Source organism: Pseudomonas sp. PDM09 (genome assembly GCF_014852305.1).
In the GTDB taxonomy this organism is placed as follows: Bacteria; Pseudomonadota; Gammaproteobacteria; order Pseudomonadales; family Pseudomonadaceae; genus Aquipseudomonas.
This window is the reverse complement of the sequence record NZ_JACVBI010000014.1, coordinates 115,344-173,014: the sequence shown is the minus strand read 5'-3', so window position 1 is coordinate 173,014 and position 57,671 is coordinate 115,344. Positions and strand designations below refer to the sequence as shown.

Here is a 57,671-nt window from a genome sequence, read left to right as displayed (position 1 = left end):
CTGGGCCGACAGCAACAAGTTCGCTGACTTGAGCACCCTGTGCGTACAGTTCGCGGCGCAATCGCAAAGCGGGATCACCCGTGTTCTGGCTGGCCCGACCGGCGAGCGCAACAGCTACGCCATCCTGCCGCGCGAACACGTGCTGTGCCTGGCCGACGTCGAAGGCGATCTGCTGACTCAATTGGCTGCGGTATTGGCCGTGGGCGGCTCGGCGGTATGGCCGGACGCTGAACCGGGCAAGGCCCTGTTCGCACGCCTGCCGAAAGAAATTCAGGCGCGGATCAAGCGGGTTGCCGACTGGACCAAGGACGAAGTGGTGATTGATGCGGTTCTGCATCATGGCCATTCCGACCAGTTGCGTGCGGTGTGCCAGCAAGTGGCCAAGCGTGCCGGTGCGATTGTTGGGGTTCATGGTTTGTCGCAGGGCGAGACCAACATTGCGCTGGAGCGCCTGGTGATCGAGCGGGCGTTGAGCGTTAACACTGCTGCTGCGGGTGGTAATGCCAGTTTGATGACGATCGGTTAAATCGCAATAAGACCGGGCACCTGCAATGGGTGCCTGGTTTGCAAAATCCCTGTGGGAGCGGGCTTGCTCGCGAAGGCGGAGTGTCAGTCGACATCAACATTGACTGATCCACCGCATTCGCGAGCAAGCCCGCTCCCACATTTGATTAGCGGTGCCCGCACCACACCATCACGCTCATCAATCATCCTTTCAGCCCGCCCTCCCCACGCCTAGACTCGGTCCATTCCAAAAGAAGGTAGGCCGCCATGTCCGAGACGTTGCTCAGTTCCCGCAATTTGGCTTTCGAGCTGTATGAAGTCCTTGATGCCGAGGGCCTGACTCAGCGTGAGCGGTTCGCCGAGCACAACCGCGAGACCTTCGATGCGGCTATCGGCACCGCCCGCAGCATCGCCGAGAAGTTCTTCGCCCCGCACAACCGCAAGGGCGACGAGAACGAACCGCGCTATGAGGACGGTCAGGCCATTCTGATTCCGGAAGTGAAACCGGCGGTGGATGCGTTCCTCGAAGCCGGTTTCCTCAACGCCGCGCGCAGTTTCGACGCCGGCGGCATGCAACTTCCTACACTGCTTTCGCAAGCTTGCTTTGCGCACTTTCAGTCGGCCAACGCGGCGTCGACCTCTTACCCGTTCCTGACCATGGGCGCGGCGAACCTGATTGAAAGCTTCGGCACCGATGAGCAGAAGCAGCGCTTCCTGCAACCCATGATCGACGGTCGTTTCTTCGGCACCATGGCACTGACCGAACCCCATGCCGGCTCATCGCTGTCAGATATTCGTACCCGCGCCGAGCCTGCATCCGACGGCACCTATCGACTCAAGGGCAACAAGATCTTCATCTCCGGCGGCGATCACCCTCTGTCGGAAAACATCGTGCACATGGTGCTGGCCAAACTGCCGGACGCACCGGCCGGGGTGAAAGGTATTTCGCTGTTTATCGTGCCCAAGTTCCTGGTCAACGATGACGGTAGCCTGGGCAAACGCAACGACGTGTTGCTGGCCGGGTTGTTCCACAAGATGGGCTGGCGCGGCACCACGTCTACCGCGCTGAACTTCGGCGACAACGGCGAATGTGTCGGCTATCTGGTGGGCAAGCCGCACCACGGTTTGAGCTACATGTTCCAGATGATGAATGAGGCGCGGATCGGCGTCGGTATGGGCGCGGTAATGCTGGGTTACGCCGGGTATCTGTACTCCCTGGAGTACGCTCGCGAGCGTCCGCAAGGTCGCGTCCCCGACAGTAAAGATCCGACCACCGCCCCCGTGGCGATCATTCAGCATGCCGACGTCAAACGCATGCTGCTGACCCAGAAGGCTTATGTCGAAGGCGCGTTCGACCTTGGGTTATACGCGGCGCGACTGTTCGACGACACCACCACGCTTGAGAACGAAGCCGAGCGTAAACAGGCTCATGAGCTATTGGACTTGCTGACACCGATCGTCAAATCCTGGCCGTCGGAGTTTTGCCTGAAGGCCAACGAACTGGCGATCCAGATTCTCGGCGGCCACGGTTACACCCGTGAGTACCCGGTGGAGCAGTATTACCGCGACAACCGTCTGAACCCGATTCATGAAGGCACTCACGGCATTCAGTCGCTGGACTTGCTGGGTCGCAAACTGGCGCAGAACGGTGGTGCGGGGCTCAAGCAATTGATCCGTCTGATTGCCGATACCGCCGAGCGCGCTCAAACGTATGAATCGTTAACCGCGCTGCGTGAGCCGCTGGAGAAATTGGTGGCCCGCCTGCAAACGGTGACCATCGGCCTGTTGACCGATCTGGCCCAAGGCAAGGTCAACAGCAGCCTGGCGAACTCGGCGCTGTACCTGAAAGTGTTCGGGCACACGGTGATTGGCTGGCGCTGGCTGGAACAGGCGATTCGTGCCGAAGAAGGGTTGGCCAAGGGCAATACGGCGGATGTGAGCTTCTATAAAGGCAAGCTGCAGGCGGCGCGGTATTTTCTGACCTGGGAAGTACCGGGTTGCCACCATGAACTGGCGATTCTTGAGGCGCGGGATGATGTGTGTCTGGGCATGCAGGATGAGTGGTTCTGACACCCGCTCACTGATCGTTCCCACGCTCTGCGTGGGAATGCCTCAGGGGACGCTCCGCGTTCCAATGGGACGCGGAGCGTCCCGGGCTGCATTCCCACGCAGAGCGTGGGTACGATCGGTCAGGTGAGTTTGAAACTGCCCATCTGCCGCGCCAGATCATCCGCCAACCGCTGCAACATCTGACAATCCTCACGACAAGCCCTGACTTCCCCCGCCGTAGCCCGGGCCAAATCAGAGATCCCCTGGACGTTGCGATTGATCTCTTCCGTCACCGCCGACTGCTCTTCCGTCGCCGTGGCCACCTGATGGTTCATGTCGCTGATGCGCTCGACCTGCCCGGTTATCGCCGTCAACGACGCCCCGGTGCGCTGGCTCGACTCAACACCGGTGCCGGTCGCCGCTTGCCCGGCGTGCATGGAAGACACCGCATTCTCCGCGCCCTGCTTGAGGCTGCCGATCATCTGCTGAATCTCGTCGGTGGACGACTGAGTCCGCCGCGCCAATGTCCGCACTTCATCGGCCACCACCGCAAACCCGCGCCCCATGTCCCCGGCCCGCGCCGCTTCGATGGCCGCGTTCAAAGCCAAAAGGTTGGTTTGCTCGGAAATCCCGCGAATCACCGCCAACACCTGATCGATGGACGCCACTTGATGGGCCAACTCGCCCACCGCACCGGCAGCAATACCAATCTCGTCGGACATGCTTTCGATATGCCGAATCGACCCACCCACCACTACCCGCGCCTGAAGTGCTTCATCCCGCGCGGTTTGCGAAGCGACGGCTGCATTGCCAGCGTTCTGCGCGATCTCCTGTACGGTCAGGCCCATCTCGTGGACAGCGGTGGCGACCATGTCGGTCATTTCCTGCTGACGGCCCGAGCGTTCGGCCGTGTTATCCACCACCCGCGCCACTTGGCCGACCGCCGTGCGCAAGCGCTCACTGGTGGCCAGGACTTCGCCGATCATGTCGCGCTGACTCTCCAGGAACCGATTGAAGCCGCGAGCGAGGTCACCCAGTTCATCGGCGCGGCTGGAATCTAACCTGTGGGTCAAATCTCCACCACCGCTACCGATGGCTACCAGCGCCGCTGTTACCTGACGAATCGGTCGCACCAACCCACGAGCGAGCAACACCACCAGCAACAGGCAAACCAGTGCCACCGCCAGGCCGATACCACTGCTCATCCACATCGCGCGACGGGCTTCAGCGTAGATCTGCGACTGCGGCACTTCGGCCACCAGGGTCCAGCCCAGATCACGCAGCGGCAGGCTCAATGCCAGAAAATCTTCGCCATCGCGGACAAAGCTGCTAGTGGCGCCTCTTTGCCCCATGACCGCTTGCGCCGCCGTGGCGCCGATCTGCTCGACCAGCGTGCGTTTGCCGCTGAACTGCGTCTCGGGGTGAATCTGGATCAAACCGTCGGAGCGCACGAGATAGACCTTGCCGCGTTCACCGAAGTTGAAATTCTGGATCAGCTCCGACAACTCTTTCATGCTCAGGCCCAGCCCGGCGACGCCCACGACTTTGCCGGCCTGCTCGACCTTGAGGTCGATGAACAGCGCCAACTCACCGGTGGCGGTGTCATTGTCGATATTGAGGGTGCGCGGCTGATTGCTGTCGAGGAACGAATAGAACCAGGCGTCGTTGGGATTGGAACGGCTGAGCGTCCGGTCGAGGCCTTTTTCAGTGAAGTAATGGCTTGAAGCGGCCCCGATAATCAGCGCGGTAAAGGCTTTATGTTCGGCGCGGATGCCTTCCAGATAGTTCACGAAGGTGTCGGTCTGGGCGCTGTTCTCGCCCCCGGCCAACCAGTCGCGCACCATGCTGTTACTGGCGATGTCTTTCGCGGCGGTAAGAGGTTGAACGAGGATTCGTTCGATGTCGTTGCGCATCGCTTCGATGCTCGACGGCAGCGCTTGTTCGACCAGGTAGCGCTGGGCGAGGCGGTTGACCACGAGGGTATAAACGCCAACCACGATCAGAATACTGACCAGCAGGGCGGTGCCCATGCTCAGGATCAACTGCCATTGAATACTGCGTCGCCAGAACTGCATGGAGCACCCCCAAAGAATAAGAGGCTGAAACACTGCAACAGCCATGCCGATTGTATACAACTCAAACGACAATTTATTCTTTGGTTGTGCGCAAAGCTGATCAGGCCTGATTGATGGTCTTGGCGATCACTTCAACCGTGGCGCTGACTTGCTCTTGGTAACGGTCGAGTTCTTGCTGGTGACGCTTTTGCATTTCGATCTGCTGCGAGCACAGATTCATCGCCGCCAGCACCAGCAAGCGGTCACCGATCAGCGTCGGGTATTTCTTTTTGGTCTCGGCCAAGGCGGCCTTCAACATTAATGCGGCGTCCAGCAGGGTCTGCTCTTCCCCGGCCGGCGCCTTGATCGAATAGTCTTCCCCCAGAATCGAGACGACTTTTACCCCTGCGGCGCCGTAACTCATGCGCTGACAGGGCCGGCGCTGACGCGCTCAACCAAGGCCTGAATGCGTGCGGCGGTGGCGCCTTGCTTCTCTTCCTGCTCCATCAGGCTCAGTTGCAGGCTTTCGTTTTCATCCTTGACCTGGGCCAGTTCTGCACTCAGGGATTGATTGGTGCCGAGCAGGGTCTGATTCTGCTGCACCAGGTCGCTGACCAGTTGTTCCAATTGGCTTAGGGATGCTTCCAACATTTTGATTTTCCGGGCATTTTCAAAGGGCGCGTACGATAAAGAAAAGTCACCATTGACGCCAGGGTTATTCGGGCGCAAGGCCTTGATTTTGCTGGCGGGCGACCGTCCTCGCGAGTCTTAAAGACTGTGTTTGGCGGCTCTGGTTCCTGCACTTCGTCGCCGCGGGCCTTCTGCGACAAAAGCGCGCAGCGTCTCAAGACTTTAGTCGTATGACCGATAAGCCATGCATACAGCAGTCTCAGCCCCGCACGGATGCGCTTTTTTCGGTGAACACCATGTCTTTACGAAATATGAATATCGCACCGCGGGCGTTCCTCGGTTTTGCCTTGATTGGCAGCTTGATGCTGGTTCTGGGAGTGTTCGCGCTGAACCAGATGAGCAAGATTCGCGGCGCCGCCGAGGAAATCACCTCGAACAGCGTACCGAGCATCAAAAGCCTCGACGAGTTCACTCAGCTGACCTTGCGCCTGCGCGTCCTGTCTTACCGTTTGCTGGTGAACCGCGAGCCGGACGTCCAGCAGAAAACCATGGACCTGCTGGAAACCCGTAATCAGCAGATTCGATCGGCTCAAGCCGTCTACGAAAAACTGATCGCCAGCCCGCAGGAACGTGCGGCCTATGATCAGTATGTGCAGTTGCTGGGGCAGTATCGCCAGATCGAAGACCGGATGAAGAGCCTGTCGCGCAACAATCAGATCGACGAACTGCGCACGCTGCTCAATACCGATTTGCTGACGAACTCTGAAGCCGTCAACTCCGTGCTCAACCGTTTGCTGGAGATCAATACTCAGCAGACCCTCGACACCAATCAGCAAGCCGTCGACCAATACGCCTCGGCCTTCAACCTGACGGTGACCCTGCTGGTCATCGCCACCGGCCTGACTCTGCTATTCGCCTGGCTGCTGACCAACAGCATCACCAAGCCAATCGCCAATGCCCTGAGCGCCGCCGAAGAAATCGCCGAAGGCAACCTGACGCGCCCGATCACGGTCGACGGTGAAGACGAAGCCGGTCGCCTGCTGGCCGCCATGGCGAAAATGCAGGAAAAACTGCGTGACACCCTGCAACGGATTTCCGGTTCGGCCACGCAACTGGCGTCCGCCGCGGAAGAGCTCAACAGCGTCACCGATGAAAGCGCCCGTGGCCTGACTCAGCAGAACAACGAAATCGAACAGGCCGCCACCGCCGTCAATGAAATGACCAGCGCCGTGGAAGAAGTCGCCCGCAACGCCGTGAGCACCTCCGAAGCCTCGAAAAACGCCACCACTTCGGCTGGCGACGGTCGTGACCTGGTACAGGAAACCGTGAGTGCCATCGAGCGCATGAGCGCCGATGTACAGAGCACCGCCACCCTGATCGGTGATCTGGCCAACGAGTCGCGGGATATCGGCAAGGTGCTTGACGTGATTCGCGGCTTGGCCGACCAGACCAACCTGTTGGCGTTGAACGCTGCCATCGAAGCAGCCCGTGCCGGTGAAGCCGGTCGTGGTTTCGCAGTCGTTGCCGACGAAGTGCGTGCCCTTGCCCATCGCACCCAGCAGTCGACCAGCGAAATCGAACGCATGATCGGCAGTATCCAGAGCGGCACCGAACACGCCGTGGATTCGATGCGCAACAGCACCGAACGCGCTGAATCGACCTTGAACATCGCCCGTGGTGCAGGTATGTCGCTGGACACTATTAATAGCGCCATCGTCGAAATCAACGAACGCAACCTGGTGATCGCCAGCGCGGCCGAAGAGCAGGCGCAGGTGGCCCGTGAAGTGGACCGCAATCTGGTGAACATTCGTGACCTGTCGGTGCAATCGGCCACGGGCGCCAACCAGACGAGCGCGGCCAGCAACGAGCTGTCGCGCCTGGCGCTGGACCTGAACAACATGGTTGGGCGGTTTAGCCTGTAACCTCACCCCATGATCGTTCCCACGCTCTGCGTGGGAATGCAGCCCGGGACGCTCTGCGTCCCAAAAAGCGGACGCGGAGCGTCCGTTGAGGCGTTCCCACGCAGAGTGTGGGAACGATCACCGTCCCTGCACCGCCCTGCTGCAAAAGCTTTTTGACAGCATCACATTTCAACAGGTTAGAATCGCTGGCACGCAGACTGCATGGTCAGTTTGTGCCCGCCTTTAGCTTTCTGGAGTACTGCCTTTGAATGCGACGACCATCAACAGCCTGTTCTTGATCGGCGCGTTGCTGGTAGGTGCGAGCATTCTGGTGAGCTCACTTTCATCGCGCCTCGGTATCCCGATTCTGGTGATCATCCTCGCGGTGGGCATGTCGGCCGGTGTCGACGGTGCCGGCATTATTTTCGATAACTACCCCACCGCTTATCTGGTCGGCAACCTCGCCCTCGCAGTGATCCTGCTCGACGGCGGCTTGCGTACCCGGGTGGCGAGTTTTCGCGTGGCGTTATGGCCGGCGCTGTCGCTGGCCACGGTCGGGGTATTGATTACCACCGGACTGACCGGAATGGCGGCGGCGTGGTTGTTCGACCTCAATATGATTCAGGGCCTGCTGATCGGCGCCATCGTCGGCTCCACCGACGCCGCGGCCGTGTTCTCGCTGCTTGGCGGCAAGGGCCTGAACGAACGGGTGAGCGCGAGCCTGGAAATCGAATCCGGCAGCAACGATCCGATGGCGGTGTTCCTCACCGTGACCCTGATCGACATGCTCGCCAGCGGCGAGACGGGCCTGCACTGGAGTCTGCTGGGGCATTTGGTGCGTGAGTTCGGCATCGGCGGCGTGATCGGCCTCAGTGGTGGTTGGCTCATGCTGCAACTGGTCAACCGTATCAATCTGGCCACCGGCCTTTATCCGATTCTGGTGATTGCTGGCGGATTGGTCGTGTTTGCCCTGACCAACGCCCTGCACGGCAGCGGCTTTTTGGCGGTGTACCTGTGTGGCCTGGTGATCGGCAACCGCCCGGTCCGCAGTCGCCACGGCATTTTGCACATGCTCGACGGCATGGCCTGGCTGGCGCAGATCGGCATGTTCCTGGTGCTGGGGCTGTTGGTTACGCCCCATGACCTGCTGCCGATTGCCTTGCCTGCACTGGGCCTGGCGCTGTGGATGATTCTGTTTGCCCGCCCGCTGTCAGTGCTGGTCGGCCTGTTGCCCTTCAAGGCGTTCCATGGCCGCGAGAAGGCATTCATTTCCTGGGTCGGCCTGCGCGGTGCCGTACCGATCATTCTGGCGGTGTTCCCATTGATGGCGGGGCTACCCAATGCTCAGCTCTACTTCAATCTGGCGTTCTTTATCGTCTTGGTGTCGCTGCTGGTGCAAGGCACAAGCCTGCCTTGGGTTGCCAAGCTTTTGAAAGTGACCGTCCCGCCAGAGCCTTTGCCGATCTCCCGATCGGCGCTGGAAGTGCATGTCACCAGCGAGTGGGAGCTGTTCGTGTATCGCCTCGGTGCCGAAAAATGGTGCATTGGATCCCCTCTTCGCGAGCTGAAAATGCCCGAAGGCACCCGTATCGCGGCCCTGTTTCGCGGCCAACAACTGCTCCATCCGTCGGGTAGTACGGTGCTCGAAGTCGATGATTTGCTCTGCGTCATCGGCCATGAGCACAACCTTCCGGCCCTCGGAAAACTCTTCAGTCAGGCTCCGCAACGGGGTCTGGATTTGCGCTTCTTCGGCGACTTCGTACTCGAAGGAGATGCCCAGCTGGGCGCGGTTGCTGCCTTGTACGGGTTGAAAGTCGAAGGCATCGATCCGAACATGTCCCTGGGCCACTTCATTGCCCAGAAAGTAGGCGGTGCGCCGGTAGTCGGCGACCAGGTGGAATGGAACAACACCCTCTGGACCGTCGCTGTCATGGAAGGGAACAAGATTGGTAAGGTAGGCGTCAGATTCCCCGAAGGAAGTCGCCCCGGCCCCGGCCTGTTCCTCTAAACTCCACACTTCGTCTCGTTTTCGATCGGTCTTTATGTCAACTCTGCGCACCTTTTTTATCATGGCCCTGCTGGGCTTGAGTCTTTCCATCAGCACGCTGCAAGCCGCCGAACCGCCGTCCAGCGAAGCCGTGCAGGCGAGCCTGGACAAGATCGCCGAGCGCAAACTGCCGGAAGCCGATCAAAAGGCCCTGCAAGCGGTCTTGCAGAGCACGCTCACCCAGCTCAACAACCAGCGCGATTACGATCAGAAGCTGATTGATCTCAAGCAGCAGCTGGCCAATGCGCCAAAGCAGAACATCGAGAACCAGCGCGAACTGACCCGCCTCAAGGCCACCAAAGTGGTGCCGGTGGCGCAACGCTATACCAAAGAAACCATTCAGCAGCTTGAGCAATTGCTGACCGAGCGCTCCACCCAGCAAAGCGATCTGCAGAAAGCCCTGGCCGAAGCGAACAGCCTGATCATCACCGCCCAGACTCGCCCCGAGCGCGCCCAGGCCGAAATATCTGCCAGCCAGACACGCATCCAGCAGATCAACAACATCCTCAAGCTCGGCAAGGACAGCGGCAAGACCTTGACCGCCGAGCAACGCGATCAGCTCAACGCCGAACTCGCGGCGCTGAACGCCTTGATCCCGCTGCGTCGCCAGGAACTGGCCGGCAACAGCCTGTTGCAGGATTTGGGCAACAGCCAGCATGACCTGCTCACGGAAAAATCCAATCGCCTGGATCAGGAGATCCAGGAACTGCAAACCCTGATCAACCAGAAGCGCCTGGCCCAGTCTCAAGAGACCGTCACTCAGCAGTCCATCGAAGCGCAGAAGGCCGGCGGCAGCAGCCTGCTGGCCACCGAAAGCGCGGCCAACCTGAAGCTCTCCGACTACCTGCTCAAAAGCACCGACCGTCTCAACGAAGTCACCCAACAGAACCTGCAGACCAAGCAGCAACTGGACAGCGTGACCCAGAGCGACTCGGCGCTGGACGAACAGATCAATGTGCTCAAGGGCAGCCTGCTACTCTCCAAGATTCTGTACAAACAAAAACAGGCCCTGCCGCGCCTCAAACTCGACCGCGACCTTGCCGACCAGATCGCCGACATTCGCCTGTATCAGTTCGAAGTCAGCCAGCAGCGGGAATTGCTCAGCAACCCGACAACCTATGTCGACAACTTGCTGGCGACTCAACAGCCAGAGCAAGTCACCCCGCAACTGCGCAAGAGCCTGCTGGAACTGGCCACCACCCGCGCGGACCTGCTGGAGCGCTTGAATCGCGAATTGAGCGCCGTGCTCAACGAATCCATCACGTTGCAACTCAATCAGAAACAGCTGCTCAGCACCGCGCAAAGCCTGAGGGCGACGCTGGATGAGCAAATGTTCTGGATTCCCAGCAACAAGCCGCTGGATCTTGAGTGGATATACGCCGTGCCGGAGCGCCTGGAGCGTCAGGTCACTACCCTGCCATGGGCCTCGAGCGTGAGCGAGCTGACCGATGGCCTGACCCAGAGGCCGCTGCTGTTCCTGCCGCTGGCCTTTCTGATCGGAGCGCTGCTGTGGCGCCGAAAAAACCTGTATGCCCGCCTGAACAAAGTTCACCTGGATATCGGCCATTTCAAGCGCGACAGCCAGTGGCACACACCGCAAGCGATTCTGATCAACATCCTGCTGGCGATGCCGGTATCCCTGGGTCTGGCCTTGTGCGGCCTGGCGTTGCAGATCGACGCCCGCGGACAGAACGCCAATATGGGCGCGGCGCTGCTGCAAATGGCCCAGGCCTGGCTGGTGTTCTACACCGCCTACCGCATCCTCGCGCCGGGCGGCGTGGCCGAATTGCATTTCCGCTGGGAAAAACCGCAGGTCGAATTCCTTCAAGGCTGGATACGCCGACTCGGCCTGGTAGTGATGGCCCTGGTGGCGGTGGTGGCGGTCGCCGAGTTGCAACCGGCGATACTGGCCGATGACGTGCTCGGCATGCCGGTGGTGCTGACTTGCTACGCCTTGATGGCCTGGCTACTCAGCCGCCTGCTGGTCAGCAGCCCGACTCACCAGAACGCTTCACTATTCCGCAAGGCCGTGGGTGTTCTGTTCACAGCCCTGCCAATCGCGTTGTTCGTCGCCGTGTGCTTTGGCTACTACTACACCGCGCTGAAACTCAGCGACCGGTTGATCAACACGCTGTACTTGCTGATGTTCTGGCTGGTGATCGAAGCGACCTTCGTCCGTGGTCTCAGCGTTGCGGCACGGCGCCTGGCCTATCAACGCGCCCTGGCCAAACGTCAGGCCGCTAAAGAGGCCGGCGACGGCGAAGCGGTGATCGAAGAGCCGACCCTGGACATCGAGAAGGTCAACGAGCAGTCCCTGCGCCTGATTCGCCTGGCCCTGCTCGGCGGTTTCATCGCGGCGCTGTATTGGGTCTGGTCGGACCTGATCTCGGTGTTCTCGTACCTGGACAACATCACCCTCTACGAATACACCAGCGGCACCGGCGCCAACATGAGCATGGTGCCGATCAGCATCGGCGACATGCTCGGCGCGCTGATCATCATCGGCATCACCTTTGCGCTGGCGCGCAACCTGCCGGGCTTGCTGGAAGTGTTTGTGCTGTCGAAGCTGAACCTGGCCCAAGGCAGTTCCTACGCCACGACCACCCTACTGTCCTATGTGATTGCTGGCGTCGGTTTCGTCTCGACCCTGTCCACGCTCGGCGTGAGTTGGGACAAGTTGCAATGGCTGGTGGCCGCACTGTCGGTCGGCCTCGGTTTCGGGATGCAGGAGATCTTCGCCAACTTCATCTCCGGCATCATGATCCTGTTCGAACGCCCGGTGCGGATCGGCGACACCATCACCATCGGCAACCTGTCGGGCACAGTGAGCAAGATCCGCATCCGCGCCACGACCATCACCGACTTCGACCGCAAGGACATCATCGTCCCGAACAAGACGTTCATTACCGGACAACTGATCAACTGGTCCCTGACCGACACCATCACCCGGGTCACCCTCAAGCTCGGTGTCGACTACGGCTCGGACCTGGACCTGGTGAAAGAGCTGCTGCTCAAGGCTGCCCGGGATAACCCGCGCGTACTGAAGGATCCGGAACCCCACGTGTACTTCCTGAACTTCGGCGAAAGCACCCTCGATCACGAGTTGCGTATGCATGTGCGCGACCTCGGCGATCGCAACCCGGTGCTCGATGAGGTCAACCGCTTTATCAATCGCGAGTTCAAGAAGCAGCACATCAACATCTCGTTCCGGCAGATGGAGGTCTACCTCAAGAACCTTCATGGCCAGGAATACAAGATGGTGCCGATCGAGCCGGAAACCAAAACCATCGTGCCGGTGGTCGACAGCAAACCGCGGCGCGAACCGCCACCTGTCGAACTCGACTAACCGCGCTATCCCTAGCAGAATGCTCGGACATTCTGCTGGAGATGGCCGTTGAAAGCCCTCGACGAACTGACCTTCGACAATCGCTTCGCCCGTCTGGGCGATGCGTTCTCAACCCATGTGCTGCCCGAGCCCATCGCCGCTCCGCGACTGGTGGTCGCCAGCCCCTCCGCCATGGCGTTGCTGGACCTGGACCCGGCCGTGGCCGAGACGCCGGTATTCGCCGAACTGTTCGGCGGCCACAAGCTGTGGGCCGAAGCCGAGCCGCGGGCGATGGTCTATTCCGGCCATCAGTTCGGCTCTTACAACCCACAGTTGGGCGACGGTCGTGGCCTGTTACTGGGCGAGGTCTATAACAACGCCGGCGAGCATTGGGACCTGCACCTCAAGGGCGCCGGTCAGACGCCCTATTCGCGCATGGGCGATGGACGGGCGGTGCTGCGTTCGTCGATCCGCGAATTTCTCGCCTCCGAAGCCCTGCATGCCCTGAACATTCCCACCACTCGCGCGCTGTGCGTGATCGGCTCCGACACGCCGGTCTGGCGCGAGAAACAGGAACGCGCAGCCATGGTCCTGCGCTTGGCGCCGAGCCATGTGCGCTTCGGGCATTTCGAATTTTTCTACTACACCAAGCGTCCCGAGCAACAGAAAGAACTTGGCGACCATGTGCTGGCCATGCATTTCCCGCATTGCCTGGAACAGCCGGAACCGTATCTGGCGATGTTCCGCCAAATCGTCGAGCGCAATGCCGAACTGATCGCCAAATGGCAGGCCTATGGGTTCTGCCACGGCGTGATGAACACGGACAACATGTCGATCCTGGGCATCACCTTCGACTTCGGCCCGTTCGCCTTCCTCGACGACTTCGACGCCCACTTCATCTGCAACCACTCCGATGACCAGGGCCGTTACTCCTTCAGCAACCAGGTGCCGATCGGCCAGTGGAACCTCAGCGCCCTCGCCCAGGCCCTGACGCCGTTCATCAGCGTCGAAGCCCTGCGTGAAACCCTCGGCCTGTACCTGCCGCTGTTCCAGGCCCACTACCTGGACCTGATGCGCCGCCGCCTCGGTCTAACCACTGCCGAAGACGACGACCAGAAACTGCTGGAACACCTGCTGCAACTGATGCAGAACAGCGGCGTCGATTACAGCCTGTTCTTCCGCCGCCTCGGCGACGAATCACCGGCGCAGGCCCTCGCCCGTTTACGCGATGACTTCGTCGACCTCAAGGGTTTCGATGCGTGGGGCGAGCTTTACATCGCCAGGGTTGCCCGTGAAGGCGTGGTTGACCAGGAACAACGCCGCACGCGCATGCATGCGGTCAATCCGCTGTACATCCTGCGTAACTATCTGGCGCAAAAAGCCATCGATGCGGCGGAAAGTGGCGACTATGCAGAAGTTCGTCGTTTGCACGCAGTATTGAGTAATCCGTTCGAGGAGCAGCCTGGAATGGAGAGCTATGCCGAGCGGCCGCCGGAGTGGGGCAAGCATCTGGAGATCAGTTGTTCGTCGTGAGTGCAGACAGGCCCTTTTCGCAACCGAAGAAAATAATGGTCTGAAACCTGTCTCCTTGATAAAGACCACCTTCAACTCCAGATCAGTTCCATAGACTGCCCGACTGAGAGCCAATCATGACCGAGCCACTCCTCATCCCCTGCCCCCACTGCAACGGCCTGAACCGCATCCCCGCCGAGCGCCTCAACGATCATCCAAAATGCGGTCGCTGCAAGGCCGAGGTCTTGCTGAACAAACCGTTCGAATTGAAACAAGGCGATTACGCCAGTCAGATCAAGGGCGACCTGCCATTGCTGGTGGATGTGTGGGCGGACTGGTGCGGGCCATGCAAGTCGTTTGCGCCGGTGTTCGCGCAGGCGGCGGGGCAGCTGGCGGGCAAGTGTCGGCTGGCCAAGCTGGACAGCGAGGCGAATCAGCAGTTGTCGGCGCAGTTGGGGATTCGCTCGATCCCGAGCCTGATTCTGTTCAAGAACGGCCGGGAAGTGGCTCGCCAGAGCGGGGCATTCCCGTTACCGCAGTTGATGAGCTGGTTGCGTAGTCAGGGGATTTGAATACAACACGATGCCAAATGTGGGAGCGGGCTTGCTCGCGAAAGCGGTCTATCAATCAGCGATGACGTTGACTGTATGACCCCTTCGTGAGCAAGCCCGCTCCCACATGGGTTCTGCGCCAACAACAGCGATTCAGGCATTTTCCAGAAGGTTGTGCAGATCGACAAATTGCAGAGTCAGTTTGTGCCGTGGGTCGAGATGGATCAGCGGCGTGTTGGCCTGATGGGATTCGCGCATCCGCACTGAACTGGCCAGGTACACCGGCAACACCGGTAGCCCTTCGGCGATCAATTCATCGAGGATTTGCTGAGGCAAACTGGCGCGGGCCTGGAACTGGTTGACGACAATGCCTTCAACCTCCAGCCCTTCGTTGTGGTCCTCCTTCAATTCTTCGATTTCCGCCAGCAGACCATACAGCGCTTGACGCGAGAAACTGTCGCAATCGAAGGGAATCAGCACACGATCAGCGGCGATCAACGCCGACACAGCATAAAAATTCAGCGCTGGCGGTGTATCGAGGTAGATTCGGTCGTAATCGCCGTCCAGTTCCTCGAGCAATTTTCGCAGTTTGTTGATCTTGTGCTTGGCCTCAAGCTTGGGCTGCAAGTCAGCCAGCTCGGCGGTGGCGGTAACGACGTGAAGGTTGTCGAATGGAGTTTCGTAAATATCGACCTGGTTTTTCTTCGAGAACGGCCCGGAAGACAAAGTCTGCTTGAAGAAGTCAGCGATCCCCATCGGGATATCGTCACCGGTGAGTCCCGTCAGGTATTGAGTGGAGTTGGCCTGGGCATCGAGATCCACCAACAGCGTGCGATAGCCTTCGCTGGCGCTGACCGCCGCCAGATTGCAGGCAATACTTGACTTGCCCACGCCACCTTTCTGATTGAACACCACGCGCCGCATGTCAAAACCTCCGTGTATCAAAGAATGACCGAGTGTAGTAGTCCACGGCGCTGCTTAGCTACCTCGCTGGCATCGGGACTACACAGTCATTGGTAATTTCCATCGGAAAACGCCGCCAACTCGCCCATCGACAGCCGATAAGCTGACAGACATGTCCGGCGCAACGTGGATAATGGCCAAACGACAGCTTTCTGGCGAACCAGACGGTACATTTCGTTGCACAAAATGTAACCAGCATTTGCTACACGCCCGCCGCACCGGGATAATGCGCGCCACTCGGCGTTAAGCGCCACGTAAGGTCTGCCGCGATTTTTGCGACTCACCGCGTCAAAAGGAAGCCCGCAGGGGCGGGATGAATGTCTGTGATCAACTTCAACATCGCCCAATGGCGCGCGTGGGCCCCCGGGCTTGAAAGCGTGGATGACTGGCAGGCCTGGAGCCGGCAACCGATCGTGCTCGAGCGCAGCGATGCCGCCCCCGATGTGTCGTTTCTGCCGGCCATGCAGCGTCGGCGACTCAGCCGTCTGGCGCGGATGGCGTTCAGCGTCGGCTGGCCTTTGGCCGATGGTCGCCAGGACCTACCGTTGGTCTTTATTTCCCGCCATGGCGAAACCCCGCGCACCTTCGACATTCTCAGCGATCTGGCGACTGATCAACCGTTGTCGCCCACTCAGTTCAGCTTGTCGGTGCACAACGCGGTGATCGGCCTGTGGTCGATCATGCGTGGCGAAACCAGCGAAATGACCGCCCTCGCTGCGGCTGGCGATGGCCTTGAACACGGCATGCTAGAGGCGGCGGCGCTGCTTGAGGAAGGCGCGCCCGCGGTACTGCTGATAGTGACAGAAGAGCAACCGCCCGCAGCCTACTCGGCCTGGATCGACGATGTGCCATTCCCCTACGCGGTGGGCCTGTTGATTACGCCCGGCAATGAGTGGCAGCTGTCGCTGAACAGCACCTCGCAAGCGTTGTCCAAAACCCACTGGCCCCATGCCCTGAACCTGTTGCGTACCCTGCTCGGCCAGCAAACGACCTGCCAACATGCCTGGAAAAATCGTGTATGGACCTGGCAACGCAACCTGTGACCGATAAAAACCGCGACGCCTATTACTGGCGCCTGCTGGCCACTGCCGCAAGCTTCACCCTGTTCGGGTTGGGCGGGCTATGCCTGCGACTGGTGGTATTCCCGCTGCTGAGTTACCTGCCGGGAGACGCTCAGGCCCATCGTCAGCGTGCCCGACAGACAGTGAGCCGCTGTTTCTGGTTTTTCATTCGGTTCATGGCTCGCACTGGCGTGCTGACTTATGACATCCAGGGCGCGGAAAAACTCGGACGGCCAGGGCAAATGATCGTTGCCAATCACCCCTCGTTGATCGATGTGGTGTTTTTGATCGGCCTGGTGGGCCACTCCAACTGTGTGGTCAAGAAAAGCCTCTGGGAAAACCCGTTCACCCGCGCCCCGCTACGCCGCACCGATTACATCAGCAACGATGGCAGCATGGATATGCTCGACGCCGCTGCCGACGCGTTGAAAAGCGGTCAGACCCTGATCATCTTTCCCGAGGGCACCCGCACCCAACCCGGTAAACCGCCGGCCTTTCATCGGGGGGGCGCGGCAATCGCCCTGCGCGGTGCGAGAATCCTCACCCCGGTGATCATCAAGGTCAGCCCGACCACATTGACCAAGGCCGAACCCTGGTATCGGATTCCCAAACGCCGCGTGCACTTCAGTTTTCGCGTTGGGGCCGATATAGACCCACAGGCCTTCGCTACGCAGGGGCCTGCACCTCAGGCCTCGCGCAAGCTCAATGACTATTTGCACCATTACTTTATTAAGGAGCTCGCCGAAGATGAGCGATCTGCACCGTGAGATAAAAGAACTGATCATCGAAGCCCTGGGCCTCGAAGACATCAGCGTCGACGACATCGGCGACAACCAGACGCTGTTCGGCGAAGGCCTGGGCCTGGACTCGGTAGACGCCCTGGAACTTGGCTTGGCCATCCAGAAAAAGTACGGCATCAAAATCGATGCCGACGCCAAGGACACCCGTAATCACTTCACCAACGTGGCGAGCCTTGCGGCGTTCGTCACTGCAAAACAGGCAGCTTGAGACCGGACCATGCAAACTCGTGACGATATTTTCAATACCCTGCGCGATGCTCTGGTCGAACTCTTCGAGCTGGAACCCGAGCGCATCAGTCTGGGGTCCAACCTGTATCAGGATCTGGAAATCGACAGCATCGATGCAGTCGACCTGATCGATCACATCAAACGCCAGACCGGCAAGAAAATCGCTGCCGAAGAATTCAAATCGGTGCGTACCGTCAGCGACGTGGTCGAGGCGGTCTACCGCCTGGTTCAACCCGCCGCATGAGCCGACTGATCGGCCTCGGCCTGCTGCTGGCAGGCCTGTTGTACCCCTTTGCGGTGTATTTCGGCATGGAGCATTTTGCCCCGTGGCAGTTCGGTCTGCTGCTGGGTAGCCTGTGGCTGGCGCGGGCGCTGACTGGCGAGCGGCGGCCTGGCAGCCTGTGGATGGCCGTGGTCGCCATCGCGTTCTGCCTGTTGCTGGCGCTGTTCGACAGCCCGGTGCTGCTGCGCTGGTACCCGGTGCTGATCAGCGCGTTCATGCTGGCGCTGTTCGGCCTGAGCCTGAAATATGGCCCGCCGATGATTGAACGTCTGGCCCGTCTGCGAGAGCCGGAGCTGCCGGCCAGGGCCATTCGCTACACCCGCCAGGTGACGATTGCCTGGAGCGTGTTTTTTCTCTGCAACGGCTTGTGCGCCGCTGCCCTGACCCTTTGGGCGCCGCTGAGTTGGTGGATGTTGTACACCGGCCTGATCTCCTATGGATTGATCGGCCTGATGTTTGCCATTGAATGGCTGATACGACAACGGGTAAGAGGCCGCCCATGAATTGGATAACACTTGAGCAACTGTTGCTCAAGGCTCAGCCGGACCGTGCCGTGACGGTGGAACCGGCGTTGAATCACGCGCAATTGTGCGAACAGGCCCTGAGCCTGGCTGCCGGCCTGCAAGCGCACGGCGTACAGCGCATCGCCGTGCACCTTGAGGACGCTGCCGACCTGGCCATTGCCCTGCTCGGCGCCTGGCGTGCCGGGGTCAGCGTACTGCTGCCCGCCGACCTGCAAGCGCAGACGCGCCAGCGCTGGTCGACCGAGGTCGATCTGTGGCTGACCGATCAGGCTACCGACGCGCACCTGAGCGATTATCGGCATCCACCGCTGCCGGCCAGCCCACTGGATCTGGATCGCTGTCAGCTGAGCCTGTGCACCTCCGGTTCCAGTGGTGAACCCAAGCGTATCGACAAAACCCTGCGCCAATTGGCCAATGAAGTCGAAGCGCTGGAGCACCTGTGGGGCGCAGATCTGGGCGCGGCCTGCATCATCGGCAGCGTTGCCACGCAGCACATCTACGGGTTGCTGTTTCGGGTGCTGTGGCCGTTGTGCGCCGGGCGCTCGTTCGTCCGCAAGCAATTGGCCTTCCCGGAAGACTTGCAGCGCGCCAGCCGCGAACACCCGGCCTTCGCCTGGGTCGCCAGCCCGGCGCTGCTCAAGCGCATGGGCGACAACCTCGACTGGCCAGCGCTGAGCGCGGTGCGCCGAGTGTTTTCCTCCGGTGGCGCGTTGCCCGCCGAAGCGGCGCAAAGCCTGCATGAGCGCCTGCAACAATGGCCGACGGAGATCTTCGGCAGTTCGGAAACCGGCGGCATCGCCTGGCGTCAGGGCCAGTATCTCTGGCAGCCCTTCGCCGATGTTGCGCTGAGCCAGGACAGCGATAGCGCCCTGATTATCGCCTCACCGTACTTGCCGGCCGGCCATATTGAACACACCGCCGATGCCGCGCGCATCGCCGCCGACGGCCGTTTCGAGCTGTTGGGTCGGCTGGACCGAATCGTCAAACTGGAAGAAAAACGTATTTCGCTACCGATGCTTGAACAAGCACTGATGGCTCACGACTGGGTCGCCGAAGCGCGCCTCGGTGTGGTTCAGGAAAACCGCGCTTCATTAGGGGCGCTGCTGGTACTCAGCGAGCGAGGCCTGCGTGCCTTGCGCAATCAGGGTCGACGCAGCCTTACTCAAGCCTTGCGTCAGCATCTGAGTCAACATTGTGAAACGCTGGCCCTGCCACGCCGCTGGCGCTTGTTGCGGCAGCTACCGCTGAACGCGCAAGGCAAACTGCCCCAGGCCGAGGTGGAAGCCTTGCTGCTGGCACCCCGTCCAACAGCGCCGGAAGTGTTGGAGCAGCTCGAAGTCCATGGCGAGTGGAGCCTGCAACTGGCAGTCCCGCCAGACCTGGCGTATTTCAGCGGCCACTTTCCCCGAGCGCCGGTATTGCCCGGTGTGGTGCAGGTGGATTGGGCATTGAGCCTGGGCCAGCAATTGATGGATCTGCCGGCAAAATTTTCCGGTATGGAAGTGCTGAAATTCCAGCAACTGGTACGCCCCGGTGATGAAATCCAGTTGCACCTGCGCTTCGACTCAGCGCGCAGCAAATTGTATTTCGCCTATCGCAATGAAACCGCCACCTGCTCCAGTGGGCGGATTTTGCTGGAGGCTGCCTGTGGATAAGTTGAGTTCCTCTGTAGCAGCTGCCGAAGGCTGCGTTCGAGTGCGAAGCGCTCGCATCTGGGCTACCACATTTATTCTGAAAAACCTCGAATACCGGTTTACGACCGCTTCGCGCTCGAACGCAGCCTTCGGCAGCTGCTACACGAGCGAGGGAATGAGCCAACATGCATAACCCCTGCGCAATCATCCCGGTCTACAACCACGAAACCGCAATCACCGCCGTGGTCGATGCGCTGCTTGCCAGCGGACTGCCCTGCATTCTGGTGGACGATGCCAGCAGTCCTGCCTGCGCCAAGGTGCTTGACCAACTGGCCCGGCGGGACCGGGTTCACCTGATCAGGCTCACCGTCAATCAAGGCAAGGGCGGCGCGGTGATGACCGGCTTGCGCGAAGCGTCGCGCCTGGGCTTCAGCCACGCCTTGCAGGTGGACGCCGACGGCCAGCACGACCTGCAAGACGTTAAAGTCTTCATCGAACATTCACGCGCCCACCCCGACGCCGTGATTTGCGGTTATCCGCAATACGACGCCAGCGTGCCGAAGGGCCGTTTATACGCCCGCTACCTGACCCATGTGATGGTCTGGATCAACACCCTGTCATTGCAGATTCGCGACTCCATGTGCGGCTTCCGTGTCTACCCATTGCCACCGACCCTGGCACTGATCGACTCGGCCAGGATCGGCAAGCGCATGGACTTCGACTCCGACATCCTGGTGCGCCTGGCCTGGCGCAATCAGCCGATGCAGTGGCTGAAAACCAGGGTTCATTACCCTCTGGATGGCGTCTCGCATTTCCGTCTGTTCCACGACAACGTACTGATTTCGAGCATGCACACCCGGCTGTTCTTCGGCATGTTGCTGCGCGCACCGGTAATCCTCTGGCGGCGGTGGCGAGCATGAGCGACAACGCAGACAAACAGCACTGGGCCGACCGCCAGGAGCGCGGCAGCTTCTGGTTGATGAAGTTCACTGCGCTTTGCGCAAAAGTCTTGGGTCGCCGACTGCTGAGCCCGCTGCTGTACGGCATCGTGCTGTACTTTTTCCTGTTCGGACGCAGCGCCCGCCAAAGCGCCTGGCAATACCAGCAGCGGCTTGCCGACTGGAGCGGTCGTAGCGAATTGCGCCCGACCCATTGGCGGGTGTTTGGCCAGTTCATGGCCTTCGCCGATTCCATGCTCGACAAACTCGATGTGTGGAACGGCAAGCTGAGCATCAACCAAATCGAAATCATCGACCCGGCGCTGCTGCGCAATAAACTGCGCGGCACACGCGGGCAAATGCTGGTAGGCGCGCACTTGGGCAATCTCGAAGTCTGCCGGGCGCTGGCCGAAATCGGTGAGAAAGTCACCATGAACGTGCTGGTGCACACCAAGCACGCCGAACAATTCAACCGTCTGCTGGGTGAAGCCGGAGCGACCAATCTGCGGCTGATCCAGGTCAGCGAGCTGGACCCGGTGATCATGCTGCAATTGCATGAACGCCTGGAGCGCGGCGAATGGCTGGCGATTGCCGGCGACCGCGTGCCGTTGCATGGCGGACGCAGCGTGAGCGTGGATTTCCTCGGTCATCAAGCCGCGTTCCCTCAGGGCCCATGGTTGCTGGCCGGTCTGCTGAAATGCCCGATCAACCTGATGCTGTGCCTGAAGAAACCCACTGGCGACTATCGACTGACCCTCGAACCGTTCGCCGACGCCATCGTGTGGAAACGCAGCGACCGCGAACAGGTCATTCATCAGTGGGCCTCCCGCTACGCCGAACGCCTGGGTCACTATTGCCTCGAAGCCCCCCAACAATGGTTCAACTTTTACCCTTTCTGGAAGACCGATGACGACGCCAACGCTTGAGCCGGTAACCTTCGGCGAACTCCCTTTGCGCATCGAAGACGTGCTGGCCCTGGCCAACCGTCAGGTGCCGACGCAGTTGCAGGGCGACCCCGAATTTCGCCAGCGCATCGCCAAGGGCCCGCAATTCCTTGACTCCCTGTTGGACAAGGAAGGCGTGATCTATGGCGTGACCACCGGTTATGGCGACTCCTGTGTGGTGGCGGTGCCGCTGCACCACGTCGAAGCCCTGCCCCGTCATCTGTATACCTTCCACGGTTGCGGCCTGGGCAAACTGCTCGACGCCCAAGCCACCCGCGCGGTGCTGGCGGCGCGTTTGCAATCGCTTTGCCAAGGCGTTTCCGGAGTACGCGTGGAACTGCTGGAGCGCCTGCAAGCCTTCCTCGAATACGACATTCTGCCGCTGATTCCGGAAGAAGGTTCGGTGGGCGCCAGCGGTGACCTGACGCCGTTGTCCTACGTTGCCGCGACCTTGTCCGGCGAGCGCGAAGTGATGTTCCGTGGTGAGCGTCGACAAGCCGCCGATGTGCACAGCGAATTGGGCTGGGAACCGCTGGTATTGCGCCCCAAAGAAGCGCTGGCGCTGATGAACGGTACCGCGGTGATGACTGGCCTCGCCTGCCTGGCTTACGCCCGCGCCGATTACCTGTTGCAACTCGCCACGCGCATTACCGCGCTGAACGTGGTCGCGTTGCAGGGCAACCCGGAGCACTTCGACGAGCGTCTGTTCGCCGCCAAACCCCATCCCGGGCAGATGCAAGTCGCTGCGTGGTTGCGCAAGGATCTGGCGATCGATGCGCCGACCGCGCCACTGCATCGCCTGCAAGACCGCTATTCCCTGCGTTGTGCGCCGCACGTGCTCGGGGTGCTGGCCGACAGCCTGAACTGGCTGCGCTCGTTCATCGAGATCGAACTCAACAGCGCCAACGACAACCCGATCATCGACGCCGAAGCCGAACGCGTGCTGCACGGCGGGCACTTCTACGGCGGCCATATCGCGTTCGCCATGGACAGTCTGAAAACCCTGGTGGCGAACGTCGCCGACTTGCTCGACCGCCAGCTCGCGCTGCTGGTGGACGAGCGTTACAACCATGGTTTGCCAAGCAACCTGTCCGGCGCCAGCGCCGACCGCGCGATGCTTAACCATGGCTTCAAGGCTGTGCAGATCGGTACCAGCGCCTGGACCGCCGAAGCCCTGAAAAACACCATGCCGGCCAGCGTCTTCTCGCGCTCCACCGAGTGCCACAACCAGGACAAGGTCAGCATGGGCACCATCTCTGCCCGCGACGCCATCCGCGTGCTGGAGCTGACCGAACAGGTCGCCGCCGCCACGCTGCTGGCCGCCAACCAAGGCGTCTGGCTACGCGGCCAGGCTGAAGATGCGCGGCCACTGCCACCGGCCCTGGCCGCGATGCACGAAGAGTTGGCCAAGGACTTCCCGCCGGTCATCGAAGACCGTGCGTTGGAAGGCGAATTGCGCCTGTGCCTGCAGCGCATCGCCGAACAACACTGGAGGCTGCATGCGTAGCAAGGGAGTGCTGCACACCGACACGGAAATCCTCGTACCGTTCTTTGATGTCGACACCATGAACGTGGTCTGGCACGGCCATTACGTCAAATACCTGGAGGTCGCCCGCTGTGCGCTGCTGGACAGGATCGGCCACAACTACGACGCCATGGTGGCATCGGGTTACGCGTGGCCGGTGATCGACTTGCAGCTGCGCTATGTGCGCGGCGCGGTGTTCGGCCAGAAGCTGAATGTGCGCGCCAGCCTGGTGGAGTGGGAAAACCGCCTGAAGATCAATTACCTGATCAGCGATCTGGCCACCGGCGAACGCCTGACCCGCGCCTGTTCCGTGCAGGTCGCCGTCGACATGAGCAGCCGCGAAATGCAGCTGGCGTCACCGAAAGTGTTCACCGATGCGGTTGAAAGGATGCTGCCATGAACTTGCGATCCCTTTGTAGCAGCTGGCGAAGCCTGCGTTCGGCTGCGCAGCAGTCGCCCTGCGATTTCCCTGAAGCACCGCATGCGCAGGTTTTACGACGGCTTCGCCGCCGGACGCAGCCTCGCAGGCTCGGCAGCTGCTACATGTTTGTGGTGGCGCTGGGTTTTTCTTCGCTGGCGCAGGCCTTCGATCTGCAACAGCTCAGCGATCAACTGGCCAAACCCGATGTGATCCACGGCAGCTTTGTCCAGGAAAAACACCTGCGCGCCCTGCCCCAGCCGCTGACCAGCAAGGGCAACTTCGTTCTGGCAAAAAACCATGGCCTGCTCTGGCTGCTGAAAACCCCGCTGCAACAGGACTACCGCATCAGCGACAAAGGCATTGCCCGGCGTGATGCCAGCGGCTGGCAAATGCTGCCGAACAAGAGTGCCGGCGCCGAACAGAACCGCTTGTTCCTCGCGGTGCTGCAAGGCGACAGCAGCGGCCTGCAACGGGATTTCGAGCTTTCGCTGAGCGGCGACGCACAGCGCTGGAAGCTGACCCTGACCCCGCGCTCGATGCTGCTCAAGCAGGTGTTCAATCAGATCAACATTGACGGCGGCGAACTGGTGCACAGCATCGAGCTGCTCGAAACCCAGGGTGACCGAACCCTGTTGCGCATGCAGGACAGCACCAGCGCACAACCATTGAGCGATGCGGAGCAACATGACTTTGCCGAGTGAACGGATGCTCCCTCGGCTGTTTCTGATCCTGCTGCTGGCGGTGCTCGCGCTCGCCGGCTGGCAATGGCGTGACGGTGCACCGCTGTCGGCCAATCTGATGGAACTGGTGCCAGGCACCGCGCCGGAAGCGCTGGAACTGCACGCCGAACAGCGCATGCAAGAACCGCTGAACCGGGAAATGCTGGTACTGGTCGGCCATAAAGACCGCCAGCAAGCCATCGCCATGGCGCAAAAACTTGGCGAGCAATGGCAGGCCAGCGGCGTCTTCGAAAAGGTCCAGTGGACCCTGCAAGCCGACTTGCCCGCATTGCGCAGCCAATTGCTGCAAGGCCGACTGGCGATGCTGTCCGCGCCAGATCGGCAGCAACTCATCGAGCACCCTGACGCCTTTATCCAGCAACGGGTACAAGCCCTGTTCGACCCGTTCACCGGCTTCAGCCTGGTGCCGAGCCAGGACGACTGGCTCGGCCTGACCGGGCGCATCCAGAACAGCCAGCCGCAACACGGCTCGGTGCAACTGGACATCGGCAGCGGTACGCTGGTTGCCGATGCCGATGGCAAGAGTTGGGTGATGCTGCGGGCGCGAACCGCCGGCAACGCGTTCGATATGAACCTGCCGCTGCAAGTGGCTGACCTGCTCCAACACAGTCGCGAAGAAGCCGCCCGATCGGATGTGCAACTGCTCGCCGCCAGTGGCTTGCTGTATGCCGCCAGCGGTCAACGGCAAGCCGCGCGCGAAATGACCTGGGTCGGCGGCGGCGCCACTGTCGGGATTCTGTTGCTGCTGTTGCTGGCCTTCCGGCGCTGGCGGGTGTTGTTGGCGTTCGTCCCGGTGCTGGTGGGCATGTTGTTCGGTGCTGTGGCCTGCGTGGCGCTGTTCGGCCACATGCATGTGATGACGCTGGTGCTGGGCTCAAGTCTGATCGGCGTGGCGGTGGATTACCCACTGCATTACCTCTCGAAAAGCTGGAGCCTGAAACCCTGGCACAGCTGGCCGGCGTTACGCCTGACCCTGCCGGGGCTGACCCTGAGCCTGATCACCAGTTGCATCGGCTACCTGGCCCTGGCCTGGACACCGTTCCCGGCCCTGACCCAAATTGCCGTGTTCTCCGCCGCCGGCCTGCTTGGCGCCTACCTGTCGGCAGTGTGCCTGCTGCCGGCGCTGCTCAAGGGCGTGGATCTGCGGCCGGCGCAATGGCCGATGCGCGTCGCCGAGAAGTTGCTGGAGCTGCGAGAATCGCTGCTGAAATACTTGCGCACGCCGGTCCTGCTGGCATTGCTGATCGCCTTCTGTGTCGGCGGCCTGTTGCAGTTGCAGAGCAAAAATGACATTCGCCAATGGGTCGGCACACCGCAGCAACTGACTGACGAAGCCCAGACCATCGCACGCATCACCGGCTATCAACCTACCAGCCAGTTTTTCCTGGTGCGCGCGGCCAATCAGCAGGCGTTGCTCGAACGCCTGACGGCACTGAGCGAGCGTCTGGATCAACTGGTCAATCTGGAAAAACTTCAGGGCTATCTATCGCTCAATCAACTGGTCAGCCAGCCAAGCGAACAGCGCAAAGTGCGTGAAGCACTGAACAAGCTGCCGCAGTTCTGGCAACCGTTGCTCGACCTCGGCGTGCCGGCCGCCGCGTTGCAGGCTGAGTTGGCAACGTTGCAGGCGCTGCCCACCGAAGACATCGACACAGCGCTGGCCGGCCCATTGGCCGAGCCCTACCGCACCCTGTGGCTGGGGCCGACCGATGACGGCGTGGCGGCGATGGTCAGCCTGCAAGGCTTGAACAATCCCACGCTGTTGCGGGTCCAGGCGCTGGACTTGCCGGGTGTGGAACTGGTGGATCGCCTCGGCGAACTGAACCAGGTTTTCGCCGCCACTCAAATCAGCGCCGCTGAATTGAAACTCGCCTCCTGCGTGTTGATCGTGCTGGTGCTGATCCTGCCATTCGGTTTCGGTGGCGCGCTGCGAATCGTCTCCCTGCCGCTGCTGGCGGCCCTGTGCAGCCTGGCAAGCCTCGGTTGGCTCGGTCAGCCACTGACATTGTTCAGCCTGTTTGGCCTGTTGCTGGTGACGGCGATCAGCGTCGATTACGCGATCCTCATGCGCGAACAGATCGGCGGCGCCGCGGCGAGTCTGCTGGGCACCTTGCTGGCAGCGGTGACCACTTGGCTGTCGTTCGGCCTGCTGGCGGTGTCCAGCACGCCAGCGGTGAGCAACTTCGGCCTGTCGGTGAGCCTCGGCCTGGCATTCAGCTTCATCCTGGCACCGTGGGCCGGACGCCAAGCCCATGTCGCCCCAGCTACGGAGCCGGCAGCATGATGGTCGCGGTGTTTTGGATGATGGCCCTGGTGTTGTTCGCCGTGGCCACCCGTATCGGTCGTCATTTCGGTCTGATTCCGATCGTCAGCCAGTTGCTGCTGGCGACCTTCGGCCTGCCGTTGCTGATGTACTTCTGGATCGAACCGGGCTGGCAACTGAGCGGTGCCGACCTGATCTCGCCGGGCTGGCTGAAGAACCTCTACAGCCTGAGCTTTGCCTTGCTGCTGGGGCACATTCTCAGCGACGTGATCGACCTGCGCCTGGAACGCCAGAGCCTGAAAATCGCCCTGCCGAGTTTCTGTATTCCGTTCGCCTGCGGGCTGGCGACAGCGTTCTGGCTGTTGCCACCGCAGCCGTGGATCAGCTCGCTGGCGGTCGGTCTGCTGTTCGCCATCACCGCAATTCCGGTGTTGTATCTGTACCTGCGACACATCAACTACCCGCCCGCCGCCACCCGGCGTCTGGTGCAAACCGCGATCCTGATCGACCTGACCTGCTGGACCCTGTTCGCGTTCGCCCAGGGCAGCCTGCACCTGAGCAGCCTCTTGCTGCCGCTGGCCGGCGCCTGTCTGCCGTTGTTGCTGCGCCTGCTCGGACTGCGCCAACCGTTGCTGCACAGCGGCTGCTTCTTCGCGCTGCTGGTGGTCGCCGAACACTTCAAACTCAATGCGCTGATTTTCGGTATCGGCTATCTGCTGTGCATGGCCGCGCTCAAGGTGCCATTGGTGCTGCCATTGTCGGCGGCGTGGATGAGCCGTTTGCAGACCTGGATCGCCATCCCGCTGATCCTCACGTTCGGCATCGTGCAGATCAACGTGCACAGCGCCATCGACAGTCTCGGCGGGATGCAACTGACCGCGCTCCTGCTGTTGCCAATCGCCAGCAAACTGTTGGGCAACTGGCTGGGCCTCGGCTGGGCTGGCGCCTCGTTTGAAGGTGCCAGCCGCTGGCGGGAAAGCCTTTTACTGAATATTCGCGGCTTGAGCGAGATCGTCTTTCTCAACCTGCTGCTGCAACAACAGCTCATCAGCCCGGCGCTGTATTTCGCGCTGATGTTGATGGGCCTGATCGCAACCCTGCTGCCGGCATTGGCCGGCATGCACCGAATCCCTTTGAACATCGCCGCCCCGGCAAGGAGCACCCGTGCCAACAGTTGAAATGGAACGTCGTCAGGTACTGGTCATCGGCGCCGGCCCCTCGGGCGCCATCGCCGCCGCGCTGCTCAAGCGTAAAGGCCATGATGTGCTGATGATCGAGCGCCAGCATTTCCCACGGTTTTCCATCGGCGAAAGCCTGCTGTCCCATTGCCTGGATTTCGTCGAAGAAGCCGGCATGCTCGAGGCGGTAAATGCGGCTGGTTTCCAGCGCAAAAACGGCGCAGCGTTCGCTTGGGGCGATCAGTACAGCACCTTCGATTTCGGCGACACGTTCACCAATGGCAAGCCGACGACGTTCCAGGTCCAGCGCGCCGACTTCGACAAGCTGCTGGCCGATCAGGCTGAGCTGCAAGGTGTCGATGTCCGTTACGGCGAAGCCATCGTCAGCGCCGATTTCAGCCTGGCGAAACCGCAGCTCGACGTACTTCGCGAAGACGGCAGCCAATACCGCGTCGAAGCCGACTTCGTGCTCGATGCCAGCGGCTACGGTCGCGTGCTGCCACGCTTGCTCGACCTTGAAGCACCGTCGAACTTCCCGGTGCGCCAGGCCGTGTTCACCCACGTCGAAGATTGCATCGATAGCCCGGCTTTCGACCGGGAGAAAATCCTCATCACCACCCATCCGACCCAGCGTGATATCTGGTTCTGGACCATCCCGTTCAGCAACGGCCGTTGCTCGGTGGGCGTAGTGGCGGCCGCCGAACATTTCGCAGGCCGCACCGAGAATCTGGACGACTGCCTGCGCGGCTTCATTGCTGAAACGCCGAGCCTGGCCGGTGTGCTGAACAATGCCGTCTGGGACACGCCCGCGCGGACCATCGGCGGTTATTCGGCCAACGTCAAAACCCTGCACGGCCCTGGTTTCGCCCTGTTGGGCAACGCGGCGGAATTTCTCGACCCGGTGTTTTCCTCCGGTGTGACCATCGCCATGCGGTCGGCGAGCATGGCCGCCGGGGTGCTGCACCGCCAACTGCAAGGTGAAAGCGTCGACTGGCAGACCGAATTCGCCGAACCGCTCAAGCGCGGCGTCGACACCTTCCGTTGCTACGTCGAGGGCTGGTACGCCGGGACCTTTCAGGATGTGATTTTCTATCAGGGCGGCGCAGCGGAAATCCGCCGCATGATCAGCTCGATCCTCGCGGGTTACGCCTGGGATGAACGCAACCCGTTCGTCAGCGAACCCAAACGTCGGCTGCGGATGATCTCGGACCTGTGCGCACAGGACCCGACATGAGTTACTTGAGCGACAACTACGTCGAAGAAACCCGTTTCGGTTTCTGGTTTCTGCGCAGTCACACCTGGCAGCACCATGTATTGCGAGTGGCGATCCATGATTTGCGCGACCTGTTCAGCGCGCCATTGCCCGCCAACCCGGTATTGCTGGATGCCGGTTGCGGCCAGGGCAAGTCGTTCCAGTACCTGCGCCAGACCTTCGCGCCTCAACGCCTGATCGGGCTGGATGCCGATCCTCACAGCCTGAACCTGAGCGGTGAAGAAGCGACTCGTCAGGGTATGGATGTAGAACTGATCGGCAGTGACTGCGCGAGCATCAACGTGCCGGACGCCAGCGTCGATCTGCTGTTCTGTCACCAGACCTTCCATCACCTTGTCGAGCAGGACCGGGCCCTGGCCGAGTTCTATCGGGTGCTAAAACCGGGCGGCTATTTGTTGTTCGCCGAGTCCACCGAGGCTTACATTGATACATGGGTGATTCGCTGGCTGTTCCGCCACCCGATGCACGTGCAGAAGAGCGCCGCCGGTTACCTGGACATGATTCGTCGGCAGGGTTTTGAATTCGGCCCGCAGAACGTGTCTTACCCTTACTTATGGTGGAGTCGAGCCAAGGATTTCGGCCTGCTCGAACGCTTCGGCTTGCGCCAGCCAAAACCCTTTGGCCAACGGGAAGAAACCCTGGTCAATGTAGTCGCGCGCAAGCCTCTTGAAGGGTGTGCCTGATGATCCGTTTTCTGCTGCTCTGCTGTGTCCTGTTGCTGAGCGCTTGCGCCAGCCGGGCACCGCTGCCCGAGCGAACCCCGAATCTGGCGTTGCCGCTGCAACTGCACATCGAACGGCAGATGGCCGAACAGCGTCAGGACTGGCTGCTGGTGATCCAGCGTGAAGGCCCAGGCATTCGCTGGTCGATGATGGACCCTTTGGGGATTCCCGTGGCACGGCAGAAACTGATCGATGGCCAATGGGAGGCCGACGGTCTGCTGCCGCCCAATCCGGAAGCCCGGGAGCTGTTCGCTGCCTTGTTGTTTGCGTTGACCCCTGCGGGCGAGTTGCATCGCAACTATCCCGCCGCCCGGCAGGATGGCGGGCAACGATCCTTGTCACCACGCTGGAACATCCGCTATTCACAACCACTGAGCTTTGAATTGAACGTATCCCAAGGCCCGCACTATCGCGTCACTCCGTTAGGCGAGCACACGCCATGACGGCTTATCTGAATGCCCTCGGGGTAATCTGCGCCCTGGGTCGCAACAAGCAGGAAGTCGCCCGCAACCTGTTTGCCGGCGATTGCTCGGGCATGCGCAGCGAGGCCGGCTGGGTGGCGGAACGCTCGCTGCCGGTCGCGGCGGTGCGCGGCGAGCTGGTGCCGATTCCGCCTGAGCTGGCCCATCAAAGCAGTCGCAACAATCAATTGCTGCTGGAGGCTGCGCTGCAAATTCGCGAAGACATCGAGCAGGCGATCCAGACCTACGGCCGCGACCGTATCGGCGTCATCCTGGGCACCAGCACCTCGGGCATTCACGAGGCCAGCAGCGGTCTGGCCCATTACATCCGCGAGCATCAGTTCCCCGCCGACTATGACTATCAGCAACAGGAACTCGGCGCACCGGCGACGTTTCTCGCCGACTGGCTGCAACTGAGCGGCCCGGCCTATGTGATTTCCACCGCCTGCACCTCCAGCGCCCGCGCGCTGATGAGCGCCCAACGACTGCTCGACCTGGGCATGTGCGACGCCGTGTTGTGCGGCGGTGTCGACAGTTTGTGCAAGCTGACCCTCAACGGTTTCTCGGCCCTGGAAGCGGTGTCCGAGCAGCGCTGCAATCCATTTTCAGCCAACCGCAACGGCATCAATATCGGCGAAGCGGCGGTGCTGTTTCTGATGAGCAAAAACGCCGGCAACCACCAACCGATTGCCCTGCTCGGCAGTGGCGCCAGCTCCGATGCACACCATATTTCCGCGCCGGAGCCGACCGGCCGTGGCGCCCTGCAAGCGATGCGCAAAGCCTTGAGCCGCGCAGGCCTGCAACCGCAGCAGATCGGCTATCTGAACCTGCACGGCACCGCCACCCAACACAACGACGCCATGGAAAGCCTGGCCGTGACGACACTATTCCCGCAAGGCGTGCCCTGCTCGTCGACCAAACCGATGACCGGCCATACCCTCGGCGCTGCCGGTGCCCTGGAAGCGGCGTTCTGCTGGTTGAGCCTGAGCGTAGACAACCGCAAGCACGCCCTGCCGCCCCACGTCTGGGACGGCCAGCCCGACCCCGAATTGCCGGCCCTGCACTGGGTGACCCCGACTGACCACCTGACGTCCATTGCACCTCGCTACCTGATGAGCAATTCCTTTGCCTTCGGTGGCAATAACGTCAGCCTGATTATCGGAGACGCCCCATGATTGCCTGGCCGCTCGCCGAACTGCTGCCGCATGCCGGCGACATGATCCTCATCGAGCAGATCCTGTCGTTCGATGACGAACAGATTCACACCCGACTCACCGTCAAACCCGGCGGCCTGTTCAATCGCCCCGACGGCAGCCTGCCGGCCTGGGTCGGCATCGAGCTGATGGCCCAGAGCGTCGCCGCGTACGCCGGCTGCCATGCGCGCCAGAAAGGTAATGCCGTGGAGCTGGGTTTCCTGCTCGGCACCCGTAAATTCGAATGCAACGTAGAACACTTCCCCGCTGGCACCGAGTTGACCATCCATGGAATACGCTCGCTGGAAGACGACAATGGCATGGGTGTGTTCGAATGCCACCTCACTGCCCCCGGCATCCACGCCACTGCCCGGCTGAACGTGTTTCGCCCGCCTCAGGCCGCGCACTATCTTCATGAACCCCAAGGAGTCGAGTGATGACTGAATCCGTACTGGTCACCGGCTCCAGCCGTGGTATTGGCCGCGCTATCGCGTTGCGTCTGGCCCGGGCCGGGCACGACATCGTGCTGCACTGCCGCAGCGGCCTTGCGGACGCCGAAGCCGTCAAGGCCGAAGTCGAGGCTCTGGGCCGCAACGCGCGCATCCTGCAATTTGACGTGTCCGACCGTGCCCGTTGCAAAGCTATTCTCGAAGCCGATGTCGAAACCCACGGCGCCTATTATGGCGTGGTACTCAACGCCGGCCTGACCCGCGACGGTGCTTTCCCGGCCCTGAGCGAGGAGGATTGGGATCTGGTGATGCGCACCAACCTCGACGGTTTCTACAACGTGCTGCACCCAGTAATGATGCCGATGATCCGTCGTCGCGCCGCCGGGCGGATTGTCTGCATCACCTCGGTGTCCGGGTTGATCGGCAATCGCGGGCAGGTCAATTACAGTGCGTCCAAGGCCGGTCTGATCGGCGCAGCCAAGGCGCTGGCGATCGAACTGGGCAAACGCAAAATCACCGTCAACTGTGTCGCACCCGGCCTGATCGACACGGCGATGCTCGATGAAAACGTGCCGGTGGAAGAACTGATGAAAATGATCCCCGCACAACGCATGGGCACCCCGGAAGAGGTGGCTGGTGCAGTTAATTTCCTGATGTCGGCGGAAGCGTCGTACATCACCCGGCAGGTTCTGGCCGTCAATGGAGGCCTGTGCTGATGAAGCGCGTCGTCGTCACCGGCATGGCCGGCATCACCTCACTGGGCAGCGACTGGGACACCATCGCCGGCAACTTCGCCGCCAACCGCAGCGGCATCCGCCGCATGGACGAGTGGGATCGTTTTACCGAACTCAGCACGCGCCTGGCCGGGCCGATCGATGACTTCAAAGTGCCGGGCCACTGGACCCGCAAACAACTGCGCAGCATGGGCCGCGTCTCGCGGCTCGCTGTTGGTGCTGCCGAGCAAGCGTTGGCGGACGCCGGGCTGCTGGGTGACGAGTCGATCAAGGATGGGCGCATGGGCGTTTCCTGCGGCTCGTCCACCGGTAGCACCGACGAGATCAAGGCGTTCGGCAACATGCTGCTCAACTCGGTGGCCGAAGGCTTGAACGCCAACTCCTACGTACGGATGATGCCGCACACCACAGCGGCCAATGTCAGCATCTTCTTCGGCCTCACCGGCCGACTGATCCCGACCTCCAGCGCCTGCACCAGCGGCAGCCAGGGCATCGGTTATGCCTACGAATCAATCAAGTTCGGCCGCCTGCCGCTGATGCTCGCCGGCGGCGCCGAAGAGCTGTGCCCGACCGAAGCCATGGTGTTCGATGCGCTCTACGCCACCAGCCTGAAAAACGACGCCCCGCAAACCAGCCCTCGCCCCTACGACACCGACCGCGATGGCCTGGTGATCGGTGAAGGCGGCGGCATGCTGGTGCTCGAAGAGCTCGAACACGCCCTGGCACGCGGTGCCCGCATCCACGCTGAGATCGTCGGTTTCGGCAGCAACGCCGACGGTCAGCACGCCACCCGTCCGGAGCAGCTCACCATGCGTCGAGCCATGGAGCTGGCGCTGGAAGACGCCGGGCTGCAGCCTTCCGACATCGGCTACGTGAACGGTCACGGCACCGCTACAGAACAGGGCGACATTGCCGAAACACTGGCCACCAGCGCGTTGTTCGGCGAACACATGCCGATCAGTTCACAGAAGAGTTTCCTCGGTCACACCTTGGGAGCCTGCGGCGCGCTGGAATCCTGGTTCAGCATCGAAATGATGAACCGCGATGTGTATGTGCACACCTTCAACCTCGATGAGGTCGATCCGCAGTGCGGCAAGCTCGACTACCTGCGCGGTGAATTCCGGCAGATGAGCAATGAGTACGTGATGAACAACAATTTCGCTTTTGGTGGGGTCAACACCTCGTTGATTTTCCGCCGCTGGTCGTAATCGAATAACTCAGGGTCAAGGAGACCTTCATGCACTTCAAGAAACTCGCTGCCGCCACCACCCTGCTGATCTGCGCATTGCCGAGCATCAGCCAGGCCCGTGACACCGCGGTGTATCTGCCTTTTGACAAAGCCGTCGCCGAAGCAACCCGCGCCGGCAAAATCGATGGCAGCGTGAAGTTCTACCTGGCAGGCAATACACCGACTGGCAACGTCACCGTGCTCAGCGCTGGCGCTGTAACCAACAAGAAAACCAACGCCTTCAACAAGTCTGACGAAGTGGCCTGCGAATGGGTCGCGCAATCGGCAATCATCAGCCTGCACCAGGCAGCGAAAAACGCCGGCGCCAACGCCGTGACCAACATCGTCAGCTTCTACAAGAAAAATGAGCGCAAGGATGCCAAGACTTATGAGTGCCACGCTGGGGCGCTCATGGCGGGCGTTGCGCTGAAAGGGGATTTGGCGAAGGTTCAGTAACACCAGAAACGACAAAGGGCGCCTTTCGGCGCCCTTTCACAAACAGGTCGGCTTGTCATTGCCCTTTACCTGTCTGGCTCTGCGATGGCTGGTTGCCCAGGATCCTCAGAGTCTCACAAGCCCCTTTCGGGAACGTCAGGAGTATTGCTTTAAATTGAACGGACGACAACGGCTGGCAATTCGCCGGTCGCGCCATCTTTAGTGCCATCACAGACCCAGAGCGCTACGTACTGCGGCTTTGATTGCAAAAAATTCATCTGTTGCAAGTTGTGAAATGAGATAAACACGCTTTCCCTGACGATCCCGACTTTTGATCCGGTCCAGTCTGGAGAGACTTACCGTCGCAACCATGTCGCATTTTGCCCAGCAGGCCGGACTGGCTCCGTGCAGATGATTCGCAAGCTTCAGATGATGGTCAAGTACACAGTCCGGGGCGGTGGTGCTCAGGGGTACGACTGTCACCAACAAACTATTGGTCCTGTGTTTGCGTATGACGACAACAGGTCTGACCTTGATCATCTCCGGGACTTCATAACCCCTGAAGTCGCAAATCAGTACGCTGCCTTCCTTGGGTTGATATCGAAGTGGCATCCATGGCACTCATCGAAAAAAAACGATTCTGCGCAAGAACCGGGCAAATACCAAGGCAGATCCGTAACCTGAAATGTCCCTCTTTCGGGCGCTCGCAGTTATGGTGTTAACGGTTCAACCTTACGCGTCAACAACTCCACAAACGCCTTGGCCATCGGCGACTTCTGATCCTTACGCTGCACCAGCCACACCGCCGACACCGCTTCCGGGTCAAGCAAAGGCCGATACACAACACCATCAATACGCATCCGCTGATACGACGCCGGCAACACCGACACTCCCAAACCTGCCGCCACCAACCCGATAATCGTCATCGCCTCGCCAGCCTCTTGCGCGAAGTGCGGGCTGAAACCGGCATCCCGCGCCAGGCTGAGCAGCTGTGCATACAAACCACTGCCATAGCTGCGCGGGAAAAATACGAATGGTTCGAGGGCTAGCGCCGAGAGGAATAAACCTTCTTCGCTGCCATTCACCAGCGGATGCTTGGAGCTGAGGACCGCCACCAGTGGCTCGCGCATCAATTCCACTACGCTGAGCGAGTCCGGCAGCCCAAGCGGCCGCATGATCCCGACTTCGATTGATTCGTCCACCAGTGCATCGGCCACTTGGGTGCTGCTCATCTCCCGCAGGTTCAAGTGCACTGCCGGGAAGCGCTGGCGAAACGAGAAAATCGCCTGGGGAATGGTCGAGTTGAACGGTGCCGACGAGGTGAAGCCGATCTTCAGTTCACCCAACTCACCGAGTTGTGCCCGCCGTGCAACATCGGCCGCTTTGTCGACCTGAGCCAGCACCAACCGCGCCTCTTCCAGAAACAATCGCCCCGCCTCACTGAGTTCGACCCGACGATTGGTCCGTTCAAATAGACGTGTTCCCACCTCCTGCTCCAGCGCCTGAATCTGCTGGCTCAGCGGTGGTTGCGAGATGCCCAGCACCTGGGCGGCGCGGCCGAAATGCAGTTCTTCGGCGACTGCAATGAAGTAGCGCAGGTGGCGCAATTCCATGAAAACTCCATTAGGTCGTTAAACCTATCAAACAGGTCGAACAATATATTGGATTGAATCATTAGCCAGCTATATGATTTTTTCATTGCCTGACCGGCTGCGCCCCTCCGAGGTCCGAAGTGAAAACTGCTGTCGCCCCACTCGCCCATGAAATTCCGCCCACTGCGCTGGATGATGTCGTCGCCGAGCGAAGCGAGATCTATATCGAAAAAGGCACGCCGATGTTCATGCGCACGGTGCTGGCGCTGTTCTCGGGCGGTTTCGCGACCTTTGCCCTGCTGTATTGCGTGCAGCCGATGATGCCGCTGCTGTCACACGAATTTTCCATCAACGCAGCCCAGAGCAGCCTGATCCTGTCGGTCGCCACCGGCATGCTCGCCATCGGCTTGCTGATCACCGGCCCCATCTCTGATCGCATCGGGCGTAAATCGGTGATGGTCGCTGCGCTGTTCGCCGCCGCTTTCTGCACCATGGCCAGCGCAATGATCCCGAGCTGGCAAGGCGTGCTGGTGATGCGGGCGCTGGTGGGGTTGTCGTTGAGCGGTCTGGCGGCGGTGGCGATGACTTACCTGAGCGAAGAAATCCATCCGCAGCACCTTGGCCTGGCCATGGGCTTGTACATCGGTGGCAACGCTATTGGCGGCATGTGTGGGCGATTGATCGTCGGGGTATTGATCGACTTCGTCAGCTGGCATACGGCGATGCTGGTCATCGGTGGCCTGGCGCTGATTGCCGCAGCGGTGTTCTGGAAGATCCTTCCCGAGTCGCGCAACTTCCGCGCCCGCTCGTTGCATCCGCGCAGCCTGCTCGACGGCTTCACCATGCACTTTCGCGATGCCGGCCTACCACTGCTGTTCCTTGAGGCGTTCGTGCTGATGGGTGCGTTCGTCACGCTGTTCAACTACATCGGCTATCGCTTGCTGGCCGAGCCGTACCATATGGACCAGGCGTTCGTCGGGCTGCTCTCGGTGGTGTACCTGTCGGGCATCTACAGCTCGGCAAAAATCGGCGCCCTGGCCGACCAGCTCGGCCGGCGCAAAGTGCTCTGGGCAACCATCGTGCTGATGATCGCTGGCCTCGCCCTGACCATGCTCACGCCGTTGCCGGTGGTGATCATTGGCATGCTGATCTTCACCTTTGGCTTCTTCGGTGCGCATTCAGTGGCCAGTAGCTGGATTGGTCGCCGAGCGATCAAGGCCAGAGGACAGGCGTCGTCGTTGTACCTGTTCAGCTATTACGCCGGGTCGAGTATCGCGGGTACAGCGGGCGGCGTGGCCTGGCACTTGGGTGGCTGGAACGGGACCGGGTTGTTTATTGGCGGGTTGTTGGTGATTGCGCTGTTGGTGGCATTGAAGCTGGCGAAGTTGCCGCCGTTGGGCGATGTGAAGGCTTGACACAAAACCTTGTGGGAGCGGGCTTGCTCGCGAAAGCGGTGGATCAGTCAACATCGATGTTGAATGTTCAACCGCTTTCGCGAGCAAGCCCGCTCCCACATTGACTGAGTACTACCTGATGTCTCATACAAAAACGCCCGGCAAAGCCGGGCGTTTTTTATTGGGCCACGATCACTCGTGATACTGCGCCGACAGCTCATGCACCGCACGCAGGAACGCACCGGCATGTTCCGGATCGACTTCCGGGGTGATGCCATGACCGAGGTTGAACACGTGGCCGCTGCCCTTGCCGTAGCTGGCGAGAATGCGACCAACTTCGGCGCGGATGGCTTCTGGCTTGGCGTAGAGCACGGTCGGGTCCATGTTGCCTTGCAGGGCGACTTTGTTGCCGACGCGCTGGCGGGCTTCACCAATGTCGCAGGTCCAGTCCAGGCCCAGCGCATCCGCGCCAGCGTCAGCGATGCTTTCCAGCCACAGGCCACCGTTCTTGGTGAACAGGATGACCGGCACTTTGCGGCCTTCGTGCTCGCGGATCAGGCCGCTGACGATTTTACGCATGTAGGCCAGGGAGAATTCCTGGTAGGCCGCTGCGGAGAGGTTACCGCCCCAGGTGTCGAAGATCTGCACCGCTTGCGCGCCGGCCATGATCTGGCCGTTGAGGTACGAAGTGACCGACTGTGCGAGCTTGTCCAGCAGCAAATGCATGGCTTGCGGGTTGTCGTAGAGCATGGCTTTGGTCTTGCGGAAGTCTTTCGACGAGCCGCCTTCGACCATGTAGGTCGCCAACGTCCATGGGCTGCCCGAGAAGCCGATCAGCGGCACGCGGCCGTTCAGTTCGCGACGGATGGTGCTGACCGCATCCATGACGTAGCCGAGATCTTTATGCGGATCAGGAATCGGCAGGGCTTCGATATCGGCCAGGGTGCTGATGACTTTCTTGAAGCGCGGACCTTCACCGGTTTCGAAGTACAGGCCTTGGCCCATGGCGTCCGGGATGGTGAGGATGTCGGAGAACAGGATCGCCGCGTCCAGTTGCGGATAGCGGTCGAGCGGCTGCATCGTGACTTCGCAAGCGAACGCCGGGTTCATGCACAGGCTCATGAAGTCACCGGCCTTGGCACGGCTGGCGCGGTATTCAGGCAGGTAGCGACCGGCCTGACGCATCATCCACACAGGGGTGACGTCTACGGGTTGCTTGAGCAGGGCGCGAAGGAAACGGTCGTTCTTCAGGGCAGTCATGTCGGCATCCGGAAAAAAAGTGCGGGCATTTTCTCAGAGCCGGGCGCAAAAGGCACGGCAAGAGCCGTTCCTTTTGTCTATCGGGTCAATTTGTCGCGGTGGAACACTGTCTTCGCAACACCACAAAACGACTGTGGGAGCGGGCTTGCTCGCGAATGCGGTGTAACAGTCGACATCAATATTGACTGTTACACCGCCTTCGCGAGCAAGCCCGCTCCCACATTTGATCGCATTCCAGTTTTGGAAAGTGATCAGACCCCCAGGTAATCCAGGATCCCTTCAGCCGCATTGCGGCCTTCGAAGATCGCCGTCACCACCAGGTCGGAACCGCGGACCATGTCGCCACCGGCGAAGATTTTCGGGTTGCTGGTCTGGTGTTTGTACTGGCCTTGTTCCGGCGCCACGACGCGGCCCTGGCTGTCGGTCTGGATGCTGAACTGTTCGAACCACGATGCCGGGCTTGGGCGGAAACCGAAGGCGATGACCACGGCGTCGGCCGGGATGATCTCTTCGGAGCCCGGGATCGGCTCAGGGCTGCGACGGCCACGGGCGTCCGGTTCGCCGAGACGGGTCTCGACCACCTTCACGCCTTCGACACGGTCTTCACCGACGATCGCGATCGGCTGGCGGTTGTAGAGGAATTTCACGCCTTCTTCCTTGGCGTTCTTCACCTCTTTGCGCGAGCCCGGCATGTTCGCTTCGTCACGACGATAGGCACAGGTCACCGCTTTGGCGCCCTGGCGGATCGAAGTGCGGTTGCAGTCCATCGCCGTGTCGCCGCCACCCAGTACCACGACCTTCTTGCCTTTCATGTCGACGAAATCTTCCGGCGACTTTTCAAAGCCCAGGTTGCGGTTGACGTTGGCGATCAGGAAATCCAGCGCGTCATGCACACCCGGCAGATCCTCACCGGCAAAGCCGCCCTTCATGTAGGTGTAGGTGCCCATGCCCATGAACACGGCATCGTATTCTTCGAGCAGTTGCTCGATGGTCACGTCCTTGCCGATTTCGGTGTTCAGACGGAACTCGATGCCCATGCCGGTGAAGACTTCGCGGCGATTGCTCAGCACGGTCTTTTCCAGCTTGAACTCGGGGATGCCGAAGGTCAGCAGACCGCCGATTTCCGGGTTCTTGTCGAACACCACCGGGGTTACGCCGCCACGTACCAGCACGTCGGCACAGCCCAGGCCCGCAGGGCCCGCGCCGATCACCGCAACACGCTTGCCGGTCGGTTTGACCTTGGACATGTCCGGGCGCCAGCCCATGGCGAACGCGGTATCGGTGATGTACTTCTCGACCGAGCCGATGGTCACCGCACCAAAACCGTCGTTGAGGGTGCAGGCACCCTCACACAGACGATCCTGAGGACACACCCGGCCGCACACTTCCGGCAGGGTGTTGGTCTGGTGCGACAGCTCGGCGGCCTGCAGGATGTTGCCCTCGGCCACCAGTTTCAGCCAGTTGGGAATGAAGTTGTGCACCGGGCACTTCCATTCGCAATACGGGTTACCGCAACCCAGGCAGCGGTGGGCTTGATCGGCCGACTGCTGGGGCTTGAACGGTTCGTAGATTTCCACGAACTCTTTCTTGCGTTGACGCAACAGTTTCTTCTTCGGATCTTTGCGCCCGACATCGATGAACTGGAAGTCGTTATTCAGACGTTCAGCCATTGTTAAAACCTCATCAAACTCTTCAGGCGCATATCACTGCGGGTTGGCACGGGTGCTGGAAAGCAACGATTTCAGGTTGGCAGCCTTGGGCTTGACCAGCCAGAAACGACGCAGATAGTCATCGAGGTTTTCAGCGAGGTTACGACCCCACTCGCTGTCGGTTTCCTCGACGTATTCGTTCAGCACGCGTTGCAGGTGGCTGCGATAGGCTTCCATCGCCTCACCGCTGATCCGCTGGATTTCCACCAGTTCGTGGTTGACCCGGTCAACGAAGGTGTTGTCCTGGTCGAGCACGTAGGCGAAACCGCCGGTCATGCCTGAGCCGAAGTTGTAGCCAGTCTTGCCCAATACGCAGACAAAACCACCGGTCATGTACTCGCAGCAGTGATCGCCAGTGCCTTCCACGACAGTGTGAGCACCGGAGTTACGCACCGCGAAACGCTCGCCCGCGGTACCGGCGGCGAACAGCTTGCCCCCGGTGGCGCCATACAGGCAGGTGTTGCCGATAATGGCGCTGTCCTGAGTCTTGTAGATGCTGCCCTTCGGCGGAACGATGACCAGCTTGCCGCCGGTCATGCCCTTGCCGACGTAGTCGTTGGCATCGCCTTCCAGGTACATGTTCAGGCCGCCGGCGTTCCACACACCGAAGCTCTGACCCGCCGTGCCTTTGAAGCGGAAGGTGATCGGCGCGTTGGCCATGCCCTGGTTGCCGTGCTTGCGAGCAATTTCACCGGAGATCCGCGCGCCGATGGAACGGTCGCAGTTGCAGATATCCAGGGCGAAATCGGCACCGCTCATGTCGTTGATGGCCGAAGTGGCCAGGTCGACCATTTTCTCGGCCAGCAGACCTTTGTCGAACGGCGGGTTGCGGTCGACCTGGCAGAACTGAGGCTTGTCTGCCGGGATGTGATCGCTGCCCAGCAACGGGGTCAGGTCCAGGTGGTTCTGCTTGGCGGTCTGGCCTTCGAGGATTTCCAGCAGATCGGTACGGCCGATCAGCTCTTCGAGGGAGCGCACGCCCAGCTTGGCCAGCCACTCACGGGTTTCTTCGGCGACGTAGGTGAAGAAATTCACCACCATGTCGACGGTACCGATGTAGTGATCCTTGCGTAGCTTCTCGTTTTGAGTCGCAACGCCGGTGGCGCAGTTGTTCAGGTGGCAGATACGCAGGTATTTGCAGCCCAGGGCGATCATTGGCGCGGTGCCGAAGCCGAAGCTTTCAGCGCCGAGGATCGCCGCCTTGATCACGTCGAGGCCGGTTTTCAGGCCGCCGTCGGTCTGCACCCGGACTTTGCCGCGCAGGTCGTTGCCGCGCAGGGTCTGGTGGGTTTCGGCCAGGCCGAGTTCCCACGGTGCGCCCGCGTATTTGATCGAGGTCAGTGGCGATGCACCGGTACCGCCGTCGTAGCCGGAGATGGTGATCAAGTCCGCGTAGGCCTTGGCCACACCGGCAGCGATGGTGCCGACGCCGGCTTCTGCAACCAGCTTCACCGAGACCAATGCCTTCGGGTTGACTTGTTTCAAGTCGAAAATCAGCTGCGACAAGTCTTCGATCGAATAGATGTCGTGGTGCGGCGGAGGCGAAATCAGGGTCACGCCCGGCACTGCATAGCGCAGCTTGGCGATCAGACCGTTGACCTTGCCGCCAGGCAGCTGACCACCTTCGCCGGGCTTGGCGCCCTGAGCGACCTTGATCTGCAGCACTTCAGCGTTGACCAGGTATTCCGGGGTCACACCGAAACGACCCGTGGCGACCTGCTTGATTTTCGAGCTCTTGATGGTGCCGTAGCGCGCCGGGTCTTCGCCGCCTTCGCCGGAGTTGGAACGCGCACCGAGGCGGTTCATGGCTTCGGCCAGGGCTTCGTGGGCTTCCGGCGACAATGCGCCCAAAGAAATGCCCGCGGAGTCAAAGCGCTTGAGCACCGATTCCAGCGGTTCGATCTCGCTGATGTCCAGCGGTGTGTCCAGGGTTTTGACCTTGAACATATCGCGGATCATCGACACCGGACGGTTATCCACCAGCGCCGTGTATTCCTTGAACTTGCTGTAGTCGCCCTGCTGCACAGCGGCTTGCAGGGTGCTGACCACGTCCGGGTTGTAGGCGTGATATTCGCCACCATGGACGAACTTCAGCAGGCCGCCTTGCTGGATCGGCTTGCGCGGGCTCCAGGCTTCGGCCGCCAAAGCTTTCTGCTCGGCTTCGATGTCGACGAAACGCGCGCCCTTGATGCGGCTTGGCACACCACGGAAGCTCAGTTCGCAGACTTCTTCGGACAGGCCGATGGCTTCGAACAACTGCGCACCGCGATACGACGTGATGGTTGAAATGCCCATCTTCGACAGGATCTTGAGCAGGCCCTTGGTGATCCCTTTGCGGTAGTTCTTGAACACCTCATAGAGGTCGCCCAGCACTTCACCAGTGCGGATCAGGTCGCCCAGCACTTCGTAGGCCAGGAACGGATAAACCGCCGAAGCACCGAAACCGATCAGCACTGCGAAGTGATGCGGATCGCGAGCGGTAGCGGTTTCCACCAGGATGTTGGAGTCGCAACGCAGGCCTTTTTCGGTCAGGCGATGGTGCACCGCGCCGGTCGCCAGCGAAGCGTGGATCGGCAACTTGCCCGGAGCGATGTGACGGTCACTCAGCACGATCTGGGTGCGACCGGCGCGAACGGCTTCTTCAGCCTGATCGGCGACATTGCGCACTGCGGCTTCGAGGCCGACGCTCTCGTCGTAGTTGAGGTCGATGATCTGGCGTTCAAAGCCTGGACGATCGAGGTTCATCAGCGAGCGCCACTTGGCCGGGGAAACGACCGGCGAGCTGAGGATCACGCGCGAGGCGTGTTCCGGCGACTCCTGGAAGATGTTGCGCTCGGCGCCGAGGCAGACTTCCAGCGACATGACGATGGCTTCGCGCAGCGGGTCGATCGGCGGGTTGGTGACCTGCGCGAACTGCTGACGGAAATAGTCGTACGGCGTACGCACACGCTGGGACAGCACGGCCATCGGCGTATCGTCGCCCATCGAGCCGACGGCTTCGTAGCCTTGTTCGCCGAGCGGACGCAGCACCTGGTCGCGCTCTTCGAACGTGACCTGATACATCTTCATGTACTGCTTGAGCTGATCGACGTCGTAGAACGCCGAACCATGGTCGTTGTCTTCCATGGTCGCCTGGATGCGCAGGGCATTCTTGCGCAGCCATTGCTTGTATGGATGACGGGACTTCAAACGGTTGTCGATGGCATCGGTGTCGAGGATCTGACCGGTTTCGGTGTCCACGGCAAAGATCTGGCCAGGGCCAACGCGGCCCTTGGCGATCACGTCTTCAGGCTGGTAGTTCCAGACACCGATTTCCGAGGCCAGGGTGATGAAGCCGTTTTTGGTGGTGACCCAACGCGCCGGACGCAGACCGTTACGGTCGAGCAGGCACACCGCGTAACGACCATCGGTCATTACCACGCCGGCCGGGCCGTCCCACGGTTCCATGTGCATCGAGTTGTATTCGTAGAACGCGCGCAGATCCGGGTCCATGGTTTCGACGTTCTGCCACGCAGGCGGAATGATCATCCGCACGCCACGGAACAGGTCGATACCACCGGTGACCATCAACTCGAGCATGTTGTCCATGCTGGAGGAGTCGGAACCTACGCGGTTCACCAGCGGGCCGAGTTCTTCCAGATCCATCAGATCGTTGGTGAACTTGGTGCGACGGGCCTGAGCCCAGTTGCGGTTGCCGGTGATGGTGTTGATCTCGCCATTGTGGGCGAGGAAGCGGAACGGCTGAGCCAGCGGCCATTTCGGCAAGGTGTTGGTGGAGAAGCGCTGGTGGAACACGCAGATTGCGGTTTGCAGGCGCTGGTCGCTCAGGTCTGGATAGAAGGCGGTCAGGTCCGCCGGCATCATCAGGCCTTTATAAATGATGGTCTTGTGGGAAAAGCTGCAGATGTAGTGATCGACGTCGGCGGCGTTGGCCACGGACGAACGACGACGGGCACTGAACAGCTTGATCGCCATGTCCTGATCGCTCAGGCCTTCACCGCCGATGTAGACCTGCTCGATTTGCGGCAGGCGCTCAAGGGCCAGGCGGCCGAGGACGCTGGTGTCGATCGGCACTTTGCGCCAGCCGACCAGTTGCAGGCCTTCGGCCAGGATCTCGCGGTTCATGTTCTCGCGAGCGGCTTCGGCTTTCACCGGGTCCTGGTTGAAGAAGACCATGCCCACCGCATATTGCTTGGGCAGTTCGACACCGAAGGTTTCCTGGGCGATGGCTCGCAGGAATACATCCGGCTTTTGAATCAGCAGACCGCAACCGTCACCGGTCTTGCCGTCGGCGTTGATCCCACCGCGGTGGGTCATGCAGGTCAGGGCCTCAATGGCCGTTTGCAAAAGGGTATGACTGGGCTCGCCCTGCATATGGGCTATCAGGCCGAAACCGCAGTTATCCTTGAATTCATCTGGTTGGTACAGACCTGCTTTCATAGACACTTTCTCACCAGGCTGCCTCTTATCGAGGCAAATTTCTTTTCAATTCAGCCAGTTACCATCCACGCCGAACGTACGCCAGCTTTGCGGGGGCAAAAGGGAGGTCATTGTACACACCGACACAGAGGCTCACAAATTTGACGACGAAATGTCGCAAATCTATGTCGCATTTGTGAAAGGTTTAAAGCGATATGCTGTGCTAGTCAAAACTTTTTTAATTTTGACCGCAACGACTCAAAGACCACTGTGACGCAGACACCACAAGGCACGCGGTCTGTAGAGACGGCATGCGCTTGCAGAAATTTTGAGGTGCTTGGAGAGGCGGCCTGGGTAAGGCCGCCGAATCTTCAGCGAGTTGTTGCCAGTTCCTGTTGGACGCTGGCGACAGTGCGAGGCCAAGGTTTACCAGCCTGAACCTTCGCTGGCAAGGCTTTGATGGCGGTAACGGCTGCATCGCGGTTGGCGAAGCTACCGTAGGTGATGACGTAAAGCGGCTTGCCGTTGAGGACTTTCTTGAAATAACGGTACTCGCCGCCCTGCTCTTTGACGAAGCTTTGCGCGGCCGATTCGGAGCTGGTGCCGAGGATTTGCACCACGTAGTTACCCGGCGCCTGGCCTGCGTACCAGCTGCCACCGGCGGCTTTAGCCACGGCGACTGGCTTCTCGGCAGGTTTGGCGGCGGCGACCGGCTTGGCGGGCGCTGGAGCCGGTTTGGCAACAGGTGCAGGCGCTGGCTTGGCGGTCGCGACCTGAGTCGGCGCTGGAACCGGTTTGGCCGCAGGCGTTGGCGCCGGCCCCGGCTGGATGCCGGCAGGCGGCGCAGTCGTGGTCACGGTTGGCGGTGTAGCGCTGGAACCTTCGACCGGCACGCCGTCGTCGCCTTCGGTGATACCACCGGCCGCTTCGGCCAACGGGCCACGCATTACCGGCTGCGAGTTGCCGACCAACGGCAATGGCATCGGTTGTGAATTACCGGCGAACTCTACGGCGGGAGCGCCACTGCTGTCAGTTTGTGGCGCGCCCTGGCCCAATGGCAGTTGTGCCTGTTCATTGGCAGGCGCGCCGGTGGTCGGTGCTTTGCTGCGACCCGGCATCAACCAGGCGGCGGCTACCGCGACCACGACTACGGCGGAAATCGCCAATACGTGTTTCTTCGGCATGTTGAACCCCATACTTGGACGCTTCACCGCTGAGCGGCTGGCAATCATGGCTTCGATCATTGCATCGCGGGCGACCTGATTGATGTTGCCAGGCCAACCGTCGGAGCTTTCGTGAATATCAGAGATCTGATCCGCGGTGAAAAGTTCGATACCCCGGCCAGCGCCTTCAAGACGCTGATCCAGATATTCGCGGGTTTCTTCTTCGGTGTAAGGCTGCAATTCGATGACGTGGAAACGCTCTTCCTCAAGGCTCAGCGCGTCAAGTTGAGCAATCAGCGAGGACTCGCCGAACAGGAACACGTGAGGGCGACCTTCCGGCGCGCCCGCAGCTAAAGCCAGCAAGGCTTCCAGCGCGGATTCGTCGAGTTGCTCGGCATCATCCACCAGCAAATAGACTTCCTGCCCCGTGAGAGCAAGCTGTACCACCTGGGCCAGGACGGCGCCGATTTCGGCCTGTTCGACATTCAGCGCCTGAGCCACCTGACGCAGCACACCAGCCGCATCGCCGGCGCCACGGGCGGAAACCACCACGCTCTGCACTGACTGTTTGTTGGTGCTGGCCACCAGGGCCTGACGCAACAGAGTTTTGCCGCTGCCTTGAGGGCCAGTGACCACCAGCAACAACTGGCTGTAACGGGCCAGATGATGCAGTTGCCCCAGCACCGGTTTGCGCTGGGCCGGGAAAAATTTGAAGCCAGGCACCCGTGGAGCGAAAGGGTCATGACTTAACTGGTAATGGCCGAGGAAAGCCTCGTCGGCATGCAAACTAGTCATCGGGATCTTATTAACCTTTAAGCTGAGCCAGGGCGCGGTAATCCGCTCCCAGCGTGGCCTGTAAAACCTCTTTCGGATAATCGTCGGTCACCACTGCTTCGCCCATGTGGCGCAGCAGCACCAGGCGCAAACGACCGTCGATCACTTTCTTGTCAATTGCCATGTGCTCGAGAAAATCGGCTTCAGTCATCTCTTGCGGCGGGATGACCGGCAGGCCGGCCCGCTGGAACAGGCGAATACCGCGATCACGCTCCTGTTCGCTGATCCAGCCCAGGCGCGCGGACATCTCCAAAGCCATTACGGTGCCAGCAGCGACTGCTTCACCATGAAGCCAGACACCATAGCCCATATGGGTTTCGATCGCGTGGCCAAAGGTGTGGCCCAGGTTCAACGTGGCACGAACGCCCGTCTCTTTCTCGTCAGCACCCACCACCGCAGCCTTGGCCGCGCAGGAGCGTTCGATGGCATAAGTCAGGGCGGTCTGGTCCAGCGCTCGCAGGCGATCGACGTTATCTTCGAGCCAGGTCAGGAATGGCTCGTCGCAGATCAGCCCGTATTTGATGACTTCCGCCAGCCCGGCGGACAGTTCTCGGGGCGGCAGAGTATTGAGAGTGGCGGTATCGATCAGCACCACATTGGGCTGATAGAAAGCGCCGACCATGTTCTTGCCCAGCGGGTGATTGATTCCGGTCTTGCCGCCCACCGAAGAGTCGACTTGCGACAACAACGTGGTCGGTATCTGGATGAAATCGACGCCTCGCTGGTAGCAGGCGGCCGCAAAACCGGCCATGTCACCGATCACACCGCCACCGAGAGCGATCACCGTGGTACGGCGATCATGCCGTGCAGTCAGCAGACCGTCGAAAATCAGTTGCAGGGTTTCCCAGGTCTTGAAGGCTTCGCCGTCGGGCAGCACCACGGAAATCACCGAGAACTGCGCGAGGCTGCGGGTCAGACGCTCCAGGTAGAGCGGCGCGACGGTCTCGTTGGAGATGATCGCTACTTGCCGCCCGCGGATATGCGGGGCCAGCAGCTCAGGCTGATCCAACAAACCTTCGCCAATATGAATCGGGTAGCTGCGCTCGCCTAGATCGACCTTGAGTGTCTGCATGTGTCCCCACAGTGAAGATGGAATCAGGCGTCCTGCCTTGAGTTTACGAATTCCATGGCGTCTGCTGGTGTGACGCCATTCGGTAGCCAGCCGCCACAACCTTGAGCGACTGCGACAGGACGCCGAGGATAGCGCATTTCGCGCCGCGCATTAACGGGGCGGTAGCTGCTGCAAGCGTTCGAGGATATCGAGCACCACCATCCGCGGCGGCCGCTCATCGGTTTCAACCACCAGATCGGCGATTTCCCGATACAGCGGATCACGGATCGCCAGCAAGTCCCGCAGGGTTTTCGCCGGGTCGGCGGTGCGCAGCAGTGGCCGATTGCGGTCGCGAGCTGTTCGGCCGACCTGCTGCTCGACCGACGCATGCAGATAGACCACCCGACCACCCGCGTGCAGCGCCTGGCGATTGGCTTCGCGCATCACTGCGCCGCCACCAGTCGCCAATACCACGCCGTCGCACGCGCACAGCTCGGCGATCATTGCCTGCTCGCGGTCACGAAAGCCCGGTTCGCCTTCCTTATCGAAAATCCACGGGATATTGGCGCCCGTGCGCAATTCAATTTCCTTATCGGAATCTTTGAACGGCAGGCGCAGCTCTTTGGCCAGCAACCGGCCGATGGTGCTTTTACCAGCCCCCATCGGTCCAACAAGAATCAAATTTCGCACAGAATCAATGACTCACAGCAATCGCCTGATTGTTCATGATACGCGGAGTGAGAAATACCAGCAGCTCGGATTTTTTCTCCGAAACCACGTCACGCCGGAAAAGGCGGCCAAGATACGGCACATCGCCGAGAAATGGCACCTTATCTACAACCTTGCTCTGAGTATTTGAGAAAACCCCACCAATGACGATGGTCTCGCCGTCGTTAACCAACACCTTGGCGTTGACCTCGTTTTTCTTGATCGGCGGTACATCCTGCACTTTGTTCAGGTAGTCCGGTTCATCCTTGGTGACCTTGACCTCCATGATGATGCGGTTGTCCGGCGTGATCTGCGGGGTCACTTCCAGGGACAGCGAAGCTTCCTTGAATGACACCGAGGTGGCGCCGCTGGAACTGGCTTCCTGATACGGAATCTCGGTGCCTTTGAGGATTTTCGCGGTTTCCTTGTCGGACGTGACCACTTTAGGTTGCGAGACGATTTCGCCGTTGCCGGTTTTCTCCATGGCCGAAAGCTCAAGGTCCAGCAGCACGTTGTCGGTAATGAAGGCGATGCCGATCCCCGAAGTATTGCCAGAGGTCCCCAAGTCGACGAACGGCGAGTTGGTACTGGTGCTGCCCGGCGTACCAATGGTGGTCGAAGAGCCGTTGACCCCGGACGTGTTCCAGTTGCCCTTCTGCGCCGAACCACCCCAACGCACGCCAAGGCTTTTGTCGTAATCGACGTTGGCCTCGACGATGCGCGCCTCGATCATCACCTGACGCACCGGAATATCCAGCTGCGCAACGATACGACGCAGCTCGTCGAGGCGATCCTGGGTCTGGTAGGCAATGATGTTGTTGGTCCGCTCATCGACAGTGATTGAACCTCGTTCGTCGACTTTCGCTTCGGCGCTGGTCACTGACTGGAACAGCTTGGCGATATCGGCGGCCTTGGCGTAGTTGACCTGTAGCAGCTCACGACGCAGAGGCGCCAGTTCGGAGATCTGCTTCTGCGATTCCAGTTCCTGACGCTCTCGGGCAGCGATTTCATCAGCCGGCGCCACCAGCAGCACGTTACTAATCTTGCGCTTATCCAGACCTTTGGTTTTCAACACCAGGTCCAGCGCCTGATCCCATGGCACATTCTGCAGACGCAACGTGATGCCACCCTGCACCGTGTCGCTGGCCACCAGATTGAGGTTGGTGAAATCGGCGATCAGCTGCAGCACCGAGCGCACATCTATGTCCTGGAAATTCAGCGAGAGTTTTTCGCCGGTGTAGGCAAAGCGTTCGGTGTTGCGCTTCTGCAAGTCATCGACAGTCATCGGCCGGATGCTGATGGTCAGTTTGTTGTCGGTCTGATAGGTCGAATAATCGAAGGCGCCACTGGGCTCGATACTGATGATGGCCCGATCGCCCGTGGCGCTGGCGTTGACGAACTGCACCGGCGTAGCGAAATCCTTGACGTCGAGGCGTACACGCAACCGTTCAGGCAACTGGGTCTTGGTGAAACCGACGATGATCTTGCCATCGCGCTCCTGGATGTCCGGAGCGACGGACGGATCCGACAGATCGATGACCACATTGCCCTCACCCTGGGTGCCGCGCTGGAAATCCACGCCCCGGATGGCTTTGCCCACGGGTGCATTGACCCTGGCGGGCGCTGGCGTCGCAGTGGCTGCGCGCGGTGCGCTGGCGGCCGGTTTGGGCGCCTTGCTACCGGCCCCTTGCCCGACAACCACGAACAAATTGTTGCCTTCGACGCGAGCGTTGTATGGCGTCAATTGAGTCAGGCTGATGATCAGCCGCGTACGGTCCTTGGCCTCAACGACCGTGGCGCTGCGGGCATTGCCGCCGCCCAGATCCCGATTCTTGTTCGCCAGCTGACTGGTGACCCCAGGCAGGTCCAGCGCAATCCGCGCAGGCTGCTCTGTCGTGTAACCGTGGGGCTGCGGTGGCGGCCCATCGAACGACAACTTCAACTCGACACGGTCACCGGGCAGCGCGGCGACATCCAGCGCTTTGAGGTTGGCCGCCAGCACCATCGGCGACAGAAACGCTATCCATAGCGAAATACCGAAGGTTGAGAAAATCCTGTTCATTATTCGAGTTCCACTATGAGTGCTCTTTCAAAGGGATGGTCCGCGGCCGTTCCAGCCAGGCGCCTTCGCCGTCAGGAACGATTTCGACCACGTCGACTTGCGAACCGCTGATGGCGACGATCCGCCCATCGTTACGCCCCAGGTAATCGCCGACTTTCAGCCGATGCACGCCGCCTGCCCCGCGCAGCAGCGCAAAGGAGCCGGTTGCATTGGAGAGGGTGCCGACCATTTCAAACTGTTCGATGTTGAAACCTTCGAGGTACTGTTTGACCCGGTTGGGGTCGGGTTTGACGTTACGCGAGCCGTGCTTCTGACCGGCCAGATCGACTCTGACCTGTCGGGAGAACGGGCTACGCAGGTTGGCAGCGTTATAGGTGAATGTCGGGTAAGACCGGAATGTCGGCGTTGGTTCAATTTTGCCGGGGGCACGCAGGCGCACTTCGTTCAGGTAGGCGTCCAGGTCGCTGAAATCATTGTCGCCGCCACAACCGGCCAGGATGACCAGGCACATAACCATCGACAGGCAACGAATCGGGCTCATTTCTGCAACCCCTTGTCGTTGTAGCGATAGGTCTTGGCCAGGATGCTCATGCGCAACTTCGGACCGCCATCGGGATTGGCCGGCGCCAGGTCGAAGTCATGCAGGGTGACGATCCGTGGCAGCCCGGCCACGCCGCTGACAAAAGTGGCCAGGTCGTGATAAGCGCCGGTGACGGTGATCTGGATAGGGAGCTCGATGTAGAACTGCTGGGTAGCCTCCGGGAGCAGCTTGATTTCTTCGAACTCCAGGCCGCTGCCCAGGCCGGTGCGGGTGATGTCCTCCAGCAAGCCGGGCACTTCGGTGTCGCTGGGCAATTGCCGCAAAAGCATGCCGAAGGAGTTTTCCATTTCCTTCATCTGCTGGGTATACAGCTCCAGATTCGCCGCCATATGGGCTTTGGTCGCGAATTGCTCCCTGAGCGTCGATTCTTCCTCGCGCCTGAGTTCCAGGTGGTTTTGCAGGTCACTGATCAAGAAGCTGTAGCCAAGGGTTAGCACCAGGACCATCAGCAGGACACTCGCCAGGACCTTGATCGCCGGAGGCCAGGAACCCATGTTGTTGGTGTCCAGATCGTTGATGTCGATCTGGCGCAACCCTTCGAACCATTCCGATGGTTTCATTTAGCGCCCCCCACAATCGCGGGCTGGGTCTGACGGACGGTCAACTGAAAGACATTGGCCTGATCCAGCTGACCGGCGGTGGTCGCCTTGACTTCCGTGAGGTTGGGCGCATCGAACCAATCGGAGGCATCAAGATTGCGCATCAGATCCGAAACCCGGTTGTTGGATTCCGCCGCGCCGGTGATGGACACGGTTTTGCCGACCATTTTCACTTCGGTGAAATAAACCCCGTCCGGCAAGGTACGCGCCAATTGATCGAAAATCCTCCCGCTGATCGGCCGGTTGCCTTGCAGGTCCTGAATAATGCGCATGCGCTCGACGAGCTGCTGTCGGCGAGCCTTCAGATCGCTGATCTGTTTGATCCGCTCGTCGACCACGGCAATCTGCTTGCCGATGTAATCGTTACGGGCGATTTGCCGATTAATGGCGCTGTTAATGACCTGGTCCGCAACCAGCAGCGCTGCCACCGCCCCCACTAGCACACCGACCAATGCCAGTAAAAAGCGTTTGCGACGCCCTTCGCGCAACTCTTCACGCCAGGGTAAAAGATTGATCCGCGCCATCAGTCGAAACTCCTGAGGGCCAGCCCGCAAGCAATCATCAGTGCCGGGGCATCGCTCGCCAGGGCACCGGCGTTGACCTTGCTGCTCAAGGTCATGTTGGAGAATGGATTGGCGACCTGGGTCGGCGTACCCAGTCGCTGCTCGATCAATCGCTCCAGCCCGGGGACCGAGGCGGTGCCGCCGGCCAGGAGGATGTGATCGACCGAGTTGTACTGGCCAGAAGCAAAGAAAAACTGCAATGAACGCGACACTTGCTGCACCAACGCATCACGAAATGGCTGCAAGACCTCGCTGACGTAATCGTCCGGCAAACCGCCCTGCTTCTTCGCCAGCCCCGCCTGTTCGACCGTCAAGCCATAACGACGCTGGATCTCTTCCGTCAGTTGACGGCCGCCGAACAATTGTTCGCGGGTGTAGATGATCCGCCCGTTGTGCAACACGCTCAGGGTGGTCATGGTGGCCCCGATATCGACCACCGCCACGGTCAGGCGCTCCTGAGAGGCGGCCAACTGGGTTGCCAGCAGGCCGAACGATCGCTCCAGGGCATAAGCTTCGACGTCGACCACGCGCGCGGTCAGCCCGGCCAGAGCCAGGGCCGCTTCACGGACCTCGACGTTTTCCTTGCGACACGCCGCCAGCAGCACACTGACCCGCTCGGGGTTGCGCGCCGACACGCCTTGCACCTCGAAATCGATCGCCACTTCATCCAGTGGATAAGGGATGTACTGATCGGCCTCGATCTTCAGTTGGTTTTCCATCTCGTCGTCGGAAAGACCGGCGTCCATCTCGATGGTCTTGGTGATCACCGCCGAACCGGCCACCGCCACGGCAACGTTCCTGAGGCTGGTTTTGGCCTTGGATAGCACGCGCGCAAGCGCCTGCCCCACCCCTTCGAGCTCGGCGATATTTTTCTCGACCACGGCGCTGGCAGGCAGCGGCTCGACCGCATAGGCCTCGACCCGGTACCGGTCGCCTTGACGACTGAGTTCCAGTAGCTTCACCGACGTAGAGCTGATGTCGATCCCCAGAAGCGTATTGGCTTTTTTATTGAAGAGTCCTAGCACTACCAATTCCCTATGACTATCCGTGAGTTACGGACTCTGTAATATCCATTGCGTTCAATACCCTCCGTCTTGACAGAAGCGCAAATGACGCTCCCCGACGGAAAAATGCTTATAATGCTGAGCGTTTTTTCCGCTTTCACTGCAAGCGCGGGTCATTCTGTGTATAGCCTGAACCCCTGATGCCTAATTCATTCTTTACCCTGGATATCCAAAAGCCTTGATTCGTCTGCTGAAATTTTTCGGTTGGTCCATCGTCGCCGTTTTCTGCGGACTGCTCCTGGGTCTGAGCGGCGCTTTTCTTTACCTTAGCCCCGGATTGCCATCCGTGGAGGCGCTGAGAAGTATTCAGTTGCAGATTCCTTTGCGGGTGTACAGCAGCGACAACAAGTTGATCGCAGAATTTGGCGAAATGCGCCGTACGCCAATCCGTTTCGCCGACATTCCCCCCAATTTCATTAATGCGTTACTAAGTGCTGAGGACGACAATTTCGCCAACCACTACGGCGTCGATCCCAGCAGCCTGATGCGTGCCGCCACCCAGCTGGTAAAAAGCGGACATATTCAGTCCGGCGGCAGCACCATCACCATGCAGGTAGCGAAGAACTTCTTCCTGACCAGCGAACGCAGCTTCTCGCGCAAAACCACCGAAATCCTCCTGGCCCTGCAGATCGAACGGCAGTTGACCAAGGACGAGATCCTCGAGCTGTACGTCAACAAGATCTATCTGGGCAACCGCGCCTACGGCATCGAAGCAGCGGCGCAGGTTTATTACGGCAAGTCGATTCGTGACGTGAGCCTGGCGCAGATGGCGATGATCGCCGGCCTGCCAAAAGCCCCGTCGCGCTTCAACCCGCTGGCCAACCCGACCCGCAGCAAAGAGCGTCGCGACTGGATCCTGGGACGCATGTATAAGCTCGGCAAAATTACCGAAGCCGACTACACCACTGCGATCAATGAGCCGCTGAACGCTAGCTACCATGTGCCGACTCCGGAAGTGAACGCGCCATACGTCGCCGAAATGGCCCGCGCCGAAATGGTCGGCCGCTATGGCAGCGATGCGTACACCGAGGGTTTCCGTGTCACCACCACGGTACCGAGCAATTTGCAGGAGATGGCCAACACCGCGGTTCATGAAGGCTTGATGACCTACGACCAACGGCACGGTTATCGCGGCCCCGAGTCACGCCTGCCGGGTAAAACCCGAGAGGCCTGGACTCAGGAGTTGACCAAACAGCGAATCATCAGCGGCCTGGAACCGGCGATCGTGACCCAGGTCGACAAGAACGGCGTGCAGGTGTTGACCCGCACGGGTACCGGCGAAGAGCATGTCGCCTGGGAAACCATGAAGTGGGCTCGTCCGTTCCTGAACACCAACAGCATGGGCGCCAATCCGAAGCAGCCGTCGGATGTCGCACAGGTCGGTGATCTGATTCGCGTGCAGCGCCAGCCAGACGGTTCGCTCAAATTCAGCCAGATTCCGCAGGCTCAAGGCGCACTGGTTTCCCTCGACCCGCAGAACGGCGCCATTCGTTCGCTGGTCGGCGGTTTCGCCTTCGAGCAGAGCAACTACAACCGCGCCATGCAGGCCAAACGTCAGCCGGGTTCGAGCTTCAAGCCGTTCGTCTACAGCGCCGCCCTGGACAACGGCTATACCGCCGCCAGCCTGGTGAACGACGCACCGATCGTGTTCGTCGACGAGTACCTGGACAAAGTCTGGCGTCCTAAGAACGACACCAACACCTTCCTCGGCCCGATCCGCATGCGTGAAGCGCTCTACAAGTCGCGCAACCTGGTATCGATCCGCCTGCTGCAAGCGCTGGGTGTCGACCGCACCATCGACTACATCAGCAAGTTCGGCTTCAACAAGCAGGACCTGCCGCGCAACCTGTCCCTGGCCTTGGGTACCGCGACCCTGACGCCAATGGAAATCGCCACCGGCTGGGCCACCTTCGCCAATGGCGGCTACAAGATCACCCCGTACATCATCGACAAGATCGAAAGCCGCAACGGCGACACGCTATTCGTCGCCAACCCGCCGAGCGTTCCGAAAGGCGCCGTAGCCAGCGATGGCATCGCCATGCCGGCCTCCGACACCTTCACGGTCAACGCTACCCCAGGCGAAGCACCGAGCGCCCAGCCAATGCCACAAACGCCGGCCGTGGCCGAGCGCATCATCGACGGGCGCACTACTTACATCCTCAACAGCATGCTTGAGGATGTGATCAAACTCGGCACCGGCCGCCGTGCGCTGGCGTTGGGTCGCAGCGACATCGCGGGCAAGACCGGTACCACCAACGAATCCAAGGACGCCTGGTTCTCCGGCTACAACGCCGATTACGTGACCACCGTCTGGACCGGCTTCGACCAACCGGAAAGCCTGGGCAAACGCGAGTTCGGCGGCACCGTTGCCTTGCCGATCTGGATGAACTACATGGCCGCGGCCCTCAAAGACAAACCGCCCCACACCCAAGCGGAACCCGAAGGCATTCTCAGCCTGCGCGTCGATCCGATCAGCGGCCGCGCGGCCACCCCAAGTACGCCAGGTGCCTACTTCGAACTGTTCAAGGCCGAAGACACGCCACCGTCGGTGAATGAGCTGAGCAACGGCAGTGTGCCGGGCAGCCCGCTACCAGCCGATGAGGCAGCGCCAATCGATTTGTTCTGATCGGATAGCGCAACGCAAAGCCCCGCCTTTGGAAGAAGAGCGGGGCTTTTTTTGGCCTGCCGATCGCTCCCATGCTCTGCGTGGGAATGCAGCCCGGGACACTCCGCGTCCCTTTCTAGAGCTGGAACGCGGAGCGTCCCTTGAGGCATTCCCACGCAGAGCGTGGGAACGATCAAACTCCCAGATACAAAAAAGCCCCGACTCAGAATGAGCTGGGGCTTTTGGTTGATGCGCTACAACGGCTTAGCCGTTGAACACGTCATCCACGCTTTTCAGCGGGTAGTTCTTCGGATACGGCAGGGTCGCCACACCGGTCTCGATCGCAGCCTTGGCCACGGCATCGGAGATCAGGGTGATCAGACGGGCATCCATTGGTTTCGGAATGATGTACTCACGACCGAATTCCAGTTTGATGCCGCCGTAGGCGTCGCACACTTCCTGAGGTACTGGCAGCTTGGCCAGTTCACGCAGGGCGTTGGCGGCAGCCACTTTCATTTCTTCGTTGATGCGCTTGGCGCGAACGTCCAGGGCACCACGGAAGATGAACGGGAAGCCCAGTACGTTGTTGACCTGGTTCGGGTAGTCCGAACGGCCGGTGGCCATGATCACGTCGTTACGGGTGGCGTGAGCCAGTTCCGGGGAGATTTCCGGATCCGGGTTCGAGCACGCGAACACGATCGGGTTGGCCGCCATGGATTTCAGGCCTTCAGCACTCAGCAGATTCGGGCCGGACAGGCCAACGAACACGTCAGCGCCTTCCAGCGCGTCAGCCAGGGTGCGCTTTTCGGTCGCGTGAGCGAACACAGCCTTGTACTGGTTCAGGTCGTCACGGCCGGAGTGGATCACGCCGGTACGGTCAACCATGTAGATGTTTTCGATGTTGGCGCCCATGCTCACCAGCAATTTCATGCAGGAGATGGCGGCAGCACCGGCGCCCAGGCAGACGATCTTGGCGTCAGCCAAGGTTTTGCCAGCGATTTCCAGGGCGTTGATCATGCCGGCCGCAGTAACGATTGCGGTGCCGTGCTGGTCATCGTGGAATACCGGAATGTCGCACTGCTCGATCAGAGCGCGTTCGATCTCAAAGCACTCAGGTGCCTTGATGTCTTCCAGGTTGATGCCACCGAAGGTAATGGAGATACGCTTGACAGTGTCGATGAAGGCTTGCGGGCTTTCGGAGTCGACTTCGATGTCGAACACGTCGATGCCGGCGAAGCGCTTGAACAGCACGCCTTTACCTTCCATAACAGGCTTGGAAGCCAATGGGCCAAGGTTACCCAAGCCGAGAATCGCGGTGCCATCGGAAATGACTGCAACCAGGTTGCCCTTGCCGGTGTATTTGTAGGCCAGTTCAGGATCGCGGGCGATTTCGCGTACTGGTTCGGCTACGCCGGGGCTGTAGGCCAGCGACAGATCGCGGGCGGTAGCGGTGGCCTTGGTGAGCTCGACACTCAGC

At 60.5% G+C, this 57,671-nt stretch carries 48 protein-coding genes and 2 pseudogenes (2 of these 50 cut by a window edge); 31 read left to right on the top strand and 19 right to left on the bottom strand.

Annotated features, from left to right (window positions below):
* Positions 1-526 carry the final stretch of a trifunctional transcriptional regulator/proline dehydrogenase/L-glutamate gamma-semialdehyde dehydrogenase gene (gene putA, locus IB250_RS27760; RefSeq protein ID WP_192346817.1) on the top strand. Its footprint begins 3,428 nt before the window's first position, so 526 of the gene's 3,954 nt are visible here — the last part of the coding sequence; its start codon lies beyond the left edge, outside the window; its stop codon occupies positions 524-526.
* 245 nt (positions 527-771) lie between these two features.
* Entirely contained in the window at positions 772-2,574 is a 1,803-nt protein-coding gene (locus IB250_RS27755) for an acyl-CoA dehydrogenase (protein ID WP_192346815.1), read from the top strand.
* Positions 2,575-2,693: 119 nt separating this feature from the next.
* Here the strand turns inward: IB250_RS27755 and IB250_RS29165 are convergent, their stop codons facing one another.
* The 4 genes and pseudogenes from IB250_RS29165 to IB250_RS27740 form a co-directional block, all read right to left on the bottom strand.
* On the bottom strand, positions 2,694-3,425 hold the full coding sequence (locus IB250_RS29165) for a methyl-accepting chemotaxis protein (protein ID WP_412548359.1): 732 nt from the start codon (positions 3,423-3,425) through the stop codon (positions 2,694-2,696).
* Between the two features lie 135 nt (positions 3,426-3,560).
* A pseudogene (locus tag IB250_RS29160) lies at positions 3,561-4,583 on the bottom strand (cache domain-containing protein); the annotation flags it as partial.
* 145 nt (positions 4,584-4,728) lie between these two features.
* Positions 4,729-5,031 carry a cell division protein ZapA gene (locus IB250_RS27745; RefSeq protein ID WP_007903196.1) on the bottom strand — a complete coding sequence of 101 codons (303 nt, stop codon included), beginning with the start codon at positions 5,029-5,031 and terminating at the stop codon, positions 4,729-4,731.
* Positions 5,028-5,258 (bottom strand): hypothetical protein, encoded by a 231-nt coding sequence (locus IB250_RS27740; RefSeq protein WP_007903194.1) that lies wholly within the window; start codon positions 5,256-5,258, stop codon positions 5,028-5,030. The genes IB250_RS27745 and IB250_RS27740 overlap by 4 nt, the downstream gene beginning before the upstream one ends.
* Positions 5,259-5,467: 209 nt before the next feature.
* On the opposite strand from IB250_RS27740, the pseudogene IB250_RS29155 reads away from it, so the two are divergent.
* The 6 genes and pseudogenes from IB250_RS29155 to trxC all read left to right on the top strand — a co-directional run.
* Positions 5,468-6,304, top strand: a pseudogene (locus IB250_RS29155) (MCP four helix bundle domain-containing protein); the annotation flags it as partial.
* Entirely contained in the window at positions 6,287-7,159 is an 873-nt protein-coding gene (locus IB250_RS29150) for a methyl-accepting chemotaxis protein (protein ID WP_371317140.1), read from the top strand. The pseudogene IB250_RS29155 and the gene IB250_RS29150, both read left to right, overlap by 18 nt.
* 244 nt (positions 7,160-7,403) lie before the next feature.
* Positions 7,404-9,146 carry a potassium/proton antiporter gene (locus tag IB250_RS27730; RefSeq protein WP_192346809.1) on the top strand — a complete coding sequence of 581 codons (1,743 nt, stop codon included), beginning with the start codon at positions 7,404-7,406 and terminating at the stop codon, positions 9,144-9,146.
* A 34-nt stretch (positions 9,147-9,180) separates the two neighbouring features.
* Positions 9,181-12,531 carry a mechanosensitive channel MscK gene (gene mscK, locus IB250_RS27725; protein ID WP_192346807.1) on the top strand — a complete coding sequence of 1,117 codons (3,351 nt, stop codon included), beginning with the start codon at positions 9,181-9,183 and terminating at the stop codon, positions 12,529-12,531.
* Positions 12,532-12,579: 48 nt separating this feature from the next.
* A complete protein-coding gene (gene selO / locus IB250_RS27720) occupies positions 12,580-14,043 on the top strand; it encodes a protein adenylyltransferase SelO (protein WP_192346805.1) in 1,464 nt (487 codons plus the stop codon).
* A 116-nt stretch (positions 14,044-14,159) separates the two neighbouring features.
* On the top strand, positions 14,160-14,594 hold the full coding sequence (gene trxC / locus IB250_RS27715; RefSeq protein ID WP_192346803.1) for a thioredoxin TrxC: 435 nt from the start codon (positions 14,160-14,162) through the stop codon (positions 14,592-14,594).
* Between the two features lie 132 nt (positions 14,595-14,726).
* Here the strand turns inward: trxC and IB250_RS27710 are convergent, their stop codons facing one another.
* Positions 14,727-15,497, bottom strand: a complete 771-nt coding sequence (locus tag IB250_RS27710) for a ParA family protein (protein WP_123499893.1) — start codon at positions 15,495-15,497, stop codon at positions 14,727-14,729.
* Positions 15,498-15,853: 356 nt separating this feature from the next.
* Between IB250_RS27710 and IB250_RS27705 the strand changes: the two genes are divergently transcribed.
* The 21 genes from IB250_RS27705 (at position 15,854) to IB250_RS27605 (ending at position 34,591) form a co-directional block, all read left to right on the top strand.
* A complete protein-coding gene (locus tag IB250_RS27705; RefSeq protein WP_192346801.1) occupies positions 15,854-16,579 on the top strand; it encodes a beta-ketoacyl synthase chain length factor in 726 nt (241 codons plus the stop codon).
* The gene (locus IB250_RS27700) at positions 16,555-17,364 is read left to right on the top strand and encodes a lysophospholipid acyltransferase family protein (protein ID WP_192346799.1); all 810 of its coding nucleotides are present in this window, start codon (positions 16,555-16,557) and stop codon (positions 17,362-17,364) included. The genes IB250_RS27705 and IB250_RS27700 overlap by 25 nt, the downstream gene beginning before the upstream one ends.
* The gene (locus IB250_RS27695) at positions 17,345-17,605 is read left to right on the top strand and encodes a phosphopantetheine-binding protein (RefSeq protein WP_007903179.1); all 261 of its coding nucleotides are present in this window, start codon (positions 17,345-17,347) and stop codon (positions 17,603-17,605) included. Before IB250_RS27700 ends, IB250_RS27695 begins: the two co-directional genes overlap by 20 nt.
* A gap of 9 nt (positions 17,606-17,614) precedes the next feature.
* The gene (locus IB250_RS27690; RefSeq protein ID WP_007903178.1) at positions 17,615-17,869 is read left to right on the top strand and encodes an acyl carrier protein; all 255 of its coding nucleotides are present in this window, start codon (positions 17,615-17,617) and stop codon (positions 17,867-17,869) included.
* Entirely contained in the window at positions 17,866-18,411 is a 546-nt protein-coding gene (locus tag IB250_RS27685) for a hypothetical protein (RefSeq protein ID WP_007903177.1), read from the top strand. Before IB250_RS27690 ends, IB250_RS27685 begins: the two co-directional genes overlap by 4 nt.
* The gene (locus IB250_RS27680) at positions 18,408-20,087 is read left to right on the top strand and encodes an acyl-CoA synthetase family protein (RefSeq protein WP_192346797.1); all 1,680 of its coding nucleotides are present in this window, start codon (positions 18,408-18,410) and stop codon (positions 20,085-20,087) included. The genes IB250_RS27685 and IB250_RS27680 overlap by 4 nt, the downstream gene beginning before the upstream one ends.
* 164 nt (positions 20,088-20,251) lie before the next feature.
* Complete coding sequence (locus IB250_RS27675) at positions 20,252-20,986, top strand: glycosyltransferase family 2 protein (protein WP_192346795.1); 735 nt, start codon at positions 20,252-20,254, stop codon at positions 20,984-20,986.
* Positions 20,983-21,930: a glycosyl transferase gene (locus IB250_RS27670; protein WP_192346793.1), complete on the top strand. Its 948-nt coding sequence runs from the start codon at positions 20,983-20,985 to the stop codon at positions 21,928-21,930. Before IB250_RS27675 ends, IB250_RS27670 begins: the two co-directional genes overlap by 4 nt.
* A complete protein-coding gene (locus IB250_RS27665; protein WP_192346791.1) occupies positions 21,911-23,455 on the top strand; it encodes an HAL/PAL/TAL family ammonia-lyase in 1,545 nt (514 codons plus the stop codon). The genes IB250_RS27670 and IB250_RS27665 overlap by 20 nt, the downstream gene beginning before the upstream one ends.
* Positions 23,448-23,873 carry an acyl-CoA thioesterase gene (locus IB250_RS27660; RefSeq protein WP_007903171.1) on the top strand — a complete coding sequence of 142 codons (426 nt, stop codon included), beginning with the start codon at positions 23,448-23,450 and terminating at the stop codon, positions 23,871-23,873. The genes IB250_RS27665 and IB250_RS27660 overlap by 8 nt, the downstream gene beginning before the upstream one ends.
* 143 nt (positions 23,874-24,016) lie before the next feature.
* On the top strand, positions 24,017-24,595 hold the full coding sequence (locus tag IB250_RS27655; RefSeq protein WP_192346789.1) for an outer membrane lipoprotein carrier protein LolA: 579 nt from the start codon (positions 24,017-24,019) through the stop codon (positions 24,593-24,595).
* Positions 24,579-26,918: an MMPL family transporter gene (locus tag IB250_RS27650; protein WP_192346787.1), complete on the top strand. Its 2,340-nt coding sequence runs from the start codon at positions 24,579-24,581 to the stop codon at positions 26,916-26,918. The genes IB250_RS27655 and IB250_RS27650 overlap by 17 nt, the downstream gene beginning before the upstream one ends.
* Positions 26,915-28,075 carry a sodium:proton antiporter gene (locus IB250_RS27645; RefSeq protein WP_192346785.1) on the top strand — a complete coding sequence of 387 codons (1,161 nt, stop codon included), beginning with the start codon at positions 26,915-26,917 and terminating at the stop codon, positions 28,073-28,075. Before IB250_RS27650 ends, IB250_RS27645 begins: the two co-directional genes overlap by 4 nt.
* Entirely contained in the window at positions 28,062-29,309 is a 1,248-nt protein-coding gene (locus IB250_RS27640) for an NAD(P)/FAD-dependent oxidoreductase (protein ID WP_192346783.1), read from the top strand. The genes IB250_RS27645 and IB250_RS27640 overlap by 14 nt, the downstream gene beginning before the upstream one ends.
* A complete protein-coding gene (locus IB250_RS27635; protein ID WP_192346781.1) occupies positions 29,306-30,031 on the top strand; it encodes a class I SAM-dependent methyltransferase in 726 nt (241 codons plus the stop codon). Before IB250_RS27640 ends, IB250_RS27635 begins: the two co-directional genes overlap by 4 nt.
* Positions 30,031-30,513 (top strand): hypothetical protein, encoded by a 483-nt coding sequence (locus IB250_RS27630; RefSeq protein ID WP_192346779.1) that lies wholly within the window; start codon positions 30,031-30,033, stop codon positions 30,511-30,513. Before IB250_RS27635 ends, IB250_RS27630 begins: the two co-directional genes overlap by 1 nt.
* Positions 30,510-31,706, top strand: a complete 1,197-nt coding sequence (locus IB250_RS27625) for a beta-ketoacyl-[acyl-carrier-protein] synthase family protein (RefSeq protein ID WP_192346777.1) — start codon at positions 30,510-30,512, stop codon at positions 31,704-31,706. Before IB250_RS27630 ends, IB250_RS27625 begins: the two co-directional genes overlap by 4 nt.
* The gene (locus IB250_RS27620; RefSeq protein ID WP_192346775.1) at positions 31,703-32,161 is read left to right on the top strand and encodes a hotdog family protein; all 459 of its coding nucleotides are present in this window, start codon (positions 31,703-31,705) and stop codon (positions 32,159-32,161) included. Before IB250_RS27625 ends, IB250_RS27620 begins: the two co-directional genes overlap by 4 nt.
* Entirely contained in the window at positions 32,161-32,889 is a 729-nt protein-coding gene (gene fabG / locus IB250_RS27615; RefSeq protein WP_192346773.1) for a 3-oxoacyl-ACP reductase FabG, read from the top strand. The genes IB250_RS27620 and fabG overlap by 1 nt, the downstream gene beginning before the upstream one ends.
* Entirely contained in the window at positions 32,889-34,115 is a 1,227-nt protein-coding gene (locus tag IB250_RS27610; protein WP_192346771.1) for a beta-ketoacyl-ACP synthase, read from the top strand. The genes fabG and IB250_RS27610 overlap by 1 nt, the downstream gene beginning before the upstream one ends.
* A gap of 29 nt (positions 34,116-34,144) precedes the next feature.
* Entirely contained in the window at positions 34,145-34,591 is a 447-nt protein-coding gene (locus IB250_RS27605) for an excinuclease (RefSeq protein ID WP_192346769.1), read from the top strand.
* A gap of 207 nt (positions 34,592-34,798) precedes the next feature.
* On the opposite strand, the gene IB250_RS27600 is transcribed toward IB250_RS27605, so the two are convergent.
* Both IB250_RS27600 and IB250_RS27595 read right to left on the bottom strand, forming a co-directional pair.
* Complete coding sequence (locus IB250_RS27600) at positions 34,799-35,182, bottom strand: type II toxin-antitoxin system PemK/MazF family toxin (protein WP_192346767.1); 384 nt, start codon at positions 35,180-35,182, stop codon at positions 34,799-34,801.
* A 98-nt stretch (positions 35,183-35,280) separates the two neighbouring features.
* Entirely contained in the window at positions 35,281-36,183 is a 903-nt protein-coding gene (locus tag IB250_RS27595; protein WP_192346765.1) for a LysR family transcriptional regulator, read from the bottom strand.
* 152 nt (positions 36,184-36,335) lie between these two features.
* Between IB250_RS27595 and IB250_RS27590 the strand changes: the two genes are divergently transcribed.
* Positions 36,336-37,577: an MFS transporter gene (locus tag IB250_RS27590; protein WP_412548358.1), complete on the top strand. Its 1,242-nt coding sequence runs from the start codon at positions 36,336-36,338 to the stop codon at positions 37,575-37,577.
* Positions 37,578-37,748: 171 nt separating this feature from the next.
* On the opposite strand, the gene hemE is transcribed toward IB250_RS27590, so the two are convergent.
* From hemE to IB250_RS27535, 11 genes are all read right to left on the bottom strand, one after another.
* On the bottom strand, positions 37,749-38,816 hold the full coding sequence (gene hemE, locus IB250_RS27585) for a uroporphyrinogen decarboxylase (RefSeq protein WP_008067641.1): 1,068 nt from the start codon (positions 38,814-38,816) through the stop codon (positions 37,749-37,751).
* A gap of 251 nt (positions 38,817-39,067) precedes the next feature.
* Positions 39,068-40,486: an FAD-dependent oxidoreductase gene (locus IB250_RS27580; RefSeq protein ID WP_192346761.1), complete on the bottom strand. Its 1,419-nt coding sequence runs from the start codon at positions 40,484-40,486 to the stop codon at positions 39,068-39,070.
* A 33-nt stretch (positions 40,487-40,519) separates the two neighbouring features.
* Positions 40,520-44,965, bottom strand: a complete 4,446-nt coding sequence (gene gltB / locus IB250_RS27575) for a glutamate synthase large subunit (protein ID WP_192346759.1) — start codon at positions 44,963-44,965, stop codon at positions 40,520-40,522.
* Between the two features lie 350 nt (positions 44,966-45,315).
* The gene (locus IB250_RS27570) at positions 45,316-46,902 is read right to left on the bottom strand and encodes an SPOR domain-containing protein (RefSeq protein WP_192346757.1); all 1,587 of its coding nucleotides are present in this window, start codon (positions 46,900-46,902) and stop codon (positions 45,316-45,318) included.
* A 10-nt stretch (positions 46,903-46,912) separates the two neighbouring features.
* Positions 46,913-48,013, bottom strand: coding sequence for a 3-dehydroquinate synthase (aroB, locus tag IB250_RS27565; RefSeq protein ID WP_192346755.1), 1,101 nt, complete (start codon positions 48,011-48,013; stop codon positions 46,913-46,915).
* Between the two features lie 150 nt (positions 48,014-48,163).
* Complete coding sequence (gene aroK, locus IB250_RS27560; protein ID WP_192346753.1) at positions 48,164-48,682, bottom strand: shikimate kinase AroK; 519 nt, start codon at positions 48,680-48,682, stop codon at positions 48,164-48,166.
* Between the two features lie 4 nt (positions 48,683-48,686).
* On the bottom strand, positions 48,687-50,762 hold the full coding sequence (gene pilQ / locus IB250_RS27555) for a type IV pilus secretin PilQ (RefSeq protein WP_192346751.1): 2,076 nt from the start codon (positions 50,760-50,762) through the stop codon (positions 48,687-48,689).
* A gap of 13 nt (positions 50,763-50,775) precedes the next feature.
* Positions 50,776-51,303 carry a pilus assembly protein PilP gene (locus IB250_RS27550; RefSeq protein ID WP_123499940.1) on the bottom strand — a complete coding sequence of 176 codons (528 nt, stop codon included), beginning with the start codon at positions 51,301-51,303 and terminating at the stop codon, positions 50,776-50,778.
* Positions 51,300-51,923 carry a type 4a pilus biogenesis protein PilO gene (pilO, locus tag IB250_RS27545; protein WP_008067650.1) on the bottom strand — a complete coding sequence of 208 codons (624 nt, stop codon included), beginning with the start codon at positions 51,921-51,923 and terminating at the stop codon, positions 51,300-51,302. The genes IB250_RS27550 and pilO overlap by 4 nt, the downstream gene beginning before the upstream one ends.
* Positions 51,920-52,486: a PilN domain-containing protein gene (locus IB250_RS27540; protein WP_192346749.1), complete on the bottom strand. Its 567-nt coding sequence runs from the start codon at positions 52,484-52,486 to the stop codon at positions 51,920-51,922. Before IB250_RS27540 ends, pilO begins: the two co-directional genes overlap by 4 nt.
* The gene (locus tag IB250_RS27535) at positions 52,486-53,550 is read right to left on the bottom strand and encodes a pilus assembly protein PilM (RefSeq protein ID WP_192346747.1); all 1,065 of its coding nucleotides are present in this window, start codon (positions 53,548-53,550) and stop codon (positions 52,486-52,488) included. The genes IB250_RS27540 and IB250_RS27535 overlap by 1 nt, the downstream gene beginning before the upstream one ends.
* 220 nt (positions 53,551-53,770) lie before the next feature.
* On the opposite strand from IB250_RS27535, the gene IB250_RS27530 reads away from it, so the two are divergent.
* Entirely contained in the window at positions 53,771-56,215 is a 2,445-nt protein-coding gene (locus IB250_RS27530) for a penicillin-binding protein 1A (protein ID WP_412548357.1), read from the top strand.
* A 243-nt stretch (positions 56,216-56,458) separates the two neighbouring features.
* Here the strand turns inward: IB250_RS27530 and IB250_RS27525 are convergent, their stop codons facing one another.
* Positions 56,459-57,671 carry the 3' portion of a malic enzyme-like NAD(P)-binding protein gene (locus IB250_RS27525; RefSeq protein WP_007899225.1) on the bottom strand. The gene runs 56 nt beyond the window's last position, so only the last 1,213 of its 1,269 coding nucleotides appear in the window; the start codon falls outside the window, past its right edge; the stop codon is at positions 56,459-56,461.

Excerpts from the sequence above, each read along its gene's own strand:
- IB250_RS27755 (WP_192346815.1), top strand. The coding sequence starts at position 772 with ATGTCCGAGACGTTGCTCAGTTCCCGCAATTTGGCTTTCGAGCTGTAT.
- IB250_RS29165 (WP_412548359.1), bottom strand. The coding sequence starts at position 3,425 with ATGGTCGCCACCGCTGTCCACGAGATGGGCCTGACCGTACAGGAGATC.
- IB250_RS27745 (WP_007903196.1), bottom strand. The coding sequence starts at position 5,031 with ATGAGTTACGGCGCCGCAGGGGTAAAAGTCGTCTCGATTCTGGGGGAA.
- IB250_RS27740 (WP_007903194.1), bottom strand. The coding sequence starts at position 5,258 with ATGTTGGAAGCATCCCTAAGCCAATTGGAACAACTGGTCAGCGACCTG.
- IB250_RS29150 (WP_371317140.1), top strand. The coding sequence starts at position 6,287 with ATGGCGAAAATGCAGGAAAAACTGCGTGACACCCTGCAACGGATTTCC.
- mscK (WP_192346807.1), top strand. The coding sequence starts at position 9,181 with ATGTCAACTCTGCGCACCTTTTTTATCATGGCCCTGCTGGGCTTGAGT.
- trxC (WP_192346803.1), top strand. The coding sequence starts at position 14,160 with ATGACCGAGCCACTCCTCATCCCCTGCCCCCACTGCAACGGCCTGAAC.
- IB250_RS27710 (WP_123499893.1), bottom strand. The coding sequence starts at position 15,497 with ATGCGGCGCGTGGTGTTCAATCAGAAAGGTGGCGTGGGCAAGTCAAGT.
- IB250_RS27705 (WP_192346801.1), top strand. The coding sequence starts at position 15,854 with ATGTCTGTGATCAACTTCAACATCGCCCAATGGCGCGCGTGGGCCCCC.
- IB250_RS27700 (WP_192346799.1), top strand. The coding sequence starts at position 16,555 with ATGGACCTGGCAACGCAACCTGTGACCGATAAAAACCGCGACGCCTAT.
- IB250_RS27695 (WP_007903179.1), top strand. The coding sequence starts at position 17,345 with ATGAGCGATCTGCACCGTGAGATAAAAGAACTGATCATCGAAGCCCTG.
- IB250_RS27690 (WP_007903178.1), top strand. The coding sequence starts at position 17,615 with ATGCAAACTCGTGACGATATTTTCAATACCCTGCGCGATGCTCTGGTC.
- IB250_RS27685 (WP_007903177.1), top strand. The coding sequence starts at position 17,866 with ATGAGCCGACTGATCGGCCTCGGCCTGCTGCTGGCAGGCCTGTTGTAC.
- IB250_RS27680 (WP_192346797.1), top strand. The coding sequence starts at position 18,408 with ATGAATTGGATAACACTTGAGCAACTGTTGCTCAAGGCTCAGCCGGAC.
- IB250_RS27675 (WP_192346795.1), top strand. The coding sequence starts at position 20,252 with ATGCATAACCCCTGCGCAATCATCCCGGTCTACAACCACGAAACCGCA.
- IB250_RS27670 (WP_192346793.1), top strand. The coding sequence starts at position 20,983 with ATGAGCGACAACGCAGACAAACAGCACTGGGCCGACCGCCAGGAGCGC.
- IB250_RS27665 (WP_192346791.1), top strand. The coding sequence starts at position 21,911 with ATGACGACGCCAACGCTTGAGCCGGTAACCTTCGGCGAACTCCCTTTG.
- IB250_RS27660 (WP_007903171.1), top strand. The coding sequence starts at position 23,448 with ATGCGTAGCAAGGGAGTGCTGCACACCGACACGGAAATCCTCGTACCG.
- IB250_RS27655 (WP_192346789.1), top strand. The coding sequence starts at position 24,017 with ATGTTTGTGGTGGCGCTGGGTTTTTCTTCGCTGGCGCAGGCCTTCGAT.
- IB250_RS27650 (WP_192346787.1), top strand. The coding sequence starts at position 24,579 with ATGACTTTGCCGAGTGAACGGATGCTCCCTCGGCTGTTTCTGATCCTG.
- IB250_RS27645 (WP_192346785.1), top strand. The coding sequence starts at position 26,915 with ATGATGGTCGCGGTGTTTTGGATGATGGCCCTGGTGTTGTTCGCCGTG.
- IB250_RS27635 (WP_192346781.1), top strand. The coding sequence starts at position 29,306 with ATGAGTTACTTGAGCGACAACTACGTCGAAGAAACCCGTTTCGGTTTC.
- IB250_RS27630 (WP_192346779.1), top strand. The coding sequence starts at position 30,031 with ATGATCCGTTTTCTGCTGCTCTGCTGTGTCCTGTTGCTGAGCGCTTGC.
- IB250_RS27625 (WP_192346777.1), top strand. The coding sequence starts at position 30,510 with ATGACGGCTTATCTGAATGCCCTCGGGGTAATCTGCGCCCTGGGTCGC.
- IB250_RS27620 (WP_192346775.1), top strand. The coding sequence starts at position 31,703 with ATGATTGCCTGGCCGCTCGCCGAACTGCTGCCGCATGCCGGCGACATG.
- fabG (WP_192346773.1), top strand. The coding sequence starts at position 32,161 with ATGACTGAATCCGTACTGGTCACCGGCTCCAGCCGTGGTATTGGCCGC.
- IB250_RS27610 (WP_192346771.1), top strand. The coding sequence starts at position 32,889 with ATGAAGCGCGTCGTCGTCACCGGCATGGCCGGCATCACCTCACTGGGC.
- IB250_RS27605 (WP_192346769.1), top strand. The coding sequence starts at position 34,145 with ATGCACTTCAAGAAACTCGCTGCCGCCACCACCCTGCTGATCTGCGCA.
- IB250_RS27600 (WP_192346767.1), bottom strand. The coding sequence starts at position 35,182 with ATGCCACTTCGATATCAACCCAAGGAAGGCAGCGTACTGATTTGCGAC.
- IB250_RS27595 (WP_192346765.1), bottom strand. The coding sequence starts at position 36,183 with ATGGAATTGCGCCACCTGCGCTACTTCATTGCAGTCGCCGAAGAACTG.
- hemE (WP_008067641.1), bottom strand. The coding sequence starts at position 38,816 with ATGACTGCCCTGAAGAACGACCGTTTCCTTCGCGCCCTGCTCAAGCAA.
- IB250_RS27580 (WP_192346761.1), bottom strand. The coding sequence starts at position 40,486 with ATGGCTGAACGTCTGAATAACGACTTCCAGTTCATCGATGTCGGGCGC.
- gltB (WP_192346759.1), bottom strand. The coding sequence starts at position 44,965 with ATGAAAGCAGGTCTGTACCAACCAGATGAATTCAAGGATAACTGCGGT.
- IB250_RS27570 (WP_192346757.1), bottom strand. The coding sequence starts at position 46,902 with ATGACTAGTTTGCATGCCGACGAGGCTTTCCTCGGCCATTACCAGTTA.
- aroB (WP_192346755.1), bottom strand. The coding sequence starts at position 48,013 with ATGCAGACACTCAAGGTCGATCTAGGCGAGCGCAGCTACCCGATTCAT.
- pilQ (WP_192346751.1), bottom strand. The coding sequence starts at position 50,762 with ATGAACAGGATTTTCTCAACCTTCGGTATTTCGCTATGGATAGCGTTT.
- IB250_RS27550 (WP_123499940.1), bottom strand. The coding sequence starts at position 51,303 with ATGAGCCCGATTCGTTGCCTGTCGATGGTTATGTGCCTGGTCATCCTG.
- pilO (WP_008067650.1), bottom strand. The coding sequence starts at position 51,923 with ATGAAACCATCGGAATGGTTCGAAGGGTTGCGCCAGATCGACATCAAC.
- IB250_RS27540 (WP_192346749.1), bottom strand. The coding sequence starts at position 52,486 with ATGGCGCGGATCAATCTTTTACCCTGGCGTGAAGAGTTGCGCGAAGGG.